The following is a 55,020-nucleotide window of genomic DNA, read 5'->3' as shown; positions in this document are numbered from 1 at the left end:
CGTCTACGCGGTCAACTACCCGGCCAACGACGACTACCACAACAGCGCGAACGCCGGCTCCAACGACGCGAGCACCCACATCCAGGACACCGTCGCCAGCTGCCCGAACTCGAGGATCGTGCTCGGCGGGTACTCCCAAGGCTCAACGGTGATCGATCTGGCCACCAACGCGATGCCGCCGTCGGTCGCCGATCACGTCGCCGCCGTCGCGCTGTTCGGGGAGCCCAGCAGCGGGTTCTCGTCCATGCTGTGGGGCGGCCAGCCGCTTCCGACGATCAATCCGGCGTACGGATCCAAGACCCTCAGCTTGTGTGCCCCCGACGACCCGATCTGTTCCGGCGGCGGCAACATCATGGCGCACGTCTCCTACATCGACGCCGGGATGACCAACCAGGCCGCCACGTTCGCCGCCAACAAGATCAACCAGGGGCCGCCGGCGCGCGCCTGAACACGCCAGCCTTTCGCGCGCTCCCCTCGGCGCCGTTGCTTCTCGGCGCCCGCCGGCTGCGCGACGCGCTCCGCCTCGGTGCGCGTGTCGGCCCGGGCCGACTGCGTTGCCGCACGGTTGCGTTGCTCGGCGGTCTCGCAGGCCTCTTGATCCCCCGCCGGGCGGCCGCCTGCGCTTTCTTGGCGGTCCTCGACCGCCTCGTCGCGGACGCCCTTCAGCCTGGCGTCGGCCTGTTCCTTCCTGGTCGCGTCTTCGCGTCCAGGTGCGCGGCGCGGCCCAGCGCGCCGCTGCGTTCGGCGGGCGCCGTCCCGCGCTCCACCAGGCCACCGATATCGCCGATCAAACCCGGCTGTGACCTGGGTCACCACCTGTTGGTTCGCCCGGATCGGCGCTCTCGGCGAGTGAATTGCCCAGCAGCTCAACGGAAGTCGCGCGCCGGACGGTATCGCGCTGCGCAGCGCGTTTCCGATCGGTTACCGTCGAAGGCATGTCCAAAGTCTCCGGTAACGACCCCATCGACGACGTCACCCCAGGCGACATCATCGCCGTCGACCGCGGCTCTGGTGAACAGCCTTACAAGGTGGTGTTCAAGGACGCCACCGAGGGCGGCTACCTCCTCACGTTCGAGGCCGGCGACGGGGAAACCTTCCAGCTCCACCTGGCCGCCGGTACGACGGTGACCCGATCGCTCGAGTCGAAATGGGAATCGGCGCAGAGTCCCACCCCGCGCACCGACGCGTAGACGGCGGCCCCTGGCGCCGCAATTCCTCGCACACCCAACGCGATCGCGGCGGGATGTGCCGCCCATCGGCGGAGTAAACGCGGCCTCCCGTTTTGGGCCCGTCCTGGGCGGGAATGCAACGCCCCAACGGAGGGAGCGGCGTGAGCTATCTGGGTTTCGCCAAGGAACAGCGCTGCGCAATCTGGGTGCCTGACTGACGCGCGCCGGACCCGGTCGCACTGGGCGCGAATCTTTCGTGAACCCTGTGGCGGGCGCCCGCCGCGAAGTAGTCTGCCCTCAAAGAATGCTGGTAGCCGACGGGCGGAAGGTCGGGGCATGCGGCTGGTCGTCGATCTCAACAAGTGCCAGGGCTACGCGCAGTGCGTCCCGCTGGCGCCCGACGTACTGCAGCTCGTCGGTGAAGAAGCGCTCGCCTACGACCCGAATCCCGACGATTCCGCGCGGCAGCGGGTATTGCGTGCGGCGGCTTCCTGCCCGGTGCAGGCGATCATCCTCGAAGTGGATCCGCCGTCGGACCGGGACACCGTATGAGCACGGGTTCGTTGGTCAGCCAGCTGGTCGACACGTTCAGAGCCGAGGGCCGGATCGTCATCGTGGGAGCCTCCCTGGCCGGCTTGCGCGCCGCGGAAGCGCTGCGCGAGACGGGGTTTCGGGGCCAGTTGACCATCATCGGCGACGAGCCCCACGAACCCTACGACCGACCGCCGTTGTCCAAGCAGGTTCTGAAGGGCTGGGTGCCCGCCGACCACACCAAGCTTCCCCGCCTGCGTCCCGTCGACGCGCAGTGGCGGCTCGGCGTGGCGGCGGTGGGGCTGGACCGGTCCAATCGCCAGGTGTTGCTGGCCAACGGCGAGAAGGTCGACTACGACCGGCTGCTGATCGCCACCGGCACCAGGGCGCGGCCCTGGTTCAACCCCGAAGAGGCAGCTCTGGAGGGGCTGTTCACCGTGCGCACCTGCGACGACGCGGCGAAGCTGGCAGCGGCCCTGAAGGCGCGGCCGCGCCGGGTGCTCATCGTCGGCTCGGGTTTCGTGGGATCGGAGATCGCCTCGGTGTGCCGCGATCTCGATCTACCGGTGAGCGTCGCCGAGCGCGGCAAGGCACCCCTGACGGGCGCCCTGGGCGGCGTGATCGGCGACATCGCCGCGCAGATGCAGATCGAGGCGGGCGTCGACCTGCGCACCGGTGTCGCGGTCGACGGCCTCGACGGTGACGCCGACGGCCACGTCCGCGCCGCCCGCCTGTCCGACGGCACGGTGCTCGAGGTCGACGTCGTCGTGGCCTCACTGGGCTCGATCCGCAACGTTGAATGGCTCGAGGGGGCGCAGCTCGCGAGCGGATTTTGGGGGGTGGCCTGCGACGCCGGCTGCCGCGCGTTCGACATCAACGGCGTGGTGACCGACAACATCTTCGTCGCCGGCGACGTGGCGCGCGCCCCGCACGTGCTCTACGAGTACCAGTTCATGTCGCAAGAGCATTGGGACAACGCCGTTTTCGGTGCCGCGGTGGCGGCCAACAACATGATCAGCGTCGAGACGGGACGTCGGCCGCACCTGCCACTGCCCTCGTTCTGGTCCGGGCAGTTCGGCGTCAACATCAAGAGCGTCGGCGTGTGCTCGTTCGGCGACGAGATCGTCTTCACCCAGGGCTCGGTCGAGCAACGCCGCTTCGCGGCCGCCTACGGTCACCGGGGCCGCGTCGTCGGCGCGGTGACGTTCAACCACGGCAAGTGGCTGCCCTACTACGCCTCCCTCATCGAGCGATCCGCCCCGTTTCCGCCGCCGCCACCGGGCTACGACCGTCCCGCCATCTTCGAGCCGATGCCGGCCCGATTCCCCGACCCGCGCGAACGGACGGACATCCCCGACGTGGTGCTCACCGGGCACGACCCGACCTCGCGGGGCGCCGAATTCCGGCCCCGGATCCGCTGACGGGAGACGACATTGGACGCCGCGACCGCCTGGGCCGAAGCGATGAAGTTCGAGAACCGGCCGAACCCCTACCCGTATTTCGAAGAGCTGCGCAAGGCGCCGGTAGCCAAGGTCGCCGACAAGACCTACGTGGTCACCGGCTATCCCGAGTTGCTCATCCTGGCCCACGACCCGCGAATCAGCTCCGACATTCGCCGCAGCCCAGCGGATTTCGGCGTCGAGAAGCCCGACCCCGAGCCCGGCAGCGGACACATGCAGGCCTACGGCCGCGAGCCGAGCATCATCGTCTCCGACCCGCCCGATCACGACCGGGCCCGGCGCCAGGTCATGCGCCACTTCGGCCCCCCGCATTCCCCCGACGTCATTCCCGACATGGAACCGCTTGTCGTGCGGCTGGCGAACGACCTCCTCGACAAAACCAAGGCGCGCGGCGCCACCCGCGTGGACGTGGTGGAGGAATTCGCCTACCCGATCCCCGTCGCCGTCATCTGCAAGATCCTTGGCGTACCCGTCGAAGACGAGCCGATGTTTCACTCCTGGATCTTCGACTTCATGATGGGCCTCGACCTGGGTCCGGAGGGCGCCACCGAGGAAGGGCGCGCGCTCGCCGAGCGGGGCCGCGCGGGCACCGCCGCCTTGCTGGCGTATCTGGGCGACCTGGTGCGCAGGTATGCGACGAACCCGGGCGACGGCTTGCTGTCCAGTTTGCTGCACGATGACGGCCCGGACGGCCCGATGTCGTTGCAGGAGGCGACATCCAACGCGATGCTGCTGCTCGTGGCCGGTCACGACTCGACGGTCAACACCATCAGCAACTGCGTGATGACGCTGCTGCGCAATCCCGGCTCGTGGGAACTGGTTCGGCGGCGCCCCGAGCTCATTCCCCGCGTCATCGAAGAGGTGCAACGGCTGCAGTCGGCGGTGCAGTTCTTTCCCAGCCGCAGTGCGACCGCCGACATCGAGGTCGGCGGAACCGTGATCCCCGCGGGCTCGGCGGTGTATCTGATTTACGCCGCCGCCAACCGGGACCCGCGTCGGTTCGACAGCCCGGATCGCTTCGATCCGCTGCGGCCCGACAACGAGCATTTCGGTTGGGGCAGCGGCATTCACACCTGCATGGGCGGTCCGCTGGCGCGGCTGGAGGTCAACCTGGCGCTGGAGGTCTTCGTGCGTCGCGTCGACTCTCCGAAGCTGGTGGTCGACCCGCCGCAATACCGGCACAATCAGGTGTTCCGCGGGCCACGCCATCTCTGGGTGGACTTCGCGGCGATCGGTGATTGAACGGCCTACCGGCCGATCGTGACGGGGTCACCGACGTGGATGACGCCACCGGTCACCACCGCCAGATATGCACCCGCGCACGGCTGAGCGCCGTGACCGCCCGTATCCCAACGGTTTTCGGCGGCGGGTGTGCGGAGCGCCTGCGCGGCGCGCGGCAGTGGGCCGTGCTCGAGCGTCGGTACGACGCAGCGCGACGTTGCCGTCAGGACACGCAGCCTCGCCTCGCCGACCGCGATCTCACCGCCGACCCAGTCGTTCTCCACATAGGGAGGGCAACCCGGCGGCGTCGCGACCACCAGGTTCGGGCGATACCGCAGGGCCTCGACGCCGATGTGTTCGAGCGTGGCGGTCGTGATCGCGTGCAGCGGGGCTTCGTCGGTGAACGAGTCGCCCGGCGTCGCCTGCGCGATCTCCAAGATGCGGCCGCCGACTTCGGCGTCCAGGCCCAGTTCGAGCAGCTGCTCGGGGTCCGGGCGCACCAACGTCGCGCCGTCGGGGCGCTGGGTGACCAGCCGGACCGATCGCCCCAACAGCTGCGAGAGCCGATCATCGATGCCAGGGTCGTCGGCCGCCACCCTCGTCCCGTCGGGCAGCTCGATGTGCACCCCGCCGTCGTGGCGGCTGGCCGTGCACTTCAACAGCCCGCGCCAGAGCCGGGCGTTCTTGGCGCTGGCCACGTGACCGGTAGTGGTGTCGAGGAGGGCAAGCCGGCGGTCCCCCTCGGCGCCGTGTTCGTCGACGAACATGCTCGGCACGGTCTCGCCGAGCATCGACTTCACCGGGTAGCGAAGCAGGCTCTCAACCCGCATCTCGCCCGCGGCTTGACCTGAAAAGGCCGTCGGCTGCTCCACTGGCTGTCCCCACCTAGCGACCCTGCCCGCATTGTCTGGATCAGACTATGCGGGCAGGGCGCGGAACTCAGGTGGTGGGTCTGAGAACGATCAGCCCGGGCAGTACGTCGACTCCGCCGCGCTGACCCAGCCGGTCATGTCGGCGAACGAGAAGCCCTTCGCGCTCATGCCGGAATGCAGGTCGGCGGCGATCGCATCCGGCGTCTTGCCGGCCATCCGGTCGGCGCACACCGCGTGTCCCAGCGCGATCATGTCCGAGTCACTCGACGAGGGCCACGTGAACCCGAGGTTGTGCAATTTCGTCAAGTAGGCGTCGTCGGTGCTGTCGGCCGAGGCAATTGCGGTGCTCGCGGTCAGGGCAGCGCCAATCATCACGGGAATCGTCAGTTTGGCCAGCAAACGCGGTGCAAGCATTTCACGACCTTCTTTTCTTGTCGGTGTTGAGGGTGGGGCCAGTATATGAGTGGGCGGCGTGAACAGATATTAAAACTAAGAAAATTGCGGTGCCCGCACTACAGGTTGCCGGACCACTATTCCGTGGTCGTATTGCCAACTCGATGGCGCTGTCCTGCAGCTGAACCGGCTTGGCGAGATCCAAAGTGAAAGGCACCTAGAGAGCGAAAGGCTGGCATTTCGGGTCGCCGATATAGCCAGATGATGCCGTGTTGGTGACGCGAGCGTTAGCGGCACGATAATTTCGAACTTCCTACCGACACCGACCCTAAAATGACGCACCAGCATACAAATATCATACGAAACAATTGACCGCGACATCTGTCGATATCGGACGCGTTTGTCGCCGCGGAAAACGGGTGCACGACACCGTCAGTGTGGGAGCAGCCGCTGCTTCTGTTCGAGGAACTCGTCCTCCGTGATGATCCCCGCGTCCCGCAGGGAGGCCAGCTCGCGCAACTCGGCGGCGATGCTGGTGATCGGGCCACCGGCCGGGACTTGCGGCGCCGCGGGGGCACCCTCGGTCGCCTTCTGCGTGGAGGCCCTGATTCGCTCCGCGCGACCTGCGCCGCCCGTGCCGGCTATGGCACGCCCGGCCATGCTCGCCGCGGCCATCTCGCCGAACAAGCTCCCGGTGCCTGCGGACGAGGCTGGAGCGGCGGCGCCCACGGTGGTGGCGGGCAGGGCCAGAGCGGCCGGGCGCACCGCGGGGGCGGCGGCCGCCCAGGCCGGCGGCACCGACATTGCGCCGACCGTATTGGCCTCGCCCAGGGAAGCCGTCGCCGCCGAGCCCCCCGCCAGGTTGGTGATGACCGGGAAAGGCGTCGGGGGCACCGGCGCCGAGCCGGGCCAGGACTGGACCCCCGCCCAGCCGCTGACGATGTCGTCGGTGTGGAAACCGGTCAACGCCCCGGAGACGTCGTAGGGAAGCGCCACGATGGCGGCGGCGAGCCCCGCCGTGCCGACTTCTGGGTCGACGAACACCGCGCTCAGGTCGGCTGCCAGCCCCAGCAGGTCCCGCCCGCCGAAGCCGAAATCGAGGGGGCTCGCGAGGTTGAGCAGCGCATTGGGCGCCGCAGAGAAGGCTTGTGCCGACGACAGGGCGTTTTGCACCTTGCCGGCCGACGTGCCTGCGGCCTGGGTCAGGGCGGCGGCCTGCCGCACCGATCCGCCCGAATCGGTGCTCGGTTCCGGCGGGGCGAACGGCGTCAGCCTCGCCGCCGCCGCCGACGCCGCCGCGTAGGCGTACATGGCCCCGGCGTCTTGGGCCCACATCTCCGAATATTGCGCCTCCGTGGTCGCGATCGCCGGCGTGTTCTGCCCGAAGACGTTCGTCGCGATCAGGGACATCAGCAGGCTGCGGTTGGCCGCGATCACCGGCGGCGGCACCGTTTCGGCGAACGCCGCCTCGTACGCCGCCGCGGCGGCTTTGGCCTGGTTGGCGGTCTGTTCGGCCTGCGCCGCGGCGCTGCGCGTCCAGGTCACGTACGGGGCGGCCGCGGCCGCCATCGCCTCCGCCGCAGGCCCGAGCCACGGCCCGCCGGTCAGCGCCGTGACCTCCGCCTGGTAGGAGGTAGCCGCGGAATGCAGGGCGACGGCCAGCGCGTCCCAGGCCATCGCGGCGGTGAGCAGCGGCGCGGCACCGGGGCCGGTATACATCCGCGCGGAGTTGATCTCCGGAGGCAGTGCTGCGAAGTCCATGTCGTCGTCTCCTCCGGACGGGTTAACAGGTAGCCACGGCGTTAACGGCTCGTTGCGGGCGGTAGGGGGATTGCCCAACGGGCAGCAAACAAATCTTGTTTCCTCTAGTAGTACAGGTCCGGCACCGGTGGATAACCGGGTGCTGCCCCCTTACCCCACATCGTCCTCCCTGAGAACACCGATAAATTACCCTCGCAGCGCAGTGGAGCCTGTCAACGCCACGGAGTGGCCTCGGGCTTTGCTCGTGCGGGCTCAGCCAATCGGAGCGGACCGGCGCGACATGGCGGGTCTGCTTGGATCGATATCGGATACCGCGAGTGAGGGCGTTCATGAAATTTGTGCTGGCAGGCTACGGAAGCCGGGGCGACGTCGAGCCTTGCGTCGCTGTCGGCCGCGAGCTGCTCCGGCGGGGCCACGACGTGCACCTGGCCGTCCCGCCCGACCGGCGCCGATTCGTTGAATCCGCCGGACTTGTTGCCGTCGCCTACGGCCCGGACACGGGAGAGCAGATACACGAGGCCACGGAGTTCGCTCGCCGTGTCCAGGACCCGATGAGTGCGCTGCCGCAACTCGCGGAGCGAGTCACTCAGATGTGGGTCGAGAAAAGCGGGGTGCTGGCGGCGCTCGCAGAGGGTGCCGACCTGTTGGGGGCCGGCATGAACGAGCAACGGCTGGCCGTCAACGTCGCGGAGTCCCACGGCATGCCGTTTGCCGCGCTGCACTTCTTTCCCGCCCGGGCGCTGGAGCTCGGCGTGGCCCAGGCGCATGTCACGAGCGTGGCCGAAGGTGCGCAGCGCTTGGCGCTCGGCCTGCCGCAAGGCGGTCCGTCGCCGATGGGGCCCGTGCTGGAAATCCAGGCCTACGAAGAGTTCTGCTTGCCCGAGCGGGCGGCCGAGTGGGCGGGATCCGAGTACCGACGGCCGTTCGTCGGTTCGCTGACGCTGGAGATGCCGACCGATGCCGACGACGAAGTGCTGTCGTGGATCGCCGACGGACCGCCGCCCATTTACTTCGGCTTCGGCAGCACTCCGATCACGTCGCCCCCTGAGACGATCGCGGTGATCAGCGCGGCATGCGAGCAGTTGGGCGAACGAGCCTTGATTTGCAGCGGCCCAAACGATTTCACTCGCCTGACCCTGTCGGGACATACCAAGATCGTGGACGCGGTCAATCACCAGGCCGTCCTTCCCGCCTGCCGCGCGATCGTGCACCACGGAGGCGCGGGCACCACCGCCGCGGGCATGCGCGCCGGAGTCCCCATGCTGGTGCTCTGGCTCTGGCTTGACCAGCCGATCTGGGCAGCTGCGGTCAGCAAGCTGGGAGTCGGCATCGCCAGGTCCTTCTCGGAATCGACCTACGATTCGCTCGTCGCGGATCTGCGAGCCCTGCTCGCCGGGGATTACCTCGCTGCGGCCCGAGAGGTCGCCGCCCGGATGACCAAACCCGCCGAAAGCGTCGCGAAGGCCGCCGATCTCCTCGAAGAAGCCGCCCGCTCGGGGTGATCGGCGGGTGGATCCAATCGGTGGTGCAAAGCCGCCGGGTCGTGTAGAAGGTTCTGGTGCAGGTTCCGCCTTCTGAGCCTCTCGAGCCGTCGATCCTCTACGAGTCGATGATCAGGCGGTGGTATCGACGGACGTCGGCCGAGGGGCACATCAGAGTGCCGGCCGTCCCGAGCCTGATCGACGAGTACGTGCAATTGTGCGCCAACGTTTGCGCCACCCTGGGCGTCTGGCACACGCCAGAACAGTCCGCGCAGCTGCGGATCTCGCTGGAGGCCGAGCTGGCGAAGGGCTTCAAGGCATCCCCCCGCTCGGACGTCGTCATCTCGTTCAGCGCCCCCTTCGGGACGAGCGTCAACATCCGCGTCAAAGCCGAATGGCGGACGCTCGACGCCGCCTACGACGAATGGGTGGACGTGCGCCCGGGGCCACTGTTCGGCACCGAGCCCGACGCGCGGGTACTCGCTCTGGCCGCCGAAGCGGCTGATCCGACGACCTACCGCGTGCTGGACGTCGGGGCGGGGACCGGCCGCAACGCCCTCGCGCTGGCCCGTCGCGGCCACCCCGTGGATGCGGTCGAGATGGCCGCGAAGCTGGCCGACATCATGCGCGCGGAGGCGCAGAGCGAATCGCTGGCCGTGCGGGTGATTCAGAGCGATGTCTTCACGGCGATGGAAAGCGTCCACGACGAATACCAGTTGATGGTGCTCGCCGAGGTGGTGCCCGACTTCCGCACGACCCAGGAGCTGCGGGGCATGTTCGAACTGGCCGCCGAATGCCTGGCTCCCTCGGGACGATTGCTGTTCAGCACGTTCCTGCCCCGCGACGGCTATGTGCCCGACGATTCCACGCTGCAGTTCGGCCAGCAGTGCAACACCATGATCTACACGCGTGACCAGATGGCGACTGCGGTGGCGGGCCTGCCCCTCGAGCTGATCGCCGACGACTCCGCGTACGAATACGAGAAGGCCCACCTGCCCGCAGGCGCCTGGCCGCCCACCGCGTGGTTCGAGGGGTGGGCCAATGGCCTTGACGTGTTCGACGTCGAGCGCGAGCACTCGCCGATCGAGTTGCGTTGGCTCATCTACCGCAAGACGGACTGAGCGCCCGTTCTAGGCGGACAAGTCGCGGGTTGCCGGCCCCTCCAGCAGGGTGCCATCCGGGGCGAAGCGCGAGCCGTGCAACGGACATTCCCAGGCCTTGTCGGCGTCGTTCCAGTTCACGATCCCGCCGAGGTGCGGGCAGACCGGGGAAACGACATGTTCGGTGCCGTCTACCCGGCAGCGCGCCTCCAGATGCCACGGGGGCCCACTCACCACGCCGCCTTCGTCCGCGCCGGGGCTGCGGCGGCCGGTGCGCAGCAGCGGGGTGATCCAGCCCTTGGCCAGATCGAAGCCCACCTCGAGGTTGGCCTGCATGGCGGTCGGCAGCCCGGTCAGCTCATGGGGGCTCCAGCTGGCGAACGCCTTGGCCCAGTCCATTCGCCCGCCCAGGATGCGGCCGGACAGCGCCAGCGCCGCGGCGGCGCCGTTCGTCATCCCCCACTTGTTGAATCCCGTTGCCACAAAGATGGTTTCGGTCTTGGGCAGGATGGGTCCGACGTAAGGCAGTTGGTCGATGGGCGTGTAATCCTGCGCCGACCAGAAATGCGTCTGCTCGGCACCCGGATAGTGTTTGCGGGCCCACGACGCCAGTTCCCCGAGCGCCTGCGACGGGCTCTTCTTGCGGCCCACGGTGTGGCCGGCCCCGCCCACGATCAGCCGCTCCCCGTCCGCGACGGGTGCGTAACGCACCGATCGGGTCGGCGAGTCGGTGGAGATCATCATCGGCCGGGTGATGTTGCCGGGGACCTTGAACGCCATGCAGTAGGACCGGCTCGGCTTCACGCGCGCGAAGTATCCCCCGCGGTCCAGGATCGGGATGCCGGTGGCGAGCACCAGCTGCTGGGCCTCGAGTTCCACGTCTCGCTCGGCGGCGTCGTTGACGTGTACGCGCACGCGGTCGCCGCGGCTGGACACCCGCCGGACCCGGGTGTGCTCGACGAGGCGGCCGCCGCGGCCGAGCAGTTCCGCCGCCAGCGCGTCAAGGAATGGCATGGGATCGAACTGCGCCTGGTCGGGCAGCCGCACCCCGCCGTGGTAAGGGAACGGCACGTCAGGGTCGTCGTCCCAAACCACGGGCAGCCCAACCGCCTGGCAGGCCTGGAGCTCCAGTCGCGCCGACGGCACGCCCTTGGCGGACTGGGCGTAGGTGTAGGCGTCCTCGCGCTGCACCGCGATGCCATGCGACTCGCAGTAATCGATGACCCAGTCCTGGCCTTCGCGATTTCCGTCCACGTAGGCGCGGGCCAGGTCCCTGCCATGTCTGGGCAGGATCTTCGACAGGTGGGTGGCCTGCAGCAGGCTGATCTTCGCCGTGGTGTTCCCGGTGGCGCAGGCCCCGACGGTGCGAGCCTCGAGCACCAGCACGTCCTTGCCGGCGCGGGCCAACAGCACCGCGGTCATCAGCCCGGTGATGCCTGCACCCACGACGATGACATCCGCGGAGCGGGGGCCTTGGTCAAGCTGGCCTGCGGCCCAAGGCTGTTCGCCTCGGTTGGTCATCCATAACGACGTCACGGGTGGGCTAATACCCCTGCCGAACCCGGGGAAACACCGCCGCGGCCCGGCGGGCGGCGTCACGCCCGCCTCAGCTGCGCTTTCGCCTCCCTGACCGATTCTTCCGCGGCGCGGCCGGCCCGCTTGGCCCGGTCGAAGGCCGCTTCGGCGCGTTCGAGTTCGCGCTCGGCGGTCCGCAACGCGGCGAACGCCTCGTCGCGACGCCGCCGGGCCTCATCGCGCTCGGCGCGGCGGTCGGACTGTGCGGCGTCGGCGTCGGCCGCCTTGCGCTCGGCGGCCGTAACGGCCGCCGTCAGTTTTTCGAGACGCCGCTGCGCGGCGACGTCTCGCGCTGACCGCTTGCCGGATTGTGGCGGGGATTTCGCCGGCCGCTTCCCGGCCTTCGCGGTGCGGGCGGAGGTCGTCGATACCGTGCTCGCTGCGCCGAGTTCGCCGAAACCCGACCACTGCTCGGGTCGCGCCAGCCGGCCGAGCCGCTGCCTGACCTCCGGTTCGGCGATGGCGGCTTGCAGCGTGCTGGCGATGTCGTCGCGGACGGCCGAGGACGGCTGTTTGACGCCGGCCGCGTCGAGTGCGGCCCGCATGAGCTCGCCGATGAGCCGGTGCTGCTGGGCCGACAAGTCCCGGATGCGTGCCCCGTCCATGGCGGCGTGCGCGGCGCGCAACTCGTCACCCAGCGCTGCCAGCCGCCGCCCGGCGTCGCGGTGCCGCAGCGCGAGCCGATTGACGATCCACGCCGCCGTGGTTGGCTTGTTGCAAGCGGAAATTCGCTTGGCCGCCGTGTCGTCCCCGCGGCGTTTGGCCGCGGCGGTCAATCTGGTGCGCTCCGCGGTGAACTCCTTTGGCGTTGCCCAATAAAGGCTGTCCAGTTCGTCGTCGGCCATGACGCCATGATCCACGCGTCGGGGCTCGGTCGGTTTAAAAACCGCACCTCCGTGGCACCTGAAGGACAACATCGTCGCGCCGGGAGGCGAGCGACTTCGGCCCGGCACCAACAGAAGGCAAGGATCCCTCAGCTCGATGACGCCCAAGACCGGTGATCGGCCCGCTCCCCGGATCCCCCGGGATCGCCGGTTATTGGTCGCCGTTTCGGCGGCCGTCGTACTGGTGGGCGCCGTCGTGATCGCGGTGTCCCTCGGTTGCTTCGGCGGCGGTGGGTGCGGTCACCGCAGTGCCTCGTCCAAGGCCTCGGGGCCGGCTCAGGTGACGATCACGCCGGCCCCCGACGCGCACGACGTCGATCCGGTCGCGCCCGTGATGGTCAAGGCCGACACCGGAACGCTGACCGACGTCCGAATGGTCAACGAAAGCGGCAAATCGGTGCAGGGCGTGACGACACCCGACAACACCGTGTGGAAGCCGACGGTCCCCCTGGGCTACGGCCGCACCTATACGCTGACGGTTACCAGCCGCGGTCCCAACGGCGTTGCGTCCACCCAAGTTTCGTCATTTTCGACGCTGAAACCGTCCAACCAGACCAAGGTGTCGTTCACCACCACGTCGGAGGCCGCCCTCAAAGATGGCGGCACGTATGGGGTCGGGACGGTGATCGTCGCGCACTTCGACGAACAGATCGCCGACCGCGCCGCCGCCGAGCGCCAGCTGGCGGTGACCACCAACCCGAAGGTGGAGGGTTCGTGGTACTGGGTCGACGACCAGAACGCCCATTGGCGCCCGGAGCACTACTACGCCCCGGGCACGACCGTCACGGCCGAAGCCAAGATCTATGGAATCTCTTTGGGCAATGGCCTATTCGGGCAGGACGACACCAAAGTGTCGTTCCGGATCGGCGACGCCCACGTATCGATCGCCGACGACGCGACTCATCAGGTCAGCGTCTTCAACAACGGAGCCCTGGTCCGCACGATGCCCACCTCGATGGGGATGGGCGGCACCGAAAACGTCGGCGGCAAGAGCATCTCGCTGTGGACTCCCCCGGGCGTCTACACGGTGCTCGACAAGGGCAACCCCGTCGTCATGGACTCCTCCACGTTCGGGCTGCCGAAGAACTCCCGCCTGGGCTACCGCGAGACCATCAACTGGGCCACCAAGATCAGCACCGACGGCATTTACCTGCACGAGCTGGACGCCACGGTGTGGGCACAGGGCCATCAGGACACCTCGCACGGCTGCCTGAACCTCAACGCCGACAACGCGAAATGGTTCTACGACTTCTCCGTGCCCGGCGACGTGGTCGAGGTCCGCAACAGCGGCGGCCCGCCGCTGACGCTGGCGCAGAACGGTGACTGGACACTCAGCTGGGACGACTGGCGCAAAGGCAGCGCCCTGAAGCCCCAGACGTGACGCGGTTCATTCGTCACCGCCGGTTGTGCCCCACTTCACAGTAAAGTCTTGACTCGATCCAAATAAGTGCGTCATATTGGTGCGGTGTCATCGACGGCCGATTACGCGGAACGACTGCGCATGGCCGATCTCCGGGTGACCCGACCCAGGGTCGCGGTGTTGGAGGCCGTCGACGCCCACCCGCATTCCGACACCGAGACGATCTTCTCGGCCGTCCGCGTGGGCCTCCCCGACGTGTCCCGCCAGGCGGTTTACGACGTCCTCAACGCGCTGAGCTCGGTCGGTTTGGTGCGTAGGATCCAGCCCTCCGGGTCGGTCGCCCGCTATGAGTCGCGGGTCGGCGACAACCACCACCACGTGGTGTGCCGGTCCTGCGGCGTGATCGCCGACATCGATTGCGCCGTCGGCGAGGCGCCGTGCCTCACCCCGTCCGACGACAACGACGTTCTGGATGGCTTCGTCCTGGACGAGGCCGAGGTCATCTACTGGGGCGTCTGCCCCGATTGTTCGACTGCAGGTTCCTAGATCGCAGCCCCATCACCCCCTAAGAAAGGAATGCTGTGTCCTCCGATATCTCCCAAGGCCGGCCGCCCCATGAGGACAGCAACACGGCTAGTGCCAGCGAGAGCGAAAACCCCGCTATCCCGTCCCCCAAGCCGAAATCGAATGCGCCGCTGACGAACCGGGACTGGTGGCCCGACCAGGTCGACCCGTCCATGCTGCAGCCGCACAACCCCCGGTCCAATCCGCTCGGGGAAGACTTCGACTACGCCGCGGAGTTCGCCAAGCTCGACGTCGACGCGCTCAAGGCGGACGTCATCTCGGTGATGACCACCTCACAGGACTGGTGGCCCGCCGACTACGGCCACTACGGCGGCCTGTTCATCCGGATGAGCTGGCACGCCGCGGGCACCTACCGCATTTTCGACGGCCGCGGCGGCGGCGGACAGGGCATGCAGCGGTTCGCCCCGCTCAACAGCTGGCCGGACAACGTCAGCCTGGACAAGGCCCGCCGGCTGCTGTGGCCGGTCAAAAAGAAGTACGGCAACAAGATCTCCTGGGCCGACCTGATCATCTTCGCCGGTAACTGCGCCCTGGAATCGATGGGCTTCAAGACTTTCGGCTTCGCCTTCGGCCGCGAGGACGTCTTCGAGCCCGAGGAAATCCTGTGGGGTGAGGAGGACACCTGGCTGGGCACCGACAAGCGGTACTCGGGCAAACGTGACCTCGCCCAGCCTTACGGTGCGACCACGATGGGTCTGATCTACGTCAATCCCGAAGGCCCGGAAGGCAAGCCGGATCCCATCGCCGCGGCCATCGACATTCGCGAGACGTTCGGCCGCATGGCGATGAACGACGAAGAGACCGCCGCCCTCATCGTCGGCGGGCACAGCTTCGGCAAGACCCACGGCGCCGGTAGCGGCGATCTGGTCGGGCCCGAGCCGGAGGCGGCCCCGATCGAGCAGCAGGGCCTGGGCTGGAAGAGCTCGTACGGCACCGGCGTGGGCAAGGACGCGATCACCAGCGGCCTGGAGGTGGTCTGGACGCCCACCCCGACCAAGTGGGACAACACCTTCCTGGAGACCCTGTACGGCTACGAGTGGGAGCTGACCAAGAGCCCCGGCGATGCTTGGCAGTTCGTCGCCAAGGACGGCGCCGGTGCGGGCACCATCCCCGACCCCTTCGGTGGGCCGGGCCGAGCGCCGACGATGCTGGTCACCGACATCTCGATGAGGGAGTCCCCGATCTACCGGGACATCACCCGCCGTTGGCTCGACCACCCCGAAGAGCTGACGGAGGCGTTCGCCAAGGCCTGGTACAAGCTGCTGCACCGCGACATGGGACCGATCAGCCGCTACCTCGGGCCGTGGATTCCCGAACCGCAGCTGTGGCAGGACCCGGTTCCCGCCGTCGACCACGAGTTGGTCGACGACAGTGACGTCGCCGCGCTGAAGAGCAAGGTCCTCGAGTCGGGCCTCTCGGTTCCCCAGCTGGTCAAGACGGCCTGGTCGGCGGCCGGCAGCTATCGCAACACCGACAAGCGCGGCGGCGCCAACGGCGCGCGCCTGCGCCTGGAGCCGCAGCGGAACTGGGAGTGCAACGAGCCGTCGGAACTCGACAAGGTGCTGCCCGTGCTGGAGAAGATCCAACAGGACTTCAACGGCTCGTCGTCCGGCGGCAAGAAGATCTCGTTGGCCGACCTGATCGTGCTGGCGGGATCCGCGGCGGTCGAGAAGGCGGCCAAGGACGCCGGCTACGAGATCGCCGTGCACTTCGCGCCGGGACGCACCGACGCCTCGCAGGAGAACACCGATGTGGAGTCGTTCGCGGTGCTCGAACCGCGGGCCGACGGTTTCCGCAACTACATCCGGCCCGGCGAGAAGGCACCGCTGGAACACCTGCTGATCGAGCGGGCATACCTGTTGGGAGTGACCGCCCCGGAGATGACGGTGCTCATCGGCGGGTTGCGTGCCCTCGGCGCCAACCACGGCGGCACCAAGCACGGGGTGTTCACCGACCGGACCGGCGCGTTGACCAACGACTTCTTCGTCAACCTGCTCGACATGGGTACGGAGTGGAAGCCGTCGGAGACCACCGAGAACGTGTACGAGGGCCGCGACCGGTCCTCGGGCGCGGTCAAGTGGACGGCGACCGCGAATGACCTTGTGTTCGGGTCGAATTCGGTGTTGCGCGGGTTGGCCGAGGTCTACGCCCAGGATGACAACCAGGGGAAGTTCGTGGAGGACTTCGTCGCGGCGTGGGTCAAGGTCATGAACAACGACCGGTTCGATCTGAAGTAAGACCGCCATAGCAAGCGGCGCCCCGCGGGCCATCGGCTCGCGGGGCGCCGTGCGTCAGGTGAGTGATCGGTCGACTCGCGACACATAAACGGCGCACACGACACGCCGCGAACACTCGCCGTGGTTTATGTCTCGTGGTCCTCGGGCGCCGGCCGACCGGCTGAATCAGCGGGTGCTGGTGCGGTCACCATTCGCCGCGGGCCACGAGCACCTCGCGGAGCACATCCGCCCGATCCGTGATGATGCCGTCGACGCCGCTATCAAAAAGTGCGTGCATGGTGTCCGGGTCGTCGACCGTCCAGGCGTGCACCTGGCGTCCGGACTCGTGCAGGGCGCGGACGAGTCCGCGCGTGATGATCGGTATCCGACCCAGCCGTGGCGGCAGCTGCAGGCAGTCACTGTCCCGCAACAGCTGCCAGGCATAGGCCCGGCTTGCAGGCGTTTGGGCCGCCGGCAACGCCAGGAACGCGCCGATACCCGCCGAACTGGCCACCCGCCTGGAGAGCAGCCTCAGCGCCCGACGCCGACGGCGTTCGGAAAACGAGGTGATCAACACCCGGTCGTGCGCCTTCATTCGCTCGATCACCTCGACGGTGGGAACGACGGCGGACGCGGACTTGATGTCGATGTTGACCCGTATGTCCGGCAGCGTGGCGAGGAGCTCCTCGAGGGTCGGGATCGATTCTCCCGCGCCCAGATGCAGGTGGCGGACGTCGCGCCAATCCGAGCGGTCGATGGCGCCGGTTGCGCCCGCGTCCGACCTGAAGGCGCGGTCGTGCAGGATCACGGCGACGCCGTCGCGTGTCGCCCGAACGTCGGTCTCGATGTATCGAAACCCAAGCTTGGCCGCCTCGCAGAACGCCCCCATGCTGTTCATCGGCCACTTGAACGACGTAAACCCCCTGTGCGCCATGGCGATTCGCCCGGCAGTACGCAGAAACTGCACGGTGGGCACGCCGCGATCAGCCATCAGCCGCCTGCACGGCTCACCGATCCAGGCCCCATTGGCCGTAGTCGGCCGCCAACACCTCGTCGATGTCGACGTTGATCCCGCCAAGGAGCGGGCTTGGGTTGCTTGGGCTGTTGACCACGGACTGGTAAAGCACCGCGGCGGGTTCGCGCGCGCCGTGCGACCACGACTTCGTCTGCCAAGCCCACCGGTGCCCGGGTGTGGTCGAGTTCCCGACGACGCCGTCCCGGATCGCCCAGCCGCACGCGTTGGCATGCCCGTAGATGCCGGTGCCGCCCACGCCCAGCGCGGAGTTGATGCCCCGAAACCATTGCACCGCAACGCTGTTCCAGGTGTTCTCGTCGATGTCGTCGTCGACGCTGAAGAATATCGGCGCCGAGCCCGGGCCCCCCGCCGCGGCGTGCAACCGTTGCGCCGTCCGGGCATCGGCCACCCCGCCGTCGTAGCCGCGGGTGTAATCCGACGGGTCCGGCCACCCGGGTTTGCCGTACTGGAAATTGCTGACGATCTGCAGACCCGCCGCGCGCAGCGCGTCCGCGTAGTCGCGGGTGATCGGCTTCGCCTCGAAATTCGCGCCCGGCCGCGACTCGGAAACGTAATTCACCACCCCGGCATAGCCCGCCGATTTGATCTCGTCCGGCGAAATCCTGCGCTCGGCGAAATCGATCAGCCGGATGTCGGCGGCGAATGCCGTCGGCGTGGCGGAGATGGCGGCCGACGTCGCGAAGCCGACGAAAGCCGGTGCCACGGCAAGTTTCAGAACGTCGCGTCGCGACACCGATCGCCGCCCGCGGCATTCGCCTGATGCAGCAGAACCCTGCACCGCGCGATGGTAACAAACAGCTCAGAACCGTTGCTGGGTCTCGATGAACTCGCGGTTTTTCCCGCGGGGAGGTTCTGTACGTCATCCGCCTTTCTGTGTGAAACTTTGGCCGTGGCAGCCTACGAGCCTGCCCTGGACTGGTCTCTGGCATTCTGGGGTCATCCACGGCGTGGGATCTTCCGGTGATATTCGCGCTGGCAGGCTATGGAGGCCGAGGCGACATCGAACCCTGCGCCGCCGTCGGTCGTGAGCTGTTGCGCAGAGGTCACGAGGTGCGCATGGTTGTGCCCTCCAACATGCTCGGGTTCGTCGAGTCCGCGGGGCTTGCTGCGGTGGCCTATGGGCAGGGGACGCAGGAGCGGATAAGCGCAGCCACGGATTTCGTTTCATCCGATCGAAGCCCGGTCAGCAAGTTGCGGGGCGGTCTCGAAAGTGTCGGTCGGATCTGGGCGGAGAAAGGCGCGACGCTGATGACGCTCGCTGAAAATGCCGACCTGCTATTGGCGGGAATGAGCGAGCAGGGCCCTGCCGCCAACATCGCGGAGTACCACCGAATTCCGCTGGCTGCGCTGCACTTCTTTCCGGCAGAGGGACTGACTTCGTCATCTGGGGCGCTGTATTCGGGCTTGATGAAACAGGCGGCAGACGCCCAGCGCCGTGCACTGGGCTTGCCGGATGCGAGTGCGTCGTCGCAGCAACCGTTAGCCGATGACGGACCGCTGGAGATTCAGGCCTACGACGAGATCCTCTTTCCCGAAGCTTCCGTCAATTGGGGGGCACGCCGTGCACAACGTCCCTTCGTCGGCGCGCTGACGCTGGAGTTGCCAACAGATGCCGATGAAGAGGTCCTAGCGTGGATCGCCGAGGGAAGGCCTCCGATCTACTTCGGGTTCGGCAGCACCCCAGTCCAAAGTCCTTTTCATGCGGCTGCCATGATCAGCGCGGCCTGCGCCGAATTGGAAGAACGGGCGTTGATTTGCAGCGGGGCGAGTGACTTCAGCCCCGTGCCGGACTCTGGCCACACCATGTTAGTGGGTGCCGTGAATCACGCGACCATCCTTCCGGCTTGCCGCGCGGTCGTCCACGCTGGGGGCGCCGGCATAACGGCTGCGGGCCTGCGGGCGGGAAAGCCGACGTTAATTCTCTGGGTCTGGTCCGATCAGCCGTTGTGGGCAGGTGCAGTCAACCAATTGGAAGTTGGCAGTGGCCGGCCCTTCTTCACGACCACGCAGGAGTCGCTGGTCGCGGATCTGCGCTCCATCCTCACTCCGCACTGTGTCACTCGAGCCCTTGAAGTGGCCGCTCAGATGACCAAACCCGCAGAAAGTGTTGCCACCGCGGCCGATCTCCTAGAGAACGCGGCTCGTCGCGGGCGCTCTGACTGATCGGTGAAGGTGACCAATGCAGAGGCGAAGTCGCACTTCGTAGCCGCCCCGGTCTCATAACCGGCGAAACCACTAACCAGATGGTCCCGTCACCGGCCAACGGGCGGTCCCATGCCTGTGACGAACCGGCTCGGATGTCCCTTCCAACTGGGAGGCCGACAACGGCCCAGGTCACCGACGGGGAGCGCGTGACGCGCCGGCCGATCACAACGATGCTCGTCAACCGCAATTGAGGAGCATCGAAATCCCCGTCGGTCTCGTCGTCCACCGAACGGTTCAACGCGCTTTCGGGCCGGGTGGCATGATCCTTAAGTGCCGGATTTCCGTGGGATCGTTTACGCGGGTGCCGGTGATGTTCGAGCTCGTTGCGCTCGATTAGGTGATCGAACTATAGTCTGGACACATGTCCAGTTTGCTGTCACGGAGTTCGGGAGTCCGTTGACCGCGATGGGTTCGGCGCTGTTCCGCGGTCATTCACCAGCAAAGAAGAGTTGAGTATGCGAATTGCCCTGCTGTCCTACCGTAGTAAAACTCATTGCGGCGGACAGGGCGTCTACGTGCGCCATCTCAGCCACGGACTGGTGGAACTCGGTCATGACGTCGAGGTGTTCTCCGGTCAGCCCTACCCCGACCTGCTCGATCCGCGGGTGCGGCTGACCAAGGTCCCCAGCCTCGACCTCTACCGCGAGCCCGACCCGTTCCGCGTGCCGCGGCCCAGCGAAATCCGTGACTCGATCGACCTGTTGGAACTGCTTACCACCTGGACCGCCGGGTTCCCGGAACCGCGGACGTTCACCATGCGCGCCGCCCGGTTGCTGGCCGGCCGGACCGCCGATTTCGACGTCGTCCACGACAACCAGAGCCTGGGCACCGGACTGCTCACGATCGCCGGCGCGGGCCTGCCGGTGGTGGCCACCGTGCACCACCCCATCACCCGTGACCGGGTGCTCGACCTGGCCGCCGCGCGGTGGTGGCGAAAACCGTTGGTGCAGCGATGGTATGGATTTCTCGGCATGCAGCAGCAGGTCGCACGCCAGATTCCCGACCTGCTGACGGTCTCCTCGTCGTCGGCCGCGGACATCGTCAGCGACTTCGGCGTCTCCCCCGACCAGCTGCACGTCGTGCCGCTGGGCGTGAACACCGAGCTGTTCAAGCCGGCATCGCGGCCCCGGCAGGCCGGACGGATCATCGCGATCGCCAGCGCCGATACGCCGCTCAAGGGGGTGCGCACGCTGCTGCACGCGGTGGCCCGCCTGCGCACGCGCAGAGATCTCGAGCTGCGCCTCGTCGCCAAGGTGGAGCCCAACGGTCCCACCCACAAACTCATCGCCGAGCTCGGCATCTCCGACATCGTCCACATCACGAGCGGGCTTTCCGACGCCGAGCTCGCGGCGCTGTTCGCGTCGGCCGAGGTCGCCTGCATTCCGTCGCTCTACGAAGGGTTCTCGCTGCCCGCGGTGGAGGCCATGGCCAGCGGGACGCCGATCGTGGCCAGCCGGGTGGGCGCACTCCCCGAAGTCCTGGGCACCGACGGCGCGTGCGCCGAGCTGGTGCCGCCCGCCGACGTCGACGCGCTCACTCGCGCGCTCGGTGACCTGCTGGACTCGCCGGAGAAGCGGCGGAGCCTGGGCGAGGCGGGACGCACCCGCGCGGTCAACGTCTTCAGCTGGGAGGCCGTGGCCGCGCAGACGGTTCGGGTGTATGACCGCGCGATCGCCCGTAACACCGCTGCGTCGGCGACCGAGGGGGAAGCGCGATGCTGACGGTGGATTTCGACCGGCTGCGGATCGGGCCGGCCACCAAGGTCATCGACGTCGGTTGCGGGGCCGGCCGGCACGCATTCGAGGCGTATCGGCGCGGAGCCGACGTGGTCGCGTTCGACCAGGACGAGGCCGAATTACGTTCGGTGGACACCATTTTGCGCGCGATGGCGGAGACCGGGGAGGCGCCCGCCGGGGCGTCGGCGAGGGTGGTGGTCGGCGACGCGCTGAAGTTGCCGTATGCCGACGAGACGTTCGACTGCGTGATCGCGTCCGAAATCCTCGAGCACATCCCGCATGACGACGCCGCCATCGCCGAACTGATCAGGGTGCTCAAGGTGGGCGGCACGTTGGCGGTCAGTGTGCCGCGCTGGCTTCCGGAGCGGGTGTGTTGGTTGTTGTCCGACGAATACCACAGCAACGAGGGCGGCCACGTGCGTATCTACCGGGCCAGTGAATTGCGCGCGAAGATCCTTGATGGCGGGATGCAATTGACGCATGCCCACCACGCGCACGCGCTGCACGCCCCCTTCTGGTGGTTGAAATGCGCCGTGGGAGTGTCGAACACCGAGCACCGCGCCGTGACCGCGTACCACAAACTCCTGGTGTGGGACCTGATGCGGCGACCGAGGGTGACGCAGTTGGCCGAATCGCTGCTCAATCCGCTGGTCGGCAAGAGCGTGGCCATGTACTTCGTCAAGCATCCGGCGGCAGAAAGCCAAGCGACGGTGGGATATTCAGTTGCGTCGGGTTAACCCACCCTCGGTCGCGGGCGTCCTGTCCCCCGAGCAATGCCGGCAAACCGCGCGGTCCATCGCGGCCATCCAGGAACCCTCCGGAGCCATCCCCTGGTCCGAGGGCGGCCACACCGACCCGTGGGACCATGTCGAGTGCGCGATGGCGCTCACCGCCGCCGGACTGCTGGAACCGGCGCGCGCCGCGTTCGACTGGAGCCGGCGGACCCAGCGGGCCGACGGCTCCTGGCCGATCCAGCTCCGCGCGGGGGTCGTCGAAGACGGCAACAGCGACAGCAACTTCTGCGCCTACATCGCCACCGGTGTGTGGCACCACGTGCTGGTCACCGGTGACCGGCGCTTCGCCGCACGGATGTGGCCGGTGGTGCACAAGGCGATCGACTTCGTCATCGACTTGCAGGTCGGCTATGGCGAGATCTGTTGGGCCCGAAGCGAAGCCGGTCTGCTGCAGGAAGCGCTGCTGACCGGTTGCGCGAGCGTGTTCCACAGCATCCGGTGCGCCCTGGCGCTGGCCGCCCTGGTCGGCGAGCCGCAGCCGGAGTGGGAACTGGCGCTGGGCCGGCTCGGCCATGCGATAGCCGCGCATCCCGAGGCGTTCACCGAGAAGGACCGCTACTCGATGGACTGGTACTACCCCATCCTGGGCAGCGCGCTGCGCGGACCCGAGGCGGCCGCGAGAATCCGAGAGCGCTGGGACGATTTCGTGGTCGGCGGCCTGGGCATTCGCTGTGTGGCCGACCGGCCGTGGGTGACCGGCGCCGAGACGTGCGAACTGGTGATGGCGCTGGACGCGATCGGCCAGCGGTCGGCAGCCCATCGGCAGTTCGGCGCGATGCAGCACCTCCGTGAGCAGGACGGCTCGTACTGGACCGGTTTGGTGTTCGCCGACGGGAAGCGCTGGCCCGAGGAGCGGACGACGTGGACGGGTGCGGCGATGATCCTCGCCGCTGATGCGCTGTCTAACACCACCGCGGGCGCCGGGATCTTCCGCGGGGAGGGACTACCGATAGGCCTGCAGACCGACTTCGACTGCGAATGCGTTGCCACCGGCCCCGGCTGGTGACGTGAGTTCGGTCAGATCAGCGCGCCCGGTTCGCCGCCCACGCGTTCGAGCACCCGCAGCGATCCGGTCGCCGAGACCTCCCGGAATTGGCCGGAATCGATTGCGCGGCAGTAGATGTGATACGGGGGCCGCCCCCCGTCCCGGGGATCCGGGAACACGTCATGGATGGCGAGCGCCCCGCCGACGGCGACCCACTTCGCCCAGCCGTCGAAATCCTGGTTCGCCGCGGCCTCGCTGTGGCCGCCGTCGATGAACAGAAACCGCAGCGGCGTGCGCCATCCGGCGGCCACGACCGGCGACTTGCCCACGATGGCGACGACGTGGTCGTCCAGCCCCGCGGCGTCGAGCGTGCGACGGAACGTCGGCAGGGTGTCGAACAAGCCCGTGACCTCGTCGACCAGCGAGGCGTCGTGGTACTCCCAGCCGGCCTGGTGTTCCTCGGAGCCGTGGTGGTGGTCGACCGTGTAGAGCACGCTCGCGGTTTGTCGGGCGGCCGCGCCGAGCAGCAGCGTGGATTTGCCGCAGTAGGTGCCGATTTCGACACCGACGCCGCCGCCGAGATACCGCAGCGCGGCGTCGTGAAGTGCGTGCCCCTCGTCGGCGGGCAGGAACCCCCGCACCTGCTCGGCCAATGCGAACAGGCGCTCGGTCGATCCGACGTCGGTGTGACTCACACCGAAGAACCTATCGGTCACCCGCGGCACCCGATCGGGGTGGTCCAAGGCGGCCGGCAACATTGACCAGCGGCGGCCGCGGGATCGCTTTACGATCATGCTGTGCTCGCCCGCAGACTCGGTGACATCGGCCTGGCCGCGGTTCTGACCGCGGCCGCGCTGGCGCTGCCCGCTGCGCTGCCGTCGCCCGCGATTCCCCGCGCCGCGGCCGCCAACTGTCCCCCGGTGCAGGTGGTGTTCGCCCGCGGCCGGATGGAATCGCCCGGAGCGGGCGCGCTGGGCAACGCCTTCATCAGTGCGCTCCGGTCCAAGGTCAACAAGAACATCGGCGTCTATGCCGTCAATTACCCCGCCGACACCGAGGTCGCTCAGGGCGCCAACGACATGAGCCGCCACGTGCAGGACATGATCACCAACTGCCCGAACACCAGGCTGGTGCTCGGCGGCTACTCGCTGGGCGCGGCGGTGACCGACGTTGTGCTCGCCGCCCCCATCGGCGCGTTCGGCTTCGACAGCCCCCTGCCGTCGGGCGCCGACCAGCACATCGCCGCCGTGGCGTTGTTCGGCAACGGCAGCCAGTGGGTGGGCCCGATCACCAACTTCAGCCCGGTCTACAACGACCGGACCATCGAGTTGTGCCACGGTGCCGACCCCATCTGCAACCCGGCCGACCCGAACACCTGGAAAGCCAACTGGCCCCAGCACCTGGCCGGTGCGTACATCGACGCCGGGATGGCCAACCAGGCCGCCGACTTCGTCGCCGGCAAGCTCTGACCCCTCAGGCGGGGCTCCGCGCCGGCGTCCCCGCAGAGAACCGGGCCAGGAAAACAATTGTTGCCCATCGCTTTTCGCGACCGACTCGCTTTGTAGCGCGAAAGGCGACGGTTGCAATGCGAAAGGTCAGAAGGGTGGGGCCCGCGAGGGGCCCGATGGTCGGCGTGCCGGACGCGCAGAGTTATCGGATCGTTTTTGCGGGGCGATTAGCTCGGCCGGGCGAGTAAGACCGCTTGCCACCTTTGGCGCAATTTGCGCCTGGAAATTCTCAGGCCGAAGTGTTTGTGCTCGAGTACAGCTTGAAGTCGCGGACGAGCGGGACCACCTCGCCGCCGGATACCGCGGCGCGCTGACGGGCGTGGAAAGCGGGGTGGCGGCGCATCGCCTCGCTGCGCTCGCGCTCGTGTCGCTGGGCCGCAGTCCATCGCGGATGGGACTGAAGGAAAATAACCGTCGCTCCCGTTGTATTAGCCACGATCGTTAACTCCTCTCAGCGCAACCCGCAAAAGCTCTACGACTTGTGGTTATCGGCTTGTGATCCAGAATGCCCGGACGATCCTGAGACCAAACCACCCACAAAGTTGAGAATTGGCCGTGAATTTTGATTAATCCATCAGCCGCTCCACGCCGACGTCCGCGCTGGCCCGCCTGCGATCCGAAACGTTAGCGGCAGCCACCGACAACAATTCCGGCTTCGGCCCCCGGGCCGGCGGCTGCTATGGTCCCTTGCGTATGCCCAAGATGGATCGCCGCCGCATGATGTTGACGACCGGGATCGGCGTGCTGGCAGCGGCGCTGCCTGCGCCGGAGGCCCGGGCCCGTCCCTCGGGACGGGGCCTGCCGGCGGATCGCCCACCCGCTCCCGAAGCGCCCAGCGGCCAAACCGGCACCTACATTTTCCAGGACGAATTCGACGGTCCCGCCGGCTCGGCGCCCGACGCCTCGAAGTGGACCGTGGCCAAGGCCCGCGAGACGATCAAGGACCCGACGTACTGGGAGCAGCCCGATCGCATCGGGCAGTACCGCGACGATCGCCGCAACGTCTTCCTCGACGGCAACTCCAACCTGGTGCTCCGGGCGGCGAAGGACGGACCCACCTACTACAGCGGCAAGGTTCAAAGCCTCTGGCGGGGCGGGGTCGGCCACACCTGGGAGGCCCGCATCAAGCTGAACTGCCTGACCGCCGGCGCCTGGCCGGCTTATTGGCTGGGCAACGACGACCAGGGCGAGATCGACGTCATGGAGTGGTACGGCAACGGCAGCTGGCCCTCCGCCACCACCGTCCACGCCAAAGCCAACGGCGGAGAGTGGAAGACCCACAACATCGCGATGGACAGCGGCTGGCACACCTGGCGAACCCAGTGGGACGAGGCGGGCATCCGGTTCTGGAAGGACTATGCCGACGGCGCGCAGCCCTACTTCGACGTGCCGGCCAGCTCTCTGCCGGATTGGCCGTTCAACGCGCCCGGCTACACGGTCTATCCGGTGTTCAACCTCGCGGTGGCGGGTTCCGGTGGCGGCGACCCAGGGCCAGGGTCCTATCCCGCTGACATGCTCGTGGACTGGATGCGCGTCTGGTAGCTCACGGGGTGAGCAGCACCGTCGCGCTCCAGGGCCTGCTACCGGGATGACGCGGATCCGGCTGGGGCAACCAAGCGAGCGGCCGCATGAAAATCGGTAACCGACGGAACCGGTTCGCGGCGACAAAGAGCGACTGCGCCTGTGCGACGCGCCAGCCGAGGTCCTCGAAGAACGCCAACCCGTTCTCCGGTGCGAACTTGAACGGTGCGTTTTGGCGCATGCCGGCCATCTTCTCGTTCATCATCTTCTTCAAGCCGGGGCCGCCGAAATCAAGCATCCACCAGGCCACCTCGGGCCGCTTGAGCGCCGCGGAGAGCGCGACGACGTCGCTGGTATCCAGATACATCAACAATCCCTCGGTCAGCACCAGCGCTTTGGTCGCGCCACGCAGGGCGTCGTCAAGGAAGGCAGCGCGGGCCTGCGGTTCGGCCAGGTCGACGGCAACCCGGGTCAGCCGGCAGTGCGGTGTCTGGTCGGCGAGCGACTGCGTTTTCTCCTCGAGCAGCCTGGGCAGGTCCGCCTCCACCCACGTCAACTCCGGCGGAAGCTGCAACCGGTACGGCCGGGTATCCAGGCCCGCGGCCAGGTTCAGCACGCGGTCGCAGCCCTCGGCGATCGCTTGGGCGATGGTGTCGTCGATGATCTTCGTGCGCGCGACCAGCCACCATCCGTTGCGGCTCGACCGCGGGACATCGGCGACGATCTCACGGCCGTGTTCGCCGGCGAGGCGCTCGGCGAGTGGGTCGTTGAACAGCGCGTCGCGGCGGGCCGATTCGGTCGCCCGGTGCAGCGCGGTCCAGCGGGCCGTGTCCGAGACGTGGGTGATCGTGTGCCTGGGGGTGGACATACCTGCGTTATAGCAGCAGCCGCGCCGGCCTATTGACCGGCCTTGCCCCCCGCGAACCACGCTTCCGCCACCGTCCGGGTTTGGGGCGGCGGCAGGGCGGCCTCCCCCGTGCCGAGCTGACCGACCTTGACGGTCCACGTCGCCGACGAGCGGTCGATGCAGCTTCCGGCGCCCTGGCTGGGCAGCCACAGCACCGAAAGGTTGGCATGTGGGTCACCGCACCAGTAGGCGCCCTCGTAGCCGTCGGCGCGCCAACCCCAGGCCCCGCCGTTTCGGAGCCGGCAACGGGTGCCATCGTCGAGCGTCAGCGCAAACGGGTCCGGGGTGGCGGGCGCGGTCACGGGCGGAAGCGGACGGTCATACGTCACGCGATGCATGCTCTTGTCCCAGGGATTATCTACGCACAGCAGCGATCCGGCCGTCGACGGCCAGCAGGTGCCGGCGCCCGCCGCGCTCGGCGAGCAGGAGTAGACGTTGTCGGCCACGGCGGACGGCGACGCCGTGCTGCAGTCGCTGGCCTCGCCGACATTGCCCGGTCCGGACGCGACCCGGTAACCGTTGATCGGCTGGCCATCGGGGCCGACGGCCACGACGGTGATCTGCTGGGTGGGCGGCGGGTCGGCGGCGGCCGTCGCGGGCAGCGAGAGGACCGCGATCGGCAGCGCGACGACGGGGACGACGACGATTCGCGACATCACGTTCACCGCGCAAAACCTTTCGTTCGGCGGGCTCTTGTTGAAGGGTACGGTGCGCATATGACCGATCGAAACCGTCGTTTCCTGCTCCGCGAACGCCCCACGGGCCGCATCGGCCCCAACACTTTCGAATTGACCGAAGAGGCGATCCCCGAGCTCAACGACGGGGAGGCGCTGGTGCGCGTCGGCTGGATCTCGCTCGACCCGACGAACCGGATGTGGATCAACGACACCCCGACCTACCTGCCCCCGGTCGGGCTCGGCGAGGTCATGCGCGCCGCCGGGATCGGCGAGGTGGTCGCGTCCAAGAGCCCCTCCTACGCGGTCGGGCAGCAGGTGCAAGGGCTCCTCGGCTGGCAGGAGTACGCGGTGCTCACAGACACGGCGATGGTGAACCCGGTGGAGGTGGCACCCGGCATCTCGCCGAGCGCCTACCTGGGGGCGCTCGGGATGACCGGGCTCACCGCGTGGATCGGGATCCGCGACATCGGCAAGCCCCGACCCGGCGAGACCGTCGTCGTCTCGGCGGCGGCCGGCGCGGTGGGTTCGGTCGCCGGGCAACTGGCCAAGGCGGCGGGCGCCCGTGTCGTCGGGATCGCCGGTGGTCCCGAGAAGTGTGCGCTGCTCACCGATCAGCTGGGCTTCGACGCGGCGGTCGACCACCGCGCCGACGATTGGGCCGCCCAACTGGCCGCGGCGACACCCAACGGCATCGATGTCGACTTCGAGAATGTCGGGGGCGACCTGATGGACGCCATCTTCGCGCGCCTCAACATCGGCGCCCGTGTCGCGCTCTGCGGCCTGATCTCCGGCTACAACGCCGAAGACCCCCCGCCCGGTCCGCGCGCGTTCGGGAACCTGCTCATCCAGCGGGCCACCGTCCAGGGCTTCATCGTCCTCGACCACTTCGGGCGCGCGGCCGAAGCGATCGGCGAGATCGCCGGCCTGATCGAAGCGGGAAAGCTCACGCCGCTCGAGACCGTCGTCGAGGGGTTCGAGCAGCTGCCGACGGCGATCAACATGCTGTTCGACGGCAAGAACGTCGGCAAGCTGGTGGTCAAGATCGGCTGATTTCAGCCGAATTCCAAGAGGGCGTAGACCCCGCGGTAGGGCTTCGCGGGCGGGAACCGCCAGAGCGCGGGGTACAGCGTCCCGAAGAACACCCCCCGCCCCGCGGGCATCGGTACGTCGTGCACCGCGCGGATTCCGGGCGTCGTGCGCGCCAGCTGCGCAAGTTGACGCACCGACAGGCTGAACGGCATCGGTGGCACCCGGTAGCGCTTGGAGGAGCGCAGCCCCTTTCGTGCGACCTTCTTGACCACCGTTGGCGGTAGGTCGAAGAACATCTGGCCGCCGGGGAAGCTCTTGGCGCACTGGGAAATGAGCCCCAGCGCCGCGTCGGGCTGCAGGTACATCAACAGGCCTTCGGCGGTGATGAACACGCCGTCGCGGGCGTCGACCTCGTCGATCCAGGTGTAGTCGAGGGCGGATTGGGCGAGATAGGTCATTCGCGGCGGATGCGGCAGCAGCCGCTGACGAAGTTCGACGACCGGGGGCAAATCCACCGAGACCCAACTGAATTGCGGGTCGGGCAGCGCGCGGTCCAAGCGCCAGAAGGACGTCTGGAAGCCCTCCGCGAGCGCGACTACGGTGGCCCGGGGGTGGGCGGTGAGGTAGTCGATCGCGCATCGGTCAACGGCCAGCGAGCGCAGCGCCATCTCCTGGCCGCGGCGGCCGAACTTCTCGAAGTCGAAGTCGATGGAATCGACGAGCTTGACTGCCATCGGATCGTCGATGATCGCGTCGGGGCGCGCCGCCTGGTGTGCCCTTCCGTAGAGCGTCAGCAGCGCCGTCTCGGAAACACCGGTGAGCAGCCGCGCGTCCACCTTCTTGTGGTCATCTCCCATCACGCGAAGCCGTAATCGCTGGGCAATGCGCCGGCCAGCAGCCCGGCTACCACGGCGCCGAGGCCGCGTCGATGGGGATTGCGATCTCGTTACGGCGCCGCATCGGCAGCGTCCAGGGCGGGTCGTAGAACCAGGCTTCCGCGTCTCCGGTGGGCTCAATCCCCTTGTCTTGCAATATCTTCAGGAGTTCCGCGGTGCGGGAGGCGACTGCCTTGGGGCTCCGGTCGCCGGTGAATCGCAGCACCGCCACGGTCGCGGGCGGCACCGTGACGAGCCGGACCTGATCGTCGTCGGGCGCGGGCAGCGTCTCCATCGTCCACTTCGCGGGCATGAAAAAGCGGATCGCCCAGCCGGCCTCGTCGCCGGCGGACTGGACGACGGGCGCGGTCATCGCGATCTGCCGGCCGCCCGGGCTCGACTGCTGGCTGACGGGCGCGGTCATCGAGATCGATGAATTGTCCCGATTGCCGCCGAATATGTAGCCCGCCAGCCGCCGGAACCCGACGTCGCGAGCGCGGTTCTCGTCGGCGTCGACGATCGTCTCGGCGGCAATCCGCGGACCGTAGCGCCGTATCTCGACGGTGTCGGTGATCCGTTTATGTGTGCACGCCGGCTCCTCGAGGCCGACCCGCACACCACCGACCGCCAGCAGCGATTCGGCCACCTGCGCGGCGATCTTGATCGGGTTCATCATCTGGTCGATCTCCTTTTAGCGTCGCGACGGCACCACGTCCGATGCCGGTAGCGCAGGGGCCGGCGCGTGCCCTGATCGCATCGACCCACCTACGCCATGGTGCCGCACGGCGGGTCCGCCCGAGCGCGACGCCGACCCGCCCTCGTCTTTCACCACGAGATGGGCGTGCGCCCGTGCCTCCGTCGTGCGGACAACGTTGGGATCGGTAGCCCGCGCCGCGATTTGTACTTGACGCAACGACGACGCCACTCCGGCGCCGCCTCACGAAAGGAAGTCAGAAATGAAGATCGTCCCGGCCAGCATCGAAGACCAGATCAATCGGGTCGACCGGCAGCGCAGCCTCTACATCGGACTCAGCGCCGGCGCGGTCGCGCTATGGAGCGCGTACCGGCTCATCTGGGCCCTCTACATCGGGATGACGTTCGGCTGGCTCTTCGGGTCGATGGTCTTCCAACTGGTGCTGTGGGGCGTGATCGGCACGGTCTCGGCGGTGGCGGCCTTCGGGTTCCTGACCCGCTACTCCAAGGGATCATGACCGCGGCCGTGAGCTGAGGAAAGCCCCGAATCCTGATGCGGTTCGGGGCTTTCCCGCGTCGAGGCGAAGTCGGTATCCGACGGCTAGCGCAGTTGTTGGATACGGATCAAGTTGCCGGCGGGGTCGCGCACCGCGCAGTCACGGAGTCCGTACGGTTGGTCTGTCGGCTCCTGGACGATGTCGACGTCGTCGGCCTGCAACCGTTCGAAGGTGCGGTCGAGGTCATTGGTGGCCAACAGCAACGTGGCGTAGCTGCCCTTGGCCATCATCTCGGCGATCGTGCGCCGTTCGTCTTCGGTGATGCCCGGGTTGGCGGCCGGTGGGTTCAGGACGATCGAAGTGTCGGGCTGGTTCGGGGGGCCCACGGTGATCCAGCGCATCTTGCCCTTGCCGACGTCGAGGCGGACCTCGAAGCCGAGCGTGTCGCGATAGAACGCGAGCGAGGATTCCGGGTCGTCGTGCGGCAGGAAGCTTGAGTGAATCGTGATGTCCATGGGGTCAGGCTAGGTGCGGCCCAGTGACCGGTGCTTCTCGATTCCTGACCGGTCTGGTCACCTGTCTGGCCACGCACGGCGGCATTCCGGCCAGCGCGTCCACCGCCCGGCGCCGGTAGGTGCTCGGCGGCACGCCGACCAATTCGGTGAAGCGCGTGCTGAAGGTGCCGAGCGAGGAGCAACCGACGGCGAAGCACACGTCGGTGACGCTCAGGTCGCCGCGGCGCAGTAGCGCCATCGCGCGCTCGATGCGACGGGTCATCAGATAGGAGTACGGCGACTCGCCGTAAGCCCGGCGGAATTCGCGGCTCAGGTGGCCGGCGGACATGTGCACCTCGCGGGCGAGCGCCTCCACGTCGAGCGGGCGCGCGTACTCCCTGTCGATCCGGTCACGGACGCGCCTGAGCAGCGCGAGCGTCCGCAGCCGCGCGTGGTCGGATCCTGGGCGCACCTGTCCGCCCCTAAGCGCCGACCAACTCCGGATGGAACTTGGCGGCCATGCGGCGCAGCCCGTCCCGCCAGTCGACCGTCGTGCCCCCGATGAGTTCGTGCATCCGGTCACTGGTGGTGGGATTGCCGCGCAGCGCCTGCGCGCTCACCTCGAATACCGGCTCCTTGCCGACCAGTGAGCCCAGGTGGCCACACCACTGTTGAATGCTGACCGTCTGGTCGCCACACCAGTTGACCGTCGTGGCCGGGACCGACGCCACCTCGAGCAACTTCGGGATGGTCGCGATGATGTCGTCCTCGTGAATAGGGTTGTACTGCGCCGATTCACCAGGGGGGACCGGGATCGGGATGCCCGCCAGCATCATCTCCATGTGGTAGAACGGCCACCCGCCGTTGTCGCCATAGGGAACGTTGAGCCGGGCGATGGTGGTGGGCAACCCAAGAACCCGCGCCGTAGACCGGGCGACGACCTCCCCGGCGATCTTGGAGATGGAATAGGTGGGAAACAGGCACTTGTGGTTGTCGCCCAGGGCGGAGCTTTCGCTTCGGGGAAGTTCGTCCGGCGGGTCGTAGACGGCGGCGGAGGAACAGTGCAGGAAGGCCTTCGCGCCGCGGCAGTGCGCCATCAGCAGCCCGACCGATTCCGCGTTGGCCGCGAGATCCTTGTCCCAGTTCCCGCTCTTGGCCACCGCGAGGTTCAGGACGTACTCGAAATCGCTTGGCAGAGCTGTGAAGTCGCCGGCGGCCAAGTTGACCGTCTGGCAGTGAACGCCCGCTTTCTCCAGGCCTTCGCGTGCGGCCGGGTCGGTGAAGCGGGCGATGCCCCACACCTCGTTGTCGACCGCCAGCGCCCGCGCAATGGGGGTTGCGATTTGTCCGGTCGGGCCGGTGATCAGGATCTTCGAACCGCGCATGCGCTGATAGTAGGCGACGTTGCGACAACGCCCGGGCTTTCAGGGTTCATCGGGATGGGGGCCATCGCCGGGCCGATGAAAAGTGTGGGCAGCACCCCGCCGGCGCCCTTAGACTTGTTGCATCGCCCGGCTCAGCTGGTCCTTTGACGTACCGGCGCTGAACGCCCGCACAGGAGCAGTACGCACATGGAATCGATGTCCCATGACCCGGCCGCCGGTGCCATCGGGTTGCACGTCGTCGACATCGCCACCCGCGGTTTGACTTCCGGCGCGACGGCGTCGGCACCGGTGACCGCGCTGGTCCCCGCCGGGGCCGACGAGGTTTCGGCGCTGGCGGCCGCGGCGTTCGCCGCGGAGGGCGCCGCGATGCTGACGTTGAACACCGCGGCTCAGGAGGAGGTCGCCCGCACCGGTGTGGCCCTGACCGACATCGCCCGGATGTACACCCAGGTCGACGTCGAGGCGGCCGGTGCGTTGGACGTCAGCGGAGCCCGCATCGCCGGCCAGACCTTCGTCGGCCCGACCGGCGGCGGACTGCTGGGCGCAGAGGCGCCGGTCGCCGGCGGCCCGGTCCCCCGCACGCCGCCGCTGGCCAGCCCGGTCGCCGGAGTGCCGGTTGCCAACCCGTCACCGACGGTGCCGACCACCCCGCCGGTGACGCCGAGCCCAGTGGCGGCGATGCCCGGCGCGACCAACGCCGCGTCGACTTTGCTGGGCGCGGGCGCGGCCCCGCTGAGTTCGCTCGGCTCGGTGGCTCAGGGCGCGTCGGCCGGTAGCACCGCCGGACCGGGTCTGGCCTCGTCGCAGACCGGCGCCGAGGACGACGGCCGGCGCGACGAGCCGGGCGAACGCCTGGTGTAGGCGGGACCGTCAGCGGGTCACAACCCCGGCTGGTCCTCGATGATGCCGAGCCAGATCTGCGCGACGTCGATGGCGACCTTCTCGCTGATGAAGGCGTGCTGCGTGCCGGTGTAGATGTCGCGGAAGGCCCGCTCGAGCCGGCTGCCCTCCCGGATCGAACTGGTGCCCGCGACCAGGTGCGCCCACTCGGCGCAGCCGCGGGCCGTGTCGGTCGCGAAGACCGCCGCCACCCGCATATCCGCGCGCAGGGTGGGCGTCAGGTCCTCCCCCGCCGCGACCGCGGCCTCGGCGGTGGTGAACGCGTCGAGCACCAGCAGACGCGCGGCGCGCCAGGCCGCGCGATGGTGCGCCAGCCCTTTCTGGAAGGTCGGGCGGCTGGCCAACGACGCCATGTCGCTCATCCGGAACTTCGTCGCCGCCAGTTCCTGAACGTCGTCCAGCATGCTCTTGGCGACGCCGAGCGCCCAGGACGCGTGACCGGCTGCGGTGACCGGCATCAGCCCCATCCGGGTGGCCGGCGAAGCCCCCCGGTGCGGCTGACGCACGAAGAGCTCGAAGGTGCGGCTCGCCGGGACGAACACCTCTTGGGCGCTGTAGTCGTATGAGCCAGTCCCCTTGAGTCCCTGCACGAACCAGCCGTCGTTGAAGCTGATCTGATCCCGGGGAATCACCGCGACCCGCATCTCGGGGAAGCCCTCACTGATCCAGCGCATTTCGCCGTCGTCCATCGGGAGGAACCCGGCGGCGACGTACTGGGAGTGCCCGATGCCCGAGCCGAAATTCCACGACCCGCTCACCAGGTAGCCGCCGTCGACGGCGGCCCCTTGCCCGTTGGGAAAGAACTGGCCGCCCATCGTGACACGGTTGTCGTGTGCGGTGAACACCTCGGCGAAGCCCTCGTCGGGCAGGTATGCCGCCGCGGCGAACGAGGATGGCAGGTTGGCGATGCCCACCCAACCGAAAGAGCCATCCTGCCAAGCCATTTCGATCCACGTCTCGATCATTTCGGTGAACGAGGGCTCGACCCCGCCGGCCTCGGCCGGGTTGAACGCGGACATCAGCCCGGTCGCCCACATCTCGTCGACGATCGCCGGGGTCAGCGTGCGCGCCCGTTCGGATTCGGCGGCCTCGGCGAGCACCAGCTCGCGCATGCCGCGGGCCAGTGAGACGACCCGGTCATCGGTGTCGGCTATCGAGGTCATTCACCTGTCCCATCGTCGCGACGGCATCACCTGGTGACCGTACCAACCGCTCAGAGTCGAAAAGAATGAAATTCGCGGGTGAGCGCGAGCGCGCGCGATCGGTCGCCCTAGCGTAGGGAGCGTGCGGTGGATCGTGGACGGGATGAACGTGATCGGGAGCCGCCCGGACGGTTGGTGGAAGGACCGCGCCCGCGCCATGGCCGCGTTGGTCGACAGCCTCGACCGCTGGGCCGCCGCCCAGGGGGACGACGTGACGGTCGTGTTCGAGCGGCCGCCCTCGACGGCCATCCCCGCGTCCGTGGTCGAGATCGCCTACGCGCCCAGGGCGGCCGCCAACTCGGCCGACGACGAAATCGTCCGTCGCCTCCGCGCCGACCCCCGTCCGCGCGACGTACGCGTGGTGACGTCGGACAAGGGGCTGAGCGAACGCGTGCTGAGCCTGGGTGCGTCCGTGCACCCCGCCGCCGGCTTCCGTGACCTCATCGATCCGAGGGGAACATGAACACGACGACCAATCGGGTCTGCGGGTTGGCGCGGATCGACATCCCGATCATCCAGGCGCCGATGACGTACATCGCGGGCGCCCGGCTGGCCGCGGCGGTGTCCAACGCCGGGGCGCTGGGCATCATCGAGACCACCTCCGAGCAGGGCCGAGCCGATCTGCGGCGCGTGCGCGACCTCACCGACCGGCCGGTGGGCGCGAACATCGCGCTGATCATGAACCGCGACCCGACCACCGTGGATCTGCTGGTGGACAACGACATTCGCTTCGTCACCACGTCCGCGGGCGATCCGCGACTGTTCACCGGCCGGCTCCACGAAGCCGGCATCACCGTCTTCCATGTGGTGGGCACCCTCGCGGCAGCGCGCAAGGCCGTCGACGCCGGAGTGGACGGGCTGGTGGTCGAGGGTGTCGAGGGCGGCGGGTTCAAGAACCGATTCGGCGCGTCGACGATGGTGCTGCTGCCCTTGGTTGCGGCGCACGTCGACGTGCCGATCGTGGCCGCGGGCGGGATCTGCGACGCACGTTCGATGGCCGCCGCGTTCGTTCTGGGCGCCGAAGGCGTGCAGATGGGCACCCGGCTGCTCGCCTCGGCGGATTCCCCGGTGCACACCAACCTCAAGCGGGCGGTCGTCGCGGCCGACGAGACGGCCACCGTGCTACTACCCCTCGACGGCAAACGCATGATGCGCGTCATCCGGACGGCGGCCGCCGAGAGGCTCGACGCCGCAACGTCTTCCGGCGAGGGCGCCGCGGCGCTGCAGCGGGTGCAGCGGCTCTACTTCGACGGCGACATGGACGCCAGTGTCGCCAACACCGGTCAGGTCGCCGGACGGATTTCGGACCTCCCCCCGGCCGCCGACATCATCGAGCGGATGTGGGTGGGGTGTCGCGAAGTGCTCGCGGACACCGCGGGCCGGCTGGGGCAGCCGGGGCCTAGCTCGGGCGGCTCCTGACGTCGAAGACGACTTGTTCGCCCTCGACTTTGGTGATGCGCATGTGCGCGGTGTAGGGCTTGCCCTCCGGGCCGGTGAAGTGGCAGTCGAACTCCTGGCCGACCTTGGCTTCGACGCCCGACGGACAGTTCACGTCGGCCGGGTGGAATCCGGTTTGGCTCGAGACGACGTCGACGACGGATTTTGCCGCGCCGTCGGGTTTGACCGTCGTTTTCGTGCCGCACCCGGTGAGCTGCAGGCTCACCACGCCCACCAGCACCCCAGCTATAACACCGAACTTGCCGCCATTCACCGCCGGTACTCCTTTGCCGCCGAGCGTTCCACCGCCCGTCCGGCGGAACGGCTAGGCTAACACGGAAGCCGCACGATGGTACAGCTCAACGCGGCGAACGTCAGCACGTCGCAAACAGGCGAGTGGTGCGGACGGCCGCCGCTGAACGGCTTAGCTGGGTCAGCCCGCCGCGGCCAGCGCCGCGTCGTAGTCCGGCTCCTGGGCGATCTCCGGGACCAACTCGGTGTAGGTGACCTTGCCGTCGGGGCCGACCACCACGATGGCCCGCGCCAGCAGGCCGGCCATCGGGCCGTCGTTGATGGTGACGCCGTAGTCCTCACCGAAGCTGCTGCGGAACGCCGAACCCGTCTTCACGTTGTCGATGCCCTCCGCCCCACAGAACCGGGCGAACGCGAACGGCAGGTCTTTGGACACACACACCACCGTGGCGCCGCTGGCGGCCGCGCGCTCGTTGAAGGTCCGGACGCTAGTCGCGCAGACCGGGGTGTCCACAGACGGGAAGATGTTGAGCACCAAGGCCTTACCGCCGAGCTGGTCGCTACTGACCTCCGCCAGGTCGCCGCCCGTCAGGCTGAAGGCCGGCGCCGGGGATCCGACGGTAGGCAGCTCGCCGACGGTGTTGATCGGGTTTCCACGCAACGTTATCTGTGCCATGTCGCACAGTCTGCCAAGCCCGCCGCGGACCCGACGGGTCAGGTCCCGTGTCCTAATTGGTGGGGTGCGCGGCGTAGACGACATCCCGGGGTGTGCCGAACACTTAGATGCATGACTCGCAAGGTGGTCATCGCCGGTTTTCCCGGCGTACAGGCGCTCGACGTGGTGGGACCGCACGAGGTCTTCACCGGCGCGTCGCTGCTCACCGGGGGCGGGTACGAGGTCGCACTGGCCTCCATCGACGGTCAGGCCGTCACCACCCCGACGGGACTGGCCTTCGTCGCGGCGCCGCTGCCGGACCCGGGCGAACCCGTCGACACGGTGGTGCTGCCCGGCGGCGGCGGTGTCGACGCCGCGCGGTCGGACGCCGAGCTGATCGGCTGGATCAAAGCCGTCGCCGCGACCGCCCGCCGCGTGGTCACGGTCTGCACGGGCGCGTTCCTGGCGGCCGAGGCCGGGCTTCTGGACGGGCAGCGGGTGACCACGCACTGGGCCTTCGCCGGTCGGCTGGCCCGCGAGTTCCCCGCGATCGACGTGGACGCCGATCCGATCTTCGTCCGCAGCTCGGAAACCGTGTGGACCGCAGCGGGTGTCACCGCGGGCATCGACCTGGCGCTCTCGCTGGTAGAGGACGACCATGGCACCGAGGTCGCGCAGACCGTCGCGCGCTGGCTGGTGCTGTATCTGCGCCGTCCCGGCGGGCAGACGCAGTTCGCGGCGCCGGTATGGATGCCGCGGGCCAAACGCAATTCGATCCGCACCGTGCAGGAGGCCATCGAGGCCGAGCCTGGCGGCGAGCACAGCATCGACGAGCTGGCCCGTCGCGCGGCGATGAGCCCCCGGCACTTCACCCGCGTGTTCACCGCCGAGGTCGGCGAGGCGCCCGGCCAGTACGTCGAGCGGATTCGCACCGAAGCCGCGCGCCGGCAGTTGGAGGAGACCGACGACACCGTCGTCGCCATCGCCACCCGCTGCGGGTTCGGCACCGCGGAAACCATGCGGCGCAACTTCCTTCGCCGGGTCGGCATTCCGCCGGACCAATACCGCAAGGCCTTCGCCTGAAAGGAAAGGATGACACCCATGACCCAAATCGCGATCGTGACCTATCCGGGCTTCACCGCGCTCGACATGATCGGCCCGTACGAGGTGCTGCGCAACCTGCCGGACGCCGAAGTGCGGTTCGTCTGGCACGAGGCGGGGCCGATCACCGCCGACTCCGGTGTGCTGGTCATCGGAGCCACCCACTCCCTGGCCGAAACCCCTTCGCCCGACGTGGTTCTCGTGCCGGGTGGTCCGTCGACACCGGTGCATGCGCGCGATGAGGCGTTGCTGGACTGGCTGCGCAGGGCGCACCGAAGCGCTGCGTGGATGACGTCGGTGTGCTCGGGGTCGGTCATCCTGGCGGCCGCCGGCCTCCTCGAGGGCCGCCGCGCGACGTCGCACTGGCTGACCGTCCCGGCGTTGAAGGCGTTCGGTGCGGTGCCAGTGGGCGACGAACGGATCGTGCACCAGGGCAACGTCGTCACGTGTGCGGGAGTGTCGGCGGGACTCGACCTGGCGCTGTGGCTCGCCGCCGAGATCGGCGGCGAGGGCCGCGCCAAGGCGATCCAGCTGGCGATCGAATACGACCCGCAGCCGCCGTTCGACTCCGGCCATCTGTCGAAGGCGTCGGCGACCACCAAGGCGGCGGCCACCGCGCTGCTGTCCCGGGAGAGTGTGAAGCCGGCCAACATGAAGGCCGCCACGATGCTGGCGTGGGAGCAGGCACTGGCGGCCATCCGGTCGCGGCGGCGGGTGCGACAGCCGGTGACGAGTTAGTCCGATGGTGGCGACACGTCCCCCGGCTTCGCGGGGGGCGGGCCGCCACTAGCCTGGCTGGAGGATCTCGTCTGACGCGAGCTGTCCCCCGGCCTGCAGCCAAGCCGTCACCACGCCGGGCGCGTCCCGGTTCGGGTTGTAGATGTCCTCCTCGCTGGAGAACAGGCCGTTTCCGGCGTAGACCAGCCGCGTCCAGTTCGGGAACCAGAACGGCTCACCATTCGGATCCGTCGGGTGGTCGAGCAGGTTCTTGATCATCACCACGACGGCGTCGTTCTCCTCGTCGTAGGCAGTCCAGTCGGACGGAAATCGCATGTGCGGGAACGGCGCCATGACGGCCACGATCCAGTCCCGCACCGCCTCGCGGCCGTGAAACACTCCGTAGTGATGTTCGGTGTAGACGACATCCTCGGTGAAGAGATCGGCGAAGGGTCGCCAGTCGCCCGAGGCGCTGCACCCCTCCACCACCCGCGTGTAGTTCTCGACCGCTTGCTCGATTTCTGCCCTGGTGAATTTGCCCATGGCGGACACACTAGAACTTGTTTCGGTTATAGGTCGCTCGTCTGGATAGGGATCTCGCATGAACGTCTTGAAGTTGTTTGATCTCCGCGGCAAACGGGCGTTGGTGACGGGGGCGTCCAGCGGCATCGGCAAGAAAGTGGCGCAGGCCTATCTGCAGGCCGGCGCCGACGTGGCCATCGCCGCGCGGCGTGCCGACGCTCTGGAACAGGTCGCCCGCGAGATCGCCGCGGACGGCGAGGGCAGGGTGGTGCCCATCCCCTGCGACGTGACCCGGCCAGACCAGGTGACCGCGCTGCTGGACCGGGTGACCGCGGAGCTGGGCGGGATCGACGTCGCCGTCTGCAACGCCGGCATCATCACCGTGACACCGGTGCTGGAGATGTCCCCGGAAGAGTTCGAACGCATCCAAAGCACCAATGTCACAGGCGTTTTCCTCACTGCCCAGGCGGCCGCCAGGGCGATGGTCCGACAGGGTCGGGGCGGCAGCATCATCACCACGGCCTCGATGTCGGGCCACATCATCAACATCCCGCAGCAGGTCGGCCACTACTGCACGTCGAAGGCGGCGGTGATTCACCTGACCAAGGCGATGGCTGTGGAGTTGGCGCCGCACAACATCCGGGTCAACAGCGTCAGCCCGGGCTACATCCTCACCGAGCTCGTGGAGCCGATGACGGAATATCACCGGCTGTGGGAGCCGAAGATTCCGCTCGGGCGGATCGGCCGCCCCGAGGAACTCACCGGCCTCGACGTTTACCTGGCCGGCGAGGCCTCCAGCTACATGACCGGATCCGACCTCGTGATCGACGGCGGGTACACCTGCCCGTAGGTCACGCGACGACGACGCGGCGGCCGAAACGGGTTCGCACACCCGGCGAGAACAGCGCGCGCAAGCGCTCGCCGGCGGGCCGCACCATGCTGGCCGCCACCAGCTCGTCGTCCAGCTCGACGACCTCGGCGGCGCACAACGGCCAGGGTTCGTGCTCGTTAGGTACCCACCAGGTTCGCCCGGCCCAGCGGGTGTGTGCGCCCCACCGGGCGGTGAGCCAGACCTCGAGCGGCGTCGGGTCCACCGGGGCGCCGACGGTGACCTCGACGCGGCTGCGCAGTCCGCGCCGCGGCCATCGGCGCACGCTGTGGTACGTGACGCGGTCGCCGCGCCGGCTTGTCCGCATCCTCGCCCAGGTGTAGGGCACGCCGAGGCCGGCCCGGACGACCGGGACGACCGCCAGCCGCGTCGTTTCCAGCGACCGGAACAGCACCCCGTGCCGGCCGGAGTCGTCGACGGAATAGAGCCGTACGTTGGTCTCCGGGAAGCGGCCGAAGTACGGAAGCGGAAGGGAGGAGCCGACTTTGGTGCTGTCCATGACGAACGGAACCAGCCCGACGTAGGTCATCCCGTCGGCGAAGACGTCGGGGCGGGTGCCGGGCGGATACATCGTTTCGACGGTGGCGGGCCGGACCGGCCAGTGGATGAACGTCAGGTCCCGCCACCGCTGGTCGAACGTGACGGGGCCGCGAAGCGGCGGTGGTGTGACCGCGAATCCCGCGACGGGTTGGCTGCCGCCGGGCTCGGCGACCGGCGGGCCGGGCACCGTGGTCATCCCTCCAGCTCCCCGAAGACCCTGCGTTCGATGCCGGCTTGGGTGGTGGCCGGCAACACGACGAGTCCTTCGAGTTCCTGACGCGCCAACTCGTAGGCGCGCCGGCGTTCCTGCGGTGCCGCGGCGGAGTCCGACGCGACCCGCAGCAGGTTCTGCGCGCGCGCAATTCGCTGCTGGTCGGCGCGGGAGAAGTCGCTGCGCCGCCTGCGCATCGCTTCCGTCTCCGCGGTGTTGAAGGCGGTCACGTAATCCTCGACGGCGGTCCGGTATTGCGCGGCGGCCTCCCGGTCGTCGAGGAGATCTTCGGCTTTGCCGGGGCGCAGGAAATCGGCCCGCAGCTTGGCTTTGTGGAACGCGACCGTCAACGGATCGCGCATGTCGGTCATGAGCGGGAAATCCAGGAGCTTGGCGACGTCGAGTTCATAGTCGAGCCATCGCGTGTCGGTGCGGCTGTGCTCTTCGAGGACGCGGCGCAGCGACCGCCACTGGGCGACGTGGTTGTCGCCGGTGTCCGGTGGCGTCTCCGGCCGCTCGGCGACCGGCGGTGGCTCGGCCCGGCGCCGGTTGGCGCCGAACGAGCGGGCCACGGCGACGGCGGCACCCACCAGGGGCAGCACCACGATCAACAGCTCCGCCAGCCGGATGAGCAAACCCACACGGCCAGGATGCCATCACTGTCGTCGTCACGTCTGCGGTCGCACGCCGAGGACGTCGCGAAACAGCGCCTGGCGCAACGCGAGTTCGCGCGGGTCGCTCCAGAGGTGAAACCCCAGCCGGTTCATCACGTAGGCGAACCCGACGCCGGTGTCCGGGTCGGCGCAGCCGAATGACCCACCGAAGCCCGGAGTTCCGAAAGCCCTGCCCGACGATCCGAATTCGAAGTGGGGCACGGGTTTACAGAAACCGAGGGAATACGCCACGTCGACGTTCATCACCTTGTCGCGAATGCCCCGGCTGGGCGGGAGCGCCGGCGCCGCGAGCGCCTCGACGGTATCCCCGCCCAAGCCGAGTTCGGCGCCCCCGGTGGCCGCGCTGCCGTACATGCGCGCAACCGCCCGGGCGGTGCCGATGCCGTTGGCGGAGGGGATCTCGACCGCCCGAACGTCCTCGCGGTTGTAGTCGCCGTTGAACGGGTTGACGCCGCGAGGCACCGCGATCATGCGGGCCGTCAGTCCGACGGGGTTCAGCGAGGCGCCCACGAACCCGGGCGGCATCACGTTCAGGTGCAGCAGCGATTCGGCGCGCACCCAGTGGTGGACGTGCGCGACCCGCTCGCGGTCGACCGAATCCGGCAGGCCGATGTGGAGGTCGAGCCCGAGCGGCCGGACGATCTCGTCGGCCATGAAACGGCCCAGCGTGCGGCCGGCCGGGTCCGTCCGTCGGATCAGCTCGGATTCGTACCAGCCCAGCGTGATCCCGTGGTAGCCGTGCCGCGAACCAGGTCGCCACGCCGGTGCCTGGGCCGCCAGCATGGGCGAGAGCCTGGCCGGATCGGCTACGTCGGCCAGCGTCGGCTTCGGCTTGAGCGCGCAGACCCCGGCCTGGTGCCCCAGGAGCTGGCGGACGGTCACATCGCCCTTGCCCGCCTGCGCGAACTCCGGCCAGTAGTCGGCGACCTTGGCGTCGTAGGAGATGAGCCCGCGGGAAACCGCGACGGCCACGACCAGGGCGGCAACACCTTTGGTCGTGGAGAACATGTTGACCATGGTGTCGGGCTGCCACGGCTGTTTCGCCAACCCGTTGCGGTAGCCGCCCCACAGGTCGACGACCTTGACCCCGTCGCGGTAGACGGCGACGGCCGCGCCCACCTCCGCGCCGTCGCGGAAACTCGCGCGAAAGGCGTCGGCCACCTTTCCGTAGCCGGCCTCCACGTCGCCGCCGATCAGGTCAGCGGGCACCGCAACCTTGAGAACCATTGTCCTGCCTCCGAAAGGGAGACTAAGTCAGCCGCGGCGGCCGGGGCCGTTTTTCGGGCCGTCCGCCCGGGTCAGTGTGCGCCCAGGCCGCCGCTCAGGTATTGGGCGCGGCAGGCCCGGCGCGCCAGCTTGCCGCTGGTGGTGCGCGGGATGGCGCCGGCGGGCAGGAAACACACGTCGGCGACCGGCAGCCCGTGGCGGCGCGAAACGGCGGCCCGGATCGCCTCGATGGCCGGCTGCGGATCGGCCCTGCTGGTGCCCGTCGCCCGCTCGGCGATGACCACCAGCTGTTGATCGGAGTCTCCGGCCGGGACGGCGAAAGCCGTCACGTATCCGCGCCGGACGATCGGGGAAGCTTCGGCGACGGTCGCCTCGATGTGCTGCGGGTAGTGGTTGCGGCCGGCGACGGTGATCGTGTCGGCGATTCGGCCGGTGACGTACAGCTCGCCGTCGAGATAGGTGCCCAGGTCCCCGGTCCGCAGCCACGCGCCGTCGACGGCGGATCCCGCCGCGTGACTGCCCTCGGCCAACCGGCAGTGCAGCCGACCGCCGAACGCTCGCCGGGTGTCCTCGGGCAGCCCCCAGTAGCCGCGACCGACGTTGTTGCCCTGCACCCAGATTTCGCCGACGTGACCGTCGGGCAGTTCGGTCCCGCCGTCCGGGTCGACGATGACGGCCCACTCGCTGCGGCCCACCTGGCCGCAGGACACCTGCGCGACGGCCTCCGGGGCGTCGGCCGGCACCCGTACCGCGCGGCCGGCGCCCAGCTCCGCGCGGTCGAAATACGCGGCCGTCGCCTCCGCTTCGGGCGCGATGGTCGCGACGAACAGCGTGGCCTCCGCGATGCCGTAGGAAGGCTTGAACGCCGTCGGCGGCAGGCCGTATGGGGCGAACGTCTTGTTGAAGGCGTTGATCGCATCGATGCTGACCGGTTCGGATCCGATGATCAGCACCACGTTGCTCAGGTCGACGGCGTCACCCGGCGCGGGCAGCCCCCGCTGGGCCGTCCATTCGTAGGCGAAGTTCGGCGCCGCGGTGACGGCCCGGCCCGCCTCGGCCGACAGGGCTTTGATCCAGCGCTGCGGCCTGCGCACGAACGCCGCGGGCGACATCAGCGTGGAGTGCCCCCCGTACACCGCGGGGAAGCCGATCATCGACAGTCCCATGTCGTGGTACAGCGGCAGCCAGCTGACACCGTGGGTGTTGCGGTCCAACAGGTCGATCGAAAGGATCATCTGCACGAGGTTGGTGCCCACCGCCCGGTGCGTGATCTCGACGCCGACCGGGGGCCGCGTCGAGCCCGACGTGTATTGCAGATGCGAGACGTCGTCGTGGCGCAGCTCGGTGGGGGTGAACGAGTCCCGCGCCGAGTCGGGTATTTCGTCGATGACGATGACCCGCGGCCGCTGCAGCTGCGGGAGCGTGCCCAGAAATTCCTCGACCGCTCCCCTGGCCGCCGCCGTCGTCAGCACGGCGGTCGGCCGCGAATCGCGCAGGGCCGTGTCCAGACGTTCGGCGTGGCCGGGCAACTCGGGCGCGAACAGTGGCACCGCGATAGTGCCGGCCTTGATCGCCGCGTAGAAGCCCGTCACGTAGTCCAGGCTCTGCGGCGCCAGGACGGCGACCCGTTCGCCAGGGCCGGCGGCTTGCTGGACCCGCGCGCCGATCGCTTCCAGCCGCACGCCGAACTGGTTCCACGTCACCTCTTCGGCCACGCCGTCGGCGGAGCGGTTGTAGTCCAGGAAGCGGTATGCCACCGCGTCACCGACGTTGGCGATGTTGCGGTCGATGAGGGAGATGAGCGTGACGTCCGCCGGGGGCATGATGTTGCCCTCGGCATCCAGGCAGTCCTCGATCTTGAGCATGCCGGGGACACTTGGGGCGTGCTGCCCGGAACCGAACTCCATGGACCCCACTGTAGGCAAGGCGGCGCGGCAACCCGTCGTGCCGCGACCGTGACGATCGGTACGGCGGCGCGCGAAGGGTCTTGTCTGCGAATCGAATCCGTCAGCTACATCCAGAGCTTCGCCAGCGCCTCGGCGAGGGCCTCCGGATCCTGCTTGTCGGTGTTGCAGGTGATGGCCACCGACGTCGCCCGGTCCTTGCTGACCCGGAAAGCCGTGACGAATCCGCCCCACGAACCATCGTGATCGAGTGCGCCGTTGGCCAGCAGGTAGATCCCGGCACCGTAGCGGTCCCCGCCGCCCGGTTCGGTGGGCACGGCTCCGGCCAGTTGGGCACGGAGGAGCGCGGGACCGCCCACGCGGCCGGTGCGGTAGTTGTCCGCCCAGCGGACCAGTTCGCTGGGTGTGGTCTGAATGCCGCCGTCACCGACCTGCCCCCAGCCGGACGCGACCGCGTTGCCCTCCTTGTCGTAGCCGACAGCCTTCCCGGGAATCGGCCCGGTGGGATCGACGACCATGTTCAGCCCGAGGGGGCGAAAGATGTGGCCGGAGAGGAATTCCGCCAACGGTTCGCCCGAAGCACGGTGCACGATCTCGCCGAGCAACAGGTAATTGGAGTTGGAGTATTCGAATCGCGAACCGGGCGGGAACTCGAGCTGGTCGACGCCCGCCAGCGCCCGCAGGGCCTGATCCTCGGTCGTCCGGTCGCCGACCTGGGTGCCCTGCGCCTCGAGCAAGCCGACGTAGTCGGGAATTCCGCTCGTCTGGTGCATCAGCTGCTCGAGGGTGACGGTGTTCGCCCACGCTGGCAGCTCGGGCGCGTGCCGGGAAACGGGGTCGCCCAGCGTCAGCTGACCGGCGGCGACCAGCAGCAGCACCGCTCCGGCGGTGAATTGCTTGGACACCGACGCGATGTCGAACACCGTGTCGGGTGTGATGGCCTCGTGCGTCGAGACGTCCGCCAGGCCGCGCACCCCGGTCCAGACGACTTTGCCCTCGACGCCCGCGGCGGCCGAGCACCCCGGATCGCGTGCGCCGATTGCGTCGTCGAGCACCCGTTGACTGCGGACGTGGGCGTCGGCGCCGCCGGTGGTGGAGGTGGCGCGGACGCCGTCGTGGCCGCCGCCGCAGGCGCCGAGCAACAACGTGACGGCAAACATCAACAACGCCTGCCGCATTCGCCGATTGTAGGCACCACCCGATCGACGGCCGGGTGCTTTCGCCGCGCCGCCGGCGGAGGGGCCGGCGAACCCCGTCCGGCGGGGGCGCTGCGCGGGCGGTAGCCTACGCGCGAACGGCCGCCAGGGTCGGCGTTGGATCTCCCGGGGAGTGGGTCATGTCAGGCAGGACGTATTCGTTCGAGGTCACCCGTACCAGCACCGCGCCCGCGGCGACGCTGTTCCGCCTCGTGACCGACGGCGCGAACTGGTCGAAATGGGCCAAGCCCATCGTCGTCCATTCGAGTTGGGCGCGGCAGGGTGATCCCGCGCCGGGCGGGATCGGGGCGGTCCGCAAGCTCGGGATGTGGCCGGTGCTCGTGCAGGAGGAAACCGTCGAATACGAGCAGGACCGGCGGCATGTCTACAAGCTGATCGCGCCGTCCAACCCGATCAAGGATTACGTCAGCGAGGTGGTCCTCACGCCGAACCCGGCCGGCGGCACCGACATCCGCTGGACCGGCTCGTTCGTCGAGGGAGTCCGTGGCACGGGTCCGGCGATGCGGGCCGCCATGGGCGGCGCGGTCCGGTATTTCGCGCGTCGGCTGGTGGAGACGGCCGAGCGCGAGTCGACCGGCCAGCGCTAGCCGCGCCTGCGTCCACGGCAGGCGCTACGGGTTGTTGGCCTGCTGCTCATCGAGCTGCGCCTGCTGCATGCTCTGTTCGAACTGCTGCTGCGCCTGTTCGTTTTGCTGTTCGGCCTGCTGCATGGACTGCTGCAGCTGCTGCTGAGCGAGCTGCTGCTGCAGCTGGGCTTCGTCGTCGTCGTCATCGGCGGCGAAACCGTTCCCGCCGGAAAGGTCGGGCGGTGCCTGTGGGAATGCCGCCACGTCCGTCGGGCGCGCCGATGCCTGCGCCGCGTCGAACGTGGTGAACAGAGCGACGGCCGCGGCCGCCGCGAAGACGAGCTGCGCGATGTGTCGCCGGGGGTGGTGAGGGGTTCCGGTGGTCATCCCTCAGTTGTGCGCCGAAACCCTAGCTGCCACCTGGGAAGGGGCTGTCGCCGGAGTATGAAGCCTCCGGATCGCTACTTCGAGTCGACCTCGTCCTGGTACTTCTTCGTCATGTGCGCGACCGCATCCAACTGAGATTGCGCGAGGCTGTCCCGGGCCTGTCCGGCGCGCGCGGCGGCGTCCAGGGTCGGCTGCGCCTGGCCCTGGAAATGCGGCATCACTTCGGCGGCGAACAATTCGGCGGACCGTCTGGTGGCGGCGGGGTTGGCCCACTCGTGGCCCATCTGCAGCATGCAGCCGAATCCGCCGGATTGATCCCACAGCCGCTGGACCTGTTCCCGTGCCCGCTCCGGCGTGCCGATCACGCCCGCCCCGTTGTCGTTGATGACGTCGATCATCTCGTCGAGCTGCTCACCGGGCATCGTCATTTGCGGGAAGGCGGCCACCTTCTGGAAGTAGCGGAACCACGGCTCGATGCCGAACTTGACCTCTTCGCGCGCCTGCTTCTCCGTTTCGGCGAGGTGGAACAGGCCGACCAGGCTCCAGTTCTTGCGGTCGACCTGCGTCCCGAATACCGCCGCGCGCTCCTCGACGATGCCCCAGTGATAGGACAGCGCGTTGAAACCCTCGACGGTCAGCGTCGCGCCGATGGACAGCAACCCGATGCCGTGCTTGCCGGCCAGCCGCGCGCCCGTCGGTGACGCGACCGCGGCCACCGACAGCGGGATCCCGCCGTCGGAATACGGGGCGAGCTGCAACTTGGCGTCGAACAGTTGGTGCGTGGCCGTCTTGGCGCTCACGGTTTCGCCCGCGAGCAGGCGGACAACGATGTCGAGGTTCGTTTCGAGCAGCTCGCGCGTGTCGGTCGGGGTGAGTCCGATCATCGACGAGTCGCTGGGCAGGGAGCCCGGCCCCACGCCGCCGATGATCCGGCCGTGGGTGAGGTGATCCAGCAGCATCAGCCGGTCGGCGACCCAGAGCGGGTTGTGGTACGAGAGGGAAATGACGCCGGTGCCAAAGCGAATCCGCTTGGCGCGCTCGGCCGCCGCGGCGATGAAAACCTCTGGCGAGCTGATGATCTCGCTACCCGCCGAATGGTGTTCACCCAGCCACACTTCGTCGAAGCCGAGGGCGTCGAGGCGCTCGATGAAGGCGAGGTCACGCTGCAGCGCAAGCGTCGGATTCGTGCCCGCCCGATGGAACGGCGCGATGAAGTATCCAAACCTGAGCTTCGCCATCGAAGTCCCCTTGCAGCCGAGTAGGCCAGAACCATAACTCGAATGCGGACTCCCGCCTAGGCCGTCACGCCAGAAAGCCAGGTGGGCGAGAGGTTTTCAGCCGGCGGGGCCAGGTGATCCCGGCCCCGCCGACTAGGCGAGCAAGTTCGTGTTGTCGGGGGGTCAGCGCTCAGCGACGTGTCAGTAGCCGCCGCAGACGTTCCCGACGCAACCGCCACCGCCACCCGGGCCGCCGCCGCCACCCCCGACACCGGGGATGCTGCCGCCACCGCCGCCGGGGCCGCCGCCACCCGTCGGACCGCCGGGGACGCCGCCGCCACCGCCGCCCGGGCCGCCGCCACCCGTCGGACCGCCGGGGACGCCGCCGCCACCGCCGCCGGGGCCCCCACCGCCCGTGGGGCCGCCCGTGGTGCCGCCGCCACCTCCCGGGGTGGACGGGGCCACGGTGGACGACGGCGTGGTCGTGGGCGTGGTCGTGGTGCTGTTCGTCCCCTTGTTGCCGCCGCCGCATCCGACCGCGAGCACGAGCATGGCCGCGCCACCGAAGAGCGCGACCGAGTTTCTGGCTGCAGATCTCATCTAAAAGTCCCCAATCCCCACTTGCACCACGGCAACTGGTCCACTTCTCCTTACCCCGGCACACGGCCGGGCAAACGGGTCGCGGCGCGGGGGCTCCAACCCGCGGAGACGCCGATGGCCCATCACCGGGATGGGCCATCGGAGAAAAGGAGTTCGGGTTAGCAGTCGAGACCGGACACGCAGCCCGCCAGGGTGGCCGGGTGGGCACCGGACGCGACCGTCGGTGCCGCCGTGATCCCGGATGTCGCGTGCGTCGCCGCGCCGGCGGTCGGGCTGACGCCGAAACCGCCGAATCCGACCGCCAGGGCCACCGCGGCCATCCCGCCGAACACCGCAACCGCCGTCCTCATCTGCGCCTTCATCAGCCACTCCCTTCCCTTTGTGCGCGTCCGGGGGGTGGCGCGCATCCATTCCCAAATTCTACACCTGTGCAACTGTTGCTCCAGACAGGTTTTTGCCGTCACCCATGCGCGGTGCACCCCGTTGGCCGCCATTAGCGGTAAGGGCTGAGGAAACGGGACTTGGCGTGACGAGACGCTTGCGCGGAACCGGGGCGCGTTAGGAGCCGATGGCCCATCTCGGGCTAATGGACCATCGGCGAGTCAAATCGTATCCGCGGACAACTGTTGCTATGCGGGATTCTGGTTATGCGCCGGTAAGAAACTTTCTTATTCGTAAATTGGATAGTCCGCTCGCGGCATGACGCCAATGCCCCGCTCTGAGCGATGGCGTAGGCAGAACTCGAGCGAACCGCGGTTCGCTCGAGGGCCGCTCCTTAGTCTTCCTTGGTGATCAGCTTCCGTAGCGCCACGCGATCGGGCTTCAGCAACTCCTCGATGCGCGGACGGTTCACCTCGGCGACGATGATCTCGCCGACCTCCTGGTTCACCTCGGTGAAGATGCCGTGGGACTTCATCTTCGACGTTTGATACTGATTGTCCTCGGTCGGCGTCACGTAATACACCGCGTCGGCCTTGAAGCGGTGCACCAGCCATAGGTGAATCAGCGTCATCAACCGCTTCTGGCGCAGCTTTTCGGCGAACGTGTTCTGGTCGCGCACCGTGAGGATGCTGCGGCCGTGCCGATCCTTGATCGGGTCGAACACGACGTTGGCCAGCTGCTCGTCCCCGTTTCCGTGGATCCCCAGCACCAATACGTCCGAGCCGGGCCGGCGCGGCCGCAGCTGCACGCGCAGCTTCTCGCCGAGCTGGTAGTGCTCGCTCCACAGCGCCAGCCACTCCTCCAGCAGCTTCTTGGGCACCTCCGTCTGCACGAGGTGCTGGTGCTGGGTCGAACCCTTGCCCATCGCCTTGGTGGTCGCGGTCCGGCCCGAGGACGCCTGCAGCGCCGCATCGCTGCGCGGCCCGCCGACCAGCGTCTGCGGCGTGCGATACGGCGACTCCACCAGGCGCATCTTGCGCTGCAGGCGAGCCAGCGCCAGCATGCCGTCCTGCCTCAGGGACGCCGCGAACTCCTCGGCGGCGACGCCGTCGATCTGGTGGCCGCCGTAGGTGATGAAGTTGAAGACGAAGCCCATCTTGCCGAGCTCCTCGGGGAAGCGCTTCATCTCCTCATCGGTCATGCCGGTGGTGTCCCAGTTGAACGACGGGGACAGGTTGTAGGCCAGCATCTGCTCGGGGAACTCGGCGTGGATCGCCTCGGCGAACTGCCGGGCGTCGGCGAGATCGGCCGTCTTGGTCTCCATCCAGAGCACGTCGGCGAACGGCGCCGCGGCCAGCGACTTGGCGATCGCATAGGGGATGCCGCCGCGGATCTGGTAGTAGCCCTCCGGCGTCTTCGCCAGCTCGCAGTCCCACGGCGGGTCGACGCCCAGCTGCTTCGCCTTCTCCCGTGCGGCGTAGAGCGACGCGCGCTGCGCGAATTGCCGCCAATCCGCCGGGCTCATGCCCACCGGCTCGTCCTCTTCGCTCTCGCTGAATTCGAGCACCTCCGCGACGGCCTCGCCGTAGGTCATCAGGCCGGCGTCGTCCTCCCAGGCCGCCACGAACCGCGACTCGACCTGGTCGAAGAGGTCGTCGATCGAACCCTGCCCGTCTTCGCGCCGGGCGTTGACGGCCTCGGAGATCAGTCCCTGGATGCCCTGGCGTTCCAGCCACGCGCTGGCCGCGGCGTACTCCGAATCCGCCAGGGCGTAGAGGAGATGGCCGTTGAGTTCCTTGACACCCAGCTCGTAGAAGCGGCGGAGTAGCGCCAGGAAACAGGCCTTGTACGACGGGATGTTGAGGTTGGTGGCGCCGAGCAGGAACGGCTGGTCGCGCTCGTCGGCGCGGCTGTCGATCAGGTTGGCCGCCTCGGCGTCGGTGCGGGCGACGATGATCCCCGGCACCCGCATGACGTCGAGCTGGAAGCGAGCGGCGTTGAGCCGCTTGATCTGTTCGTCGGAGGGCACCAGCACCTTGCCACCCTGGTGGCCGCACTTCTTGGTGCCGGGGCGCTGGTCCTCGATGTGGTAGCCGGCGACGCCCACCTCGACGAAGCGGCGGACGAGGTTGCGCACGTGCGGATCGCCGCCGTGGCCGGTGTCCGCGTCGGCGATGATGAACGGGCGGTAGTCGTAGGCGGGCGTGCTGGCTCGCTGTGCCTCGCTCATGTTGAGCCGTTGGTATTGCTGGTTGCGGTCGGCGGTCAGCAGGGCGCGGACGAGTACCGCGGCGTCGTCGGGCACCTGGCTCAGGGGGTAGCTCGCAAGGTCCGGGCCGGGGTCCTCGGTGGTGGAGCCTTTGGCCGACGTTGCCCAGCCGCCGAGGTAGATGCCCTCGATGCCCATCCGCTTCATCGCCACGGCCTGGCCCGGCGAGTAGGGCCCGAACGTGGTGATGCTCTTCTTGGTGGCGAACAGCTCGCGAAGCCGGTCGTAGAAGGCCGCCGCCGCCTCGCGCGCCACGATGTAGTCGGTGGGGATCGTGCCGCGTTGTTCCACTACCTGGCGGGCCGTGTAGAGACGAGTGATTCCGGCGAACCGCGGGCCGTCCATGTATCGCTGGGTGGCGGCGATGTCGTCTTCGTACGAGGTCCGGACTTCGGTGTCCGAGTCAATGATGGCCATGGCCCTACGCTCCCTGTTCGGCACGATTCCCTTGAACGTGAGTCTATCCCCGGGGGTGAGGGATAAATCAGGGGTCGAAAGACCCGTGCCAAAACTGTTGCCAACTGCCCTACTCCGGCCCGCGCCGGCGCCACGAGGCCGCCGGGCACACAAGATCGTCGGTATCGCCGCAACGGCCCGAACCGGCGCTCGCATTTCGGATTCGATGAGAATCTTTGTGCTGCAATGGTTGTCGATAGCATCCAGCTCTTGCCCTGACTGGCCGGAAGAGTTGAAATACGAAAAACCGGCGAATCCAGCAAACAAGAGGTAGGGTAATCGCCGTGCAGACGGAATTGCGCTATGACCGGTATCTACCGCTTTCGGTTCCCGTCGGAATGGGACCCAAGCGCAGCGAGCTCAGGGTGGATGCCGGCACCCTACACGTCAAGATGGGTTGGGCATTCGACGCTCACGTACCGCTGGCGTCGATCACCCGGGCCGAGCGGGCGGACGACCGGGTCTTCACCTTGGGGGTGCACTATTCGGGTGGACGCTGGCTCGTCAACGGTTCGGGTAAGGGCCTGGTGGCCTTGACGATTGAGCCACCGGTGGAGGCGAAAGCCGTGGGCCGAACGATTTCGCTGCGCGAGTTATGGGTCAGTGTCACCGACCCGGATGCCCTGATCGCCGCCTGCACCGGCCCGCGCGTCTAACCCGGCTCGAGGCCCGCTCGTCGGGCCAGCCAATCCCGCTGGCGGCGGATGAAACCGGCGTCGACGACGCTTCCGTGGCCCGGCACGTAGATGGCTTCGGGTCCGCCCGCCGCGAGTATCCGATCGAGGGTGAACGGCCAGGCGGCCAGATCGGAATCGGCATCGATATCGGGGTCGGCGGACTCCTCGACGAGATCACCGGTGAAGACGACAACCGGGTCGTCTTCGCCGTCGACGCCGGGCGCGATGACGACCAGGTCCGCGGTGGTGTGTCCCCGGCCCAGGTGGGCGATCGTCACGAAGCGGTCGCCCAGGTCGACGACCGCGTCGTGGACGCCGCGCCGCGGTGGCTTCAGCGCCGCGACCGCGCGGTCGACCTCAGCGGCGTCCGCGCCATAACTGACGGCATCCGAACGAAGGCGATCGACGGCGGACGACAAGTATTCGACGACCTCAGGGGCGCAAAGGATTTCAGCTCCGCCGAACGCCGAAGAGCCCAGGACGTGGTCGAAGTGCTTGTGCGTCAACACGACATGCGTGACCGGTCGTCCCGCGAGCTCGCGGACGTCGGCGGCGATCGCGTCGGCTTCGACCAGCGTGGTGCCGGTGTCGACGAGCAGCGCGCCGGTGCGGCCCCGCACCAGGGCGACGGTCACGTCGCAGAACGCCAGCCGGCAGCGCTGCACGCTGGGTGTCAGCCGCTCCCAGGCGAAGTGCATAACCGGGAAGATAGCGGTCACCGCGGCCCGCTGCGGGCGCCCGGGATGGTTGACACGTCGGAAATATCCGACATATATTGCCGGGCGTGGCTGGCACCGACCGCGTCTTCCTCGCGCTGGCCAATCCCGTGCGGCGGGAAGTCCTGGAGATCCTGTCCCGCCAGCCGCTGTCCGCCGGGAAACTCTGCGAGCGGTTCGACCTCAGCCGCCCCGCGGTCGCCGAGCACCTCAAGGTTCTGCGCGACGCCGGGCTGGTGGCCGACGAGCCGCAGGGCCGGCATCGCATCTATCACCTGACCGCGGAACCGTTGGCGCAACTCGGTGAGTGGCTGCATCCGTTCGAGAAGTTCTGGCGAGCACGACTGGCCAAACTCGCCGAGACGGCAGAGGAGTGGGAATGACCGAGACGTCGACGCCCGCGACGATCCGGGTGGATCAGTTCGTGGCGGCCCCGCCTGCGAAGGTCTGGCGCTTGTTGACCGAGCCGGACCTGCTGCGGCTGTGGTGGGCCGAGGGCGACGTGGCCGCGGTGGTCGGCCATCAGTTCACCCTCGACATGCCAGGCTATGGCACGCAGCCATGCAAGGTGCTCGAGGTCGATCCCCCGCGCCGGTTCGTCTACACCTTCACGCCCGCGTGGACGCTCACCTGGCGCCTGGAGCCGGAGGGCGACGGCACCCGGGTGTTCTTGGAGCACAGCGGTTTTGACCTCGACGACAAGAGGATGGCCGAGGCGTTCCGCCGGATGGGGCCCGGCTGGTCCGGCGTCGTGCTGCCCCGCCTCGCCGACGCCGTCAACCGGGCCTGAGCGGCCGGGGAAGAGGAGTTTCACATTGCGCGCAGTCGTCATCACCAAGCGCGGAGATCCATCCGTGCTGCGGGTGCAGCAGCGGCCCGATCCGCCGCCACCGGGCCCGGGCCAGCTGCGGGTCGCGGTGCGTGCGGCGGGGGTCAACTTCGCCGATCACCTCGCCCGCGTGGGCCTTTACCCCGATGCGCCGAAACTTCCGGCGGTGGTCGGTTACGAGGTCGCCGGGACGGTCGAGGCCGTCGGCGAGGGCGTCGATCCCGGCCGCGTGGGCGAACGGGTCCTGGCGGGCACGCGGTTCGGCGGCTACGCCGAGGTCGTCAACGTGGCTGCGAGCGACTCGGTGCCGCTGCCGGCCGCGATGGGCTTCGAACAGGGCGCCGCGGTCCCGGTCAACTACGCGACCGCGTGGGCCGCCCTGCACGGGTACGGCTCGCTGCGCGCCGGCGAACGGGTGCTGGTGCATGCCGCGGCCGGCGGCGTGGGCATCGCGGCCGTCCAGTTCGCGAAGGCCGCCGGGGCCGAGGTGCATGGCACCGCCTCGCCCGCCAAGCATCAGAGGC

59 protein-coding genes (1 of these 59 only partly in view) are annotated in these 55,020 nt (G+C 68.4%); 29 read left to right on the top strand and 30 right to left on the bottom strand.

Going from position 1 to position 55,020, the window contains the following annotated elements; all coding sequences use genetic code 11:
• The 5 genes from A5704_RS15095 to A5704_RS15075 form a co-directional block, all read left to right on the top strand.
• Positions 1 to 448 carry the 3' portion of a cutinase family protein gene (locus tag A5704_RS15095; protein WP_067750662.1) on the top strand. 218 nt of this gene lie to the left of the window's left edge, so only the last 448 of its 666 coding nucleotides appear in the window; the start codon falls outside the window, past its left edge; the stop codon is at positions 446 to 448.
• Positions 449 to 935: 487 nt separating this feature from the next.
• Positions 936 to 1,190, top strand: a complete 255-nt coding sequence (locus A5704_RS15090) for a hypothetical protein (protein WP_067750658.1) — start codon at positions 936 to 938, stop codon at positions 1,188 to 1,190.
• 315 nt (positions 1,191 to 1,505) lie between these two features.
• Positions 1,506 to 1,721, top strand: coding sequence for a ferredoxin (locus tag A5704_RS15085; RefSeq protein ID WP_067750654.1), 216 nt, complete (start codon positions 1,506 to 1,508; stop codon positions 1,719 to 1,721).
• Positions 1,718 to 3,121 (top strand): NAD(P)/FAD-dependent oxidoreductase, encoded by a 1,404-nt coding sequence (locus tag A5704_RS15080; RefSeq protein ID WP_067750649.1) that lies wholly within the window; start codon positions 1,718 to 1,720, stop codon positions 3,119 to 3,121. The genes A5704_RS15085 and A5704_RS15080 overlap by 4 nt, the downstream gene beginning before the upstream one ends.
• A gap of 12 nt (positions 3,122 to 3,133) precedes the next feature.
• On the top strand, positions 3,134 to 4,402 hold the full coding sequence (locus A5704_RS15075; RefSeq protein ID WP_231969125.1) for a cytochrome P450: 1,269 nt from the start codon (positions 3,134 to 3,136) through the stop codon (positions 4,400 to 4,402).
• Between the two features lie 5 nt (positions 4,403 to 4,407).
• Here A5704_RS15075 and A5704_RS15070 read toward each other — a convergent pair whose 3' ends face one another.
• The 3 genes from A5704_RS15070 to A5704_RS15060 form a co-directional block, all read right to left on the bottom strand.
• Positions 4,408 to 5,211, bottom strand: coding sequence for an MOSC domain-containing protein (locus A5704_RS15070; protein ID WP_156675572.1), 804 nt, complete (start codon positions 5,209 to 5,211; stop codon positions 4,408 to 4,410).
• Positions 5,212 to 5,343: 132 nt separating this feature from the next.
• Complete coding sequence (locus A5704_RS15065; RefSeq protein WP_067750642.1) at positions 5,344 to 5,667, bottom strand: DUF732 domain-containing protein; 324 nt, start codon at positions 5,665 to 5,667, stop codon at positions 5,344 to 5,346.
• Between the two features lie 411 nt (positions 5,668 to 6,078).
• Positions 6,079 to 7,407 carry a PPE domain-containing protein gene (locus tag A5704_RS15060; RefSeq protein WP_067889687.1) on the bottom strand — a complete coding sequence of 443 codons (1,329 nt, stop codon included), beginning with the start codon at positions 7,405 to 7,407 and terminating at the stop codon, positions 6,079 to 6,081.
• A 329-nt stretch (positions 7,408 to 7,736) separates the two neighbouring features.
• Here A5704_RS15060 and A5704_RS15055 point away from each other — a divergent pair, with 329 nt between their 5' ends.
• Together A5704_RS15055 and A5704_RS15050 are read left to right on the top strand one after the other, a co-directional pair.
• The gene (locus A5704_RS15055) at positions 7,737 to 8,909 is read left to right on the top strand and encodes a glycosyltransferase (protein WP_067889684.1); all 1,173 of its coding nucleotides are present in this window, start codon (positions 7,737 to 7,739) and stop codon (positions 8,907 to 8,909) included.
• 107 nt (positions 8,910 to 9,016) lie between these two features.
• A complete protein-coding gene (locus A5704_RS15050) occupies positions 9,017 to 10,009 on the top strand; it encodes a bifunctional 2-polyprenyl-6-hydroxyphenol methylase/3-demethylubiquinol 3-O-methyltransferase UbiG (protein ID WP_067750633.1) in 993 nt (330 codons plus the stop codon).
• Positions 10,010 to 10,018: 9 nt separating this feature from the next.
• Here A5704_RS15050 and A5704_RS15045 read toward each other — a convergent pair whose 3' ends face one another.
• Positions 10,019 to 11,509, bottom strand: a complete 1,491-nt coding sequence (locus A5704_RS15045; RefSeq protein WP_067889681.1) for an FAD-dependent oxidoreductase — start codon at positions 11,507 to 11,509, stop codon at positions 10,019 to 10,021.
• A gap of 74 nt (positions 11,510 to 11,583) precedes the next feature.
• Positions 11,584 to 12,408, bottom strand: coding sequence for a hypothetical protein (locus A5704_RS15040; RefSeq protein ID WP_067889678.1), 825 nt, complete (start codon positions 12,406 to 12,408; stop codon positions 11,584 to 11,586).
• Between the two features lie 136 nt (positions 12,409 to 12,544).
• Between A5704_RS15040 and A5704_RS15035 the strand changes: the two genes are divergently transcribed.
• The 3 genes from A5704_RS15035 (at position 12,545) to katG (ending at position 16,629) form a co-directional block, all read left to right on the top strand.
• Positions 12,545 to 13,828, top strand: coding sequence for an Ig-like domain-containing protein (locus A5704_RS15035; protein WP_067889675.1), 1,284 nt, complete (start codon positions 12,545 to 12,547; stop codon positions 13,826 to 13,828).
• 84 nt (positions 13,829 to 13,912) lie between these two features.
• Positions 13,913 to 14,353, top strand: a complete 441-nt coding sequence (locus A5704_RS15030) for a Fur family transcriptional regulator (protein WP_067750622.1) — start codon at positions 13,913 to 13,915, stop codon at positions 14,351 to 14,353.
• 35 nt (positions 14,354 to 14,388) lie between these two features.
• Positions 14,389 to 16,629, top strand: coding sequence for a catalase/peroxidase HPI (gene katG / locus A5704_RS15025; protein WP_067889671.1), 2,241 nt, complete (start codon positions 14,389 to 14,391; stop codon positions 16,627 to 16,629).
• A gap of 184 nt (positions 16,630 to 16,813) precedes the next feature.
• On the opposite strand, the gene A5704_RS15020 is transcribed toward katG, so the two are convergent.
• Together A5704_RS15020 and A5704_RS15015 are read right to left on the bottom strand one after the other, a co-directional pair.
• Positions 16,814 to 17,575, bottom strand: coding sequence for a glycerophosphodiester phosphodiesterase family protein (locus A5704_RS15020; protein ID WP_197508494.1), 762 nt, complete (start codon positions 17,573 to 17,575; stop codon positions 16,814 to 16,816).
• Between the two features lie 40 nt (positions 17,576 to 17,615).
• A complete protein-coding gene (locus A5704_RS15015; protein WP_231969124.1) occupies positions 17,616 to 18,347 on the bottom strand; it encodes a DUF1906 domain-containing protein in 732 nt (243 codons plus the stop codon).
• Positions 18,348 to 18,604: 257 nt separating this feature from the next.
• Between A5704_RS15015 and A5704_RS15010 the strand changes: the two genes are divergently transcribed.
• The 4 genes from A5704_RS15010 to A5704_RS14995 all read left to right on the top strand — a co-directional run bounded on the left by A5704_RS15010 (position 18,605) and on the right by A5704_RS14995 (position 23,385).
• Positions 18,605 to 19,807 (top strand): glycosyltransferase, encoded by a 1,203-nt coding sequence (locus A5704_RS15010; protein WP_067889663.1) that lies wholly within the window; start codon positions 18,605 to 18,607, stop codon positions 19,805 to 19,807.
• 497 nt (positions 19,808 to 20,304) lie between these two features.
• Positions 20,305 to 21,570, top strand: coding sequence for a glycosyltransferase family 4 protein (locus A5704_RS15005; protein ID WP_067750608.1), 1,266 nt, complete (start codon positions 20,305 to 20,307; stop codon positions 21,568 to 21,570).
• Positions 21,564 to 22,322: a class I SAM-dependent methyltransferase gene (locus tag A5704_RS15000; protein WP_067889660.1), complete on the top strand. Its 759-nt coding sequence runs from the start codon at positions 21,564 to 21,566 to the stop codon at positions 22,320 to 22,322. The genes A5704_RS15005 and A5704_RS15000 overlap by 7 nt, the downstream gene beginning before the upstream one ends.
• A complete protein-coding gene (locus A5704_RS14995) occupies positions 22,309 to 23,385 on the top strand; it encodes a prenyltransferase (protein WP_067889657.1) in 1,077 nt (358 codons plus the stop codon). The genes A5704_RS15000 and A5704_RS14995 overlap by 14 nt, the downstream gene beginning before the upstream one ends.
• 11 nt (positions 23,386 to 23,396) lie before the next feature.
• Here A5704_RS14995 and A5704_RS14990 read toward each other — a convergent pair whose 3' ends face one another.
• Positions 23,397 to 24,059: a class I SAM-dependent methyltransferase gene (locus tag A5704_RS14990; RefSeq protein WP_067889696.1), complete on the bottom strand. Its 663-nt coding sequence runs from the start codon at positions 24,057 to 24,059 to the stop codon at positions 23,397 to 23,399.
• A 102-nt stretch (positions 24,060 to 24,161) separates the two neighbouring features.
• Here A5704_RS14990 and A5704_RS14985 point away from each other — a divergent pair, with 102 nt between their 5' ends.
• Together A5704_RS14985 and A5704_RS14980 are read left to right on the top strand one after the other, a co-directional pair.
• Positions 24,162 to 24,833 (top strand): cutinase family protein, encoded by a 672-nt coding sequence (locus A5704_RS14985; RefSeq protein ID WP_067781510.1) that lies wholly within the window; start codon positions 24,162 to 24,164, stop codon positions 24,831 to 24,833.
• 732 nt (positions 24,834 to 25,565) lie between these two features.
• On the top strand, positions 25,566 to 26,414 hold the full coding sequence (locus A5704_RS14980; protein WP_067750596.1) for a family 16 glycosylhydrolase: 849 nt from the start codon (positions 25,566 to 25,568) through the stop codon (positions 26,412 to 26,414).
• A 1-nt stretch (position 26,415) separates the two neighbouring features.
• Here the strand turns inward: A5704_RS14980 and A5704_RS14975 are convergent, their stop codons facing one another.
• Positions 26,416 to 27,261, bottom strand: a complete 846-nt coding sequence (locus tag A5704_RS14975; RefSeq protein ID WP_067750593.1) for an SAM-dependent methyltransferase — start codon at positions 27,259 to 27,261, stop codon at positions 26,416 to 26,418.
• Positions 27,262 to 27,290: 29 nt separating this feature from the next.
• Positions 27,291 to 28,016, bottom strand: coding sequence for a hypothetical protein (locus tag A5704_RS14970; RefSeq protein ID WP_231969122.1), 726 nt, complete (start codon positions 28,014 to 28,016; stop codon positions 27,291 to 27,293).
• Between A5704_RS14970 and A5704_RS14965 the strand changes: the two genes are divergently transcribed.
• Complete coding sequence (locus A5704_RS14965) at positions 28,017 to 29,027, top strand: NADP-dependent oxidoreductase (protein ID WP_067750590.1); 1,011 nt, start codon at positions 28,017 to 28,019, stop codon at positions 29,025 to 29,027.
• 2 nt (positions 29,028 to 29,029) lie between these two features.
• Here A5704_RS14965 and A5704_RS14960 read toward each other — a convergent pair whose 3' ends face one another.
• Positions 29,030 to 29,863 (bottom strand): class I SAM-dependent methyltransferase, encoded by an 834-nt coding sequence (locus A5704_RS14960; RefSeq protein WP_067750587.1) that lies wholly within the window; start codon positions 29,861 to 29,863, stop codon positions 29,030 to 29,032.
• Between the two features lie 46 nt (positions 29,864 to 29,909).
• Positions 29,910 to 30,557 carry a heme-binding protein gene (locus tag A5704_RS14955; RefSeq protein WP_067889654.1) on the bottom strand — a complete coding sequence of 216 codons (648 nt, stop codon included), beginning with the start codon at positions 30,555 to 30,557 and terminating at the stop codon, positions 29,910 to 29,912.
• A 280-nt stretch (positions 30,558 to 30,837) separates the two neighbouring features.
• Between A5704_RS14955 and A5704_RS14950 the strand changes: the two genes are divergently transcribed.
• Complete coding sequence (locus A5704_RS14950; RefSeq protein WP_067750584.1) at positions 30,838 to 31,092, top strand: hypothetical protein; 255 nt, start codon at positions 30,838 to 30,840, stop codon at positions 31,090 to 31,092.
• An 83-nt stretch (positions 31,093 to 31,175) separates the two neighbouring features.
• Here A5704_RS14950 and A5704_RS14945 read toward each other — a convergent pair whose 3' ends face one another.
• The 3 genes from A5704_RS14945 to A5704_RS14935 are packed head-to-tail and all read right to left on the bottom strand — an operon-like array spanning position 31,176 to position 32,950.
• Positions 31,176 to 31,586: a VOC family protein gene (locus tag A5704_RS14945; RefSeq protein ID WP_067750581.1), complete on the bottom strand. Its 411-nt coding sequence runs from the start codon at positions 31,584 to 31,586 to the stop codon at positions 31,176 to 31,178.
• A 4-nt stretch (positions 31,587 to 31,590) separates the two neighbouring features.
• Positions 31,591 to 32,037 (bottom strand): helix-turn-helix transcriptional regulator, encoded by a 447-nt coding sequence (locus A5704_RS14940; protein ID WP_067750579.1) that lies wholly within the window; start codon positions 32,035 to 32,037, stop codon positions 31,591 to 31,593.
• A gap of 10 nt (positions 32,038 to 32,047) precedes the next feature.
• Positions 32,048 to 32,950, bottom strand: a complete 903-nt coding sequence (locus A5704_RS14935; protein ID WP_067889651.1) for an NAD(P)-dependent oxidoreductase — start codon at positions 32,948 to 32,950, stop codon at positions 32,048 to 32,050.
• 186 nt (positions 32,951 to 33,136) lie between these two features.
• Between A5704_RS14935 and A5704_RS29620 the strand changes: the two genes are divergently transcribed.
• Complete coding sequence (locus A5704_RS29620) at positions 33,137 to 33,811, top strand: PE domain-containing protein (RefSeq protein WP_067750573.1); 675 nt, start codon at positions 33,137 to 33,139, stop codon at positions 33,809 to 33,811.
• Positions 33,812 to 33,828: 17 nt separating this feature from the next.
• Here the strand turns inward: A5704_RS29620 and A5704_RS14925 are convergent, their stop codons facing one another.
• Positions 33,829 to 35,013: an acyl-CoA dehydrogenase family protein gene (locus tag A5704_RS14925; RefSeq protein ID WP_067889649.1), complete on the bottom strand. Its 1,185-nt coding sequence runs from the start codon at positions 35,011 to 35,013 to the stop codon at positions 33,829 to 33,831.
• A gap of 121 nt (positions 35,014 to 35,134) precedes the next feature.
• Here A5704_RS14925 and A5704_RS14920 point away from each other — a divergent pair, with 121 nt between their 5' ends.
• Both A5704_RS14920 and A5704_RS14915 read left to right on the top strand, forming a co-directional pair.
• Entirely contained in the window at positions 35,135 to 35,515 is a 381-nt protein-coding gene (locus A5704_RS14920) for an NYN domain-containing protein (protein WP_067889646.1), read from the top strand.
• Positions 35,512 to 36,471 (top strand): nitronate monooxygenase family protein, encoded by a 960-nt coding sequence (locus tag A5704_RS14915; protein ID WP_067889643.1) that lies wholly within the window; start codon positions 35,512 to 35,514, stop codon positions 36,469 to 36,471. The genes A5704_RS14920 and A5704_RS14915 overlap by 4 nt, the downstream gene beginning before the upstream one ends.
• Here A5704_RS14915 and A5704_RS14910 read toward each other — a convergent pair.
• A complete protein-coding gene (locus A5704_RS14910) occupies positions 36,452 to 36,763 on the bottom strand; it encodes a DUF4333 domain-containing protein (RefSeq protein ID WP_231969120.1) in 312 nt (103 codons plus the stop codon). The two genes, A5704_RS14915 and A5704_RS14910, sit on opposite strands and share 20 nt — an antisense overlap.
• A 159-nt stretch (positions 36,764 to 36,922) precedes the next feature.
• Positions 36,923 to 37,417: a thiol peroxidase gene (tpx, locus tag A5704_RS14905; protein ID WP_067889640.1), complete on the bottom strand. Its 495-nt coding sequence runs from the start codon at positions 37,415 to 37,417 to the stop codon at positions 36,923 to 36,925.
• A gap of 111 nt (positions 37,418 to 37,528) precedes the next feature.
• Here tpx and A5704_RS14900 point away from each other — a divergent pair, with 111 nt between their 5' ends.
• Both A5704_RS14900 and A5704_RS14895 read left to right on the top strand, forming a co-directional pair.
• Positions 37,529 to 38,479, top strand: a complete 951-nt coding sequence (locus A5704_RS14900) for a GlxA family transcriptional regulator (RefSeq protein WP_067750544.1) — start codon at positions 37,529 to 37,531, stop codon at positions 38,477 to 38,479.
• 9 nt (positions 38,480 to 38,488) lie between these two features.
• Positions 38,489 to 39,235: a DJ-1/PfpI family protein gene (locus A5704_RS14895; protein WP_369828462.1), complete on the top strand. Its 747-nt coding sequence runs from the start codon at positions 38,489 to 38,491 to the stop codon at positions 39,233 to 39,235.
• Between the two features lie 48 nt (positions 39,236 to 39,283).
• On the opposite strand, the gene A5704_RS14890 is transcribed toward A5704_RS14895, so the two are convergent.
• The gene (locus tag A5704_RS14890; protein ID WP_067750535.1) at positions 39,284 to 39,757 is read right to left on the bottom strand and encodes a nuclear transport factor 2 family protein; all 474 of its coding nucleotides are present in this window, start codon (positions 39,755 to 39,757) and stop codon (positions 39,284 to 39,286) included.
• A 58-nt stretch (positions 39,758 to 39,815) separates the two neighbouring features.
• Between A5704_RS14890 and A5704_RS14885 the strand changes: the two genes are divergently transcribed.
• Positions 39,816 to 40,586: an SDR family oxidoreductase gene (locus A5704_RS14885; protein ID WP_067889634.1), complete on the top strand. Its 771-nt coding sequence runs from the start codon at positions 39,816 to 39,818 to the stop codon at positions 40,584 to 40,586.
• 1 nt (position 40,587) lies between these two features.
• Here the strand turns inward: A5704_RS14885 and A5704_RS14880 are convergent, their stop codons facing one another.
• The 5 genes from A5704_RS14880 to A5704_RS14860 all read right to left on the bottom strand — a co-directional run bounded on the left by A5704_RS14880 (position 40,588) and on the right by A5704_RS14860 (position 46,359).
• Positions 40,588 to 41,361 carry a YqjF family protein gene (locus A5704_RS14880; RefSeq protein WP_067750525.1) on the bottom strand — a complete coding sequence of 258 codons (774 nt, stop codon included), beginning with the start codon at positions 41,359 to 41,361 and terminating at the stop codon, positions 40,588 to 40,590.
• On the bottom strand, positions 41,358 to 42,017 hold the full coding sequence (locus tag A5704_RS14875; protein WP_067889631.1) for a hypothetical protein: 660 nt from the start codon (positions 42,015 to 42,017) through the stop codon (positions 41,358 to 41,360). Before A5704_RS14875 ends, A5704_RS14880 begins: the two co-directional genes overlap by 4 nt.
• A 27-nt stretch (positions 42,018 to 42,044) precedes the next feature.
• Positions 42,045 to 43,277, bottom strand: a complete 1,233-nt coding sequence (locus A5704_RS14870; RefSeq protein ID WP_067750518.1) for a serine hydrolase domain-containing protein — start codon at positions 43,275 to 43,277, stop codon at positions 42,045 to 42,047.
• 71 nt (positions 43,278 to 43,348) lie between these two features.
• Positions 43,349 to 45,184, bottom strand: coding sequence for a fatty acyl-AMP ligase (locus tag A5704_RS14865; RefSeq protein ID WP_067780251.1), 1,836 nt, complete (start codon positions 45,182 to 45,184; stop codon positions 43,349 to 43,351).
• 104 nt (positions 45,185 to 45,288) lie between these two features.
• Positions 45,289 to 46,359, bottom strand: a complete 1,071-nt coding sequence (locus A5704_RS14860) for a serine hydrolase (RefSeq protein ID WP_067780248.1) — start codon at positions 46,357 to 46,359, stop codon at positions 45,289 to 45,291.
• Between the two features lie 158 nt (positions 46,360 to 46,517).
• Between A5704_RS14860 and A5704_RS14855 the strand changes: the two genes are divergently transcribed.
• On the top strand, positions 46,518 to 46,985 hold the full coding sequence (locus tag A5704_RS14855) for an SRPBCC family protein (RefSeq protein WP_067780246.1): 468 nt from the start codon (positions 46,518 to 46,520) through the stop codon (positions 46,983 to 46,985).
• 24 nt (positions 46,986 to 47,009) lie between these two features.
• Here the strand turns inward: A5704_RS14855 and A5704_RS14850 are convergent, their stop codons facing one another.
• The 5 genes from A5704_RS14850 to aceA all read right to left on the bottom strand — a co-directional run bounded on the left by A5704_RS14850 (position 47,010) and on the right by aceA (position 52,235).
• Positions 47,010 to 47,351 carry a hypothetical protein gene (locus tag A5704_RS14850; RefSeq protein ID WP_067889628.1) on the bottom strand — a complete coding sequence of 114 codons (342 nt, stop codon included), beginning with the start codon at positions 47,349 to 47,351 and terminating at the stop codon, positions 47,010 to 47,012.
• Positions 47,352 to 47,425: 74 nt separating this feature from the next.
• A complete protein-coding gene (locus A5704_RS14845) occupies positions 47,426 to 48,589 on the bottom strand; it encodes an LLM class flavin-dependent oxidoreductase (protein WP_067889625.1) in 1,164 nt (387 codons plus the stop codon).
• A 180-nt stretch (positions 48,590 to 48,769) separates the two neighbouring features.
• Positions 48,770 to 49,168, bottom strand: coding sequence for a hypothetical protein (locus A5704_RS28845; protein ID WP_067750496.1), 399 nt, complete (start codon positions 49,166 to 49,168; stop codon positions 48,770 to 48,772).
• Between the two features lie 158 nt (positions 49,169 to 49,326).
• Complete coding sequence (locus tag A5704_RS14840) at positions 49,327 to 49,530, bottom strand: hypothetical protein (RefSeq protein ID WP_067750493.1); 204 nt, start codon at positions 49,528 to 49,530, stop codon at positions 49,327 to 49,329.
• A gap of 413 nt (positions 49,531 to 49,943) precedes the next feature.
• A complete protein-coding gene (gene aceA, locus A5704_RS14835) occupies positions 49,944 to 52,235 on the bottom strand; it encodes an isocitrate lyase ICL2 (protein WP_067750490.1) in 2,292 nt (763 codons plus the stop codon).
• 323 nt (positions 52,236 to 52,558) lie between these two features.
• Between aceA and A5704_RS14830 the strand changes: the two genes are divergently transcribed.
• A complete protein-coding gene (locus tag A5704_RS14830) occupies positions 52,559 to 52,930 on the top strand; it encodes a hypothetical protein (protein WP_067889622.1) in 372 nt (123 codons plus the stop codon).
• On the opposite strand, the gene A5704_RS14825 is transcribed toward A5704_RS14830, so the two are convergent.
• Positions 52,927 to 53,649 (bottom strand): MBL fold metallo-hydrolase, encoded by a 723-nt coding sequence (locus A5704_RS14825; RefSeq protein WP_067780859.1) that lies wholly within the window; start codon positions 53,647 to 53,649, stop codon positions 52,927 to 52,929. The two genes, A5704_RS14830 and A5704_RS14825, sit on opposite strands and share 4 nt — an antisense overlap.
• A 74-nt stretch (positions 53,650 to 53,723) precedes the next feature.
• On the opposite strand from A5704_RS14825, the gene A5704_RS14820 reads away from it, so the two are divergent.
• From A5704_RS14820 to A5704_RS14810, 3 genes are all read left to right on the top strand, one after another.
• A complete protein-coding gene (locus tag A5704_RS14820; RefSeq protein WP_067750483.1) occupies positions 53,724 to 54,050 on the top strand; it encodes a helix-turn-helix transcriptional regulator in 327 nt (108 codons plus the stop codon).
• Entirely contained in the window at positions 54,047 to 54,457 is a 411-nt protein-coding gene (locus tag A5704_RS14815; protein ID WP_067889619.1) for an SRPBCC domain-containing protein, read from the top strand. Before A5704_RS14820 ends, A5704_RS14815 begins: the two co-directional genes overlap by 4 nt.
• Before the next feature lie 25 nt (positions 54,458 to 54,482).
• Positions 54,483 to 55,020 (top strand): alcohol dehydrogenase catalytic domain-containing protein (locus tag A5704_RS14810; RefSeq protein WP_156737683.1); only part of this gene is annotated, 538 nt, incomplete at its 3' end.

The organism is Mycobacterium sp. E735 (genome assembly GCF_001666955.1).
Classification (GTDB): Bacteria; Actinomycetota; Actinomycetes; order Mycobacteriales; family Mycobacteriaceae; genus Mycobacterium.
The sequence above is the reverse complement of the archived record's forward strand: the minus strand, read 5'-3'. Positions and strand labels throughout refer to the sequence as shown.

Bases quoted from the DNA above. Each gene is read 5' to 3' on its own strand.
- A5704_RS15090 (WP_067750658.1), top strand. From the start codon at position 936: ATGTCCAAAGTCTCCGGTAACGACCCCATCGACGACGTCACCCCAGGC.
- A5704_RS15085 (WP_067750654.1), top strand. From the start codon at position 1,506: ATGCGGCTGGTCGTCGATCTCAACAAGTGCCAGGGCTACGCGCAGTGC.
- A5704_RS15080 (WP_067750649.1), top strand. From the start codon at position 1,718: ATGAGCACGGGTTCGTTGGTCAGCCAGCTGGTCGACACGTTCAGAGCC.
- A5704_RS15070 (WP_156675572.1), bottom strand. From the start codon at position 5,211: ATGCGGGTTGAGAGCCTGCTTCGCTACCCGGTGAAGTCGATGCTCGGC.
- A5704_RS15065 (WP_067750642.1), bottom strand. From the start codon at position 5,667: ATGCTTGCACCGCGTTTGCTGGCCAAACTGACGATTCCCGTGATGATT.
- A5704_RS15060 (WP_067889687.1), bottom strand. From the start codon at position 7,407: ATGGACTTCGCAGCACTGCCTCCGGAGATCAACTCCGCGCGGATGTAT.
- A5704_RS15055 (WP_067889684.1), top strand. From the start codon at position 7,737: ATGAAATTTGTGCTGGCAGGCTACGGAAGCCGGGGCGACGTCGAGCCT.
- A5704_RS15050 (WP_067750633.1), top strand. From the start codon at position 9,017: ATGATCAGGCGGTGGTATCGACGGACGTCGGCCGAGGGGCACATCAGA.
- A5704_RS15045 (WP_067889681.1), bottom strand. From the start codon at position 11,509: ATGACCAACCGAGGCGAACAGCCTTGGGCCGCAGGCCAGCTTGACCAA.
- A5704_RS15040 (WP_067889678.1), bottom strand. From the start codon at position 12,408: ATGGCCGACGACGAACTGGACAGCCTTTATTGGGCAACGCCAAAGGAG.
- A5704_RS15035 (WP_067889675.1), top strand. From the start codon at position 12,545: ATGACGCCCAAGACCGGTGATCGGCCCGCTCCCCGGATCCCCCGGGAT.
- A5704_RS15005 (WP_067750608.1), top strand. From the start codon at position 20,305: ATGCGAATTGCCCTGCTGTCCTACCGTAGTAAAACTCATTGCGGCGGA.
- A5704_RS15000 (WP_067889660.1), top strand. From the start codon at position 21,564: ATGCTGACGGTGGATTTCGACCGGCTGCGGATCGGGCCGGCCACCAAG.
- A5704_RS14980 (WP_067750596.1), top strand. From the start codon at position 25,566: ATGCCCAAGATGGATCGCCGCCGCATGATGTTGACGACCGGGATCGGC.
- A5704_RS14975 (WP_067750593.1), bottom strand. From the start codon at position 27,261: ATGTCCACCCCCAGGCACACGATCACCCACGTCTCGGACACGGCCCGC.
- A5704_RS14970 (WP_231969122.1), bottom strand. From the start codon at position 28,016: ATGCGCACCGTACCCTTCAACAAGAGCCCGCCGAACGAAAGGTTTTGC.
- A5704_RS14965 (WP_067750590.1), top strand. From the start codon at position 28,017: ATGACCGATCGAAACCGTCGTTTCCTGCTCCGCGAACGCCCCACGGGC.
- A5704_RS14960 (WP_067750587.1), bottom strand. From the start codon at position 29,863: ATGGGAGATGACCACAAGAAGGTGGACGCGCGGCTGCTCACCGGTGTT.
- A5704_RS14955 (WP_067889654.1), bottom strand. From the start codon at position 30,557: ATGATGAACCCGATCAAGATCGCCGCGCAGGTGGCCGAATCGCTGCTG.
- A5704_RS14950 (WP_067750584.1), top strand. From the start codon at position 30,838: ATGAAGATCGTCCCGGCCAGCATCGAAGACCAGATCAATCGGGTCGAC.
- A5704_RS14945 (WP_067750581.1), bottom strand. From the start codon at position 31,586: ATGGACATCACGATTCACTCAAGCTTCCTGCCGCACGACGACCCGGAA.
- A5704_RS14935 (WP_067889651.1), bottom strand. From the start codon at position 32,950: ATGCGCGGTTCGAAGATCCTGATCACCGGCCCGACCGGACAAATCGCA.
- A5704_RS29620 (WP_067750573.1), top strand. From the start codon at position 33,137: ATGGAATCGATGTCCCATGACCCGGCCGCCGGTGCCATCGGGTTGCAC.
- A5704_RS14925 (WP_067889649.1), bottom strand. From the start codon at position 35,013: ATGACCTCGATAGCCGACACCGATGACCGGGTCGTCTCACTGGCCCGC.
- A5704_RS14915 (WP_067889643.1), top strand. From the start codon at position 35,512: ATGAACACGACGACCAATCGGGTCTGCGGGTTGGCGCGGATCGACATC.
- tpx (WP_067889640.1), bottom strand. From the start codon at position 37,417: ATGGCACAGATAACGTTGCGTGGAAACCCGATCAACACCGTCGGCGAG.
- A5704_RS14900 (WP_067750544.1), top strand. From the start codon at position 37,529: ATGACTCGCAAGGTGGTCATCGCCGGTTTTCCCGGCGTACAGGCGCTC.
- A5704_RS14895 (WP_369828462.1), top strand. From the start codon at position 38,489: ATGACACCCATGACCCAAATCGCGATCGTGACCTATCCGGGCTTCACC.
- A5704_RS14890 (WP_067750535.1), bottom strand. From the start codon at position 39,757: ATGGGCAAATTCACCAGGGCAGAAATCGAGCAAGCGGTCGAGAACTAC.
- A5704_RS14885 (WP_067889634.1), top strand. From the start codon at position 39,816: ATGAACGTCTTGAAGTTGTTTGATCTCCGCGGCAAACGGGCGTTGGTG.
- A5704_RS14880 (WP_067750525.1), bottom strand. From the start codon at position 41,361: ATGACCACGGTGCCCGGCCCGCCGGTCGCCGAGCCCGGCGGCAGCCAA.
- A5704_RS14870 (WP_067750518.1), bottom strand. From the start codon at position 43,277: ATGGTTCTCAAGGTTGCGGTGCCCGCTGACCTGATCGGCGGCGACGTG.
- A5704_RS14865 (WP_067780251.1), bottom strand. From the start codon at position 45,184: ATGGAGTTCGGTTCCGGGCAGCACGCCCCAAGTGTCCCCGGCATGCTC.
- A5704_RS14860 (WP_067780248.1), bottom strand. From the start codon at position 46,359: ATGCGGCAGGCGTTGTTGATGTTTGCCGTCACGTTGTTGCTCGGCGCC.
- A5704_RS14855 (WP_067780246.1), top strand. From the start codon at position 46,518: ATGTCAGGCAGGACGTATTCGTTCGAGGTCACCCGTACCAGCACCGCG.
- A5704_RS14850 (WP_067889628.1), bottom strand. From the start codon at position 47,351: ATGACCACCGGAACCCCTCACCACCCCCGGCGACACATCGCGCAGCTC.
- A5704_RS14845 (WP_067889625.1), bottom strand. From the start codon at position 48,589: ATGGCGAAGCTCAGGTTTGGATACTTCATCGCGCCGTTCCATCGGGCG.
- A5704_RS28845 (WP_067750496.1), bottom strand. From the start codon at position 49,168: ATGAGATCTGCAGCCAGAAACTCGGTCGCGCTCTTCGGTGGCGCGGCC.
- A5704_RS14840 (WP_067750493.1), bottom strand. From the start codon at position 49,530: ATGAAGGCGCAGATGAGGACGGCGGTTGCGGTGTTCGGCGGGATGGCC.
- aceA (WP_067750490.1), bottom strand. From the start codon at position 52,235: ATGGCCATCATTGACTCGGACACCGAAGTCCGGACCTCGTACGAAGAC.
- A5704_RS14825 (WP_067780859.1), bottom strand. From the start codon at position 53,649: ATGCACTTCGCCTGGGAGCGGCTGACACCCAGCGTGCAGCGCTGCCGG.
- A5704_RS14815 (WP_067889619.1), top strand. From the start codon at position 54,047: ATGACCGAGACGTCGACGCCCGCGACGATCCGGGTGGATCAGTTCGTG.